Origin of the sequence: Actinoplanes sp. KI2, from assembly GCF_025630775.1 — a bacterium.
GTDB lineage: Bacteria > Actinomycetota > Actinomycetes > Mycobacteriales > Micromonosporaceae > Actinoplanes.
On the sequence record NZ_JAOSZE010000032.1, the window covers coordinates 1 to 56,330 of the forward strand.

49 protein-coding genes and 1 pseudogene (1 of these 50 running past the window's edge) are annotated in these 56,330 nt (G+C 72.0%); 25 read left to right on the plus strand and 25 right to left on the minus strand.

Going from position 1 to position 56,330, the window contains the following annotated elements:
• Positions 1-42: 42 nt before the first annotated feature.
• Positions 43-1,797 (plus strand): GMC oxidoreductase, encoded by a 1,755-nt coding sequence (locus ODJ79_RS30445; RefSeq protein WP_263027056.1) that lies wholly within the window; start codon positions 43-45, stop codon positions 1,795-1,797.
• Positions 1,798-1,805: 8 nt separating this feature from the next.
• On the opposite strand, the gene ODJ79_RS30450 is transcribed toward ODJ79_RS30445, so the two are convergent.
• The 3 genes and pseudogenes from ODJ79_RS30450 to ODJ79_RS30460 form a co-directional block, all read right to left on the minus strand.
• Positions 1,806-2,990 carry an ABC transporter permease gene (locus ODJ79_RS30450; protein WP_263027057.1) on the minus strand — a complete coding sequence of 395 codons (1,185 nt, stop codon included), beginning with the start codon at positions 2,988-2,990 and terminating at the stop codon, positions 1,806-1,808.
• A pseudogene (locus ODJ79_RS30455) lies at positions 2,875-3,676 on the minus strand (ABC transporter ATP-binding protein); the annotation flags it as partial. The gene ODJ79_RS30450 and the pseudogene ODJ79_RS30455, both read right to left, overlap by 116 nt.
• On the minus strand, positions 3,673-5,106 hold the full coding sequence (locus tag ODJ79_RS30460) for an efflux RND transporter periplasmic adaptor subunit (protein ID WP_411267386.1): 1,434 nt from the start codon (positions 5,104-5,106) through the stop codon (positions 3,673-3,675). The gene ODJ79_RS30460 and the pseudogene ODJ79_RS30455, both read right to left, overlap by 4 nt.
• Before the next feature lie 125 nt (positions 5,107-5,231).
• On the opposite strand from ODJ79_RS30460, the gene ODJ79_RS30465 reads away from it, so the two are divergent.
• On the plus strand, positions 5,232-5,405 hold the full coding sequence (locus tag ODJ79_RS30465) for a hypothetical protein (protein WP_263027059.1): 174 nt from the start codon (positions 5,232-5,234) through the stop codon (positions 5,403-5,405).
• A gap of 48 nt (positions 5,406-5,453) precedes the next feature.
• Here ODJ79_RS30465 and ODJ79_RS30470 read toward each other — a convergent pair whose 3' ends face one another.
• Both ODJ79_RS30470 and ODJ79_RS30475 read right to left on the minus strand, forming a co-directional pair.
• Positions 5,454-6,209, minus strand: a complete 756-nt coding sequence (locus ODJ79_RS30470; RefSeq protein ID WP_263027060.1) for a L,D-transpeptidase family protein — start codon at positions 6,207-6,209, stop codon at positions 5,454-5,456.
• Positions 6,210-6,356: 147 nt separating this feature from the next.
• Positions 6,357-6,968 (minus strand): CAP domain-containing protein, encoded by a 612-nt coding sequence (locus ODJ79_RS30475; RefSeq protein WP_263027061.1) that lies wholly within the window; start codon positions 6,966-6,968, stop codon positions 6,357-6,359.
• A gap of 304 nt (positions 6,969-7,272) precedes the next feature.
• Here ODJ79_RS30475 and ODJ79_RS30480 point away from each other — a divergent pair, with 304 nt between their 5' ends.
• Positions 7,273-8,679, plus strand: a complete 1,407-nt coding sequence (locus ODJ79_RS30480) for an acyltransferase family protein (protein WP_263027062.1) — start codon at positions 7,273-7,275, stop codon at positions 8,677-8,679.
• Positions 8,680-8,771: 92 nt separating this feature from the next.
• A complete protein-coding gene (locus tag ODJ79_RS30485; protein WP_263027063.1) occupies positions 8,772-9,638 on the plus strand; it encodes an EamA family transporter in 867 nt (288 codons plus the stop codon).
• Positions 9,639-9,656: 18 nt separating this feature from the next.
• Here the strand turns inward: ODJ79_RS30485 and ODJ79_RS30490 are convergent, their stop codons facing one another.
• The 5 genes from ODJ79_RS30490 to ODJ79_RS30510 all read right to left on the minus strand — a co-directional run bounded on the left by ODJ79_RS30490 (position 9,657) and on the right by ODJ79_RS30510 (position 18,954).
• Positions 9,657-14,792, minus strand: coding sequence for a hypothetical protein (locus ODJ79_RS30490; RefSeq protein ID WP_263027064.1), 5,136 nt, complete (start codon positions 14,790-14,792; stop codon positions 9,657-9,659).
• Between the two features lie 759 nt (positions 14,793-15,551).
• The gene (locus ODJ79_RS30495; protein WP_263027065.1) at positions 15,552-15,992 is read right to left on the minus strand and encodes a hypothetical protein; all 441 of its coding nucleotides are present in this window, start codon (positions 15,990-15,992) and stop codon (positions 15,552-15,554) included.
• 178 nt (positions 15,993-16,170) lie between these two features.
• On the minus strand, positions 16,171-17,127 hold the full coding sequence (locus ODJ79_RS30500) for a pirin family protein (protein WP_263027066.1): 957 nt from the start codon (positions 17,125-17,127) through the stop codon (positions 16,171-16,173).
• 10 nt (positions 17,128-17,137) lie between these two features.
• Entirely contained in the window at positions 17,138-17,542 is a 405-nt protein-coding gene (locus tag ODJ79_RS30505; RefSeq protein ID WP_263027067.1) for a pyridoxamine 5'-phosphate oxidase family protein, read from the minus strand.
• Positions 17,539-18,954, minus strand: coding sequence for a DUF2252 domain-containing protein (locus ODJ79_RS30510; RefSeq protein WP_263027068.1), 1,416 nt, complete (start codon positions 18,952-18,954; stop codon positions 17,539-17,541). Before ODJ79_RS30510 ends, ODJ79_RS30505 begins: the two co-directional genes overlap by 4 nt.
• 133 nt (positions 18,955-19,087) lie before the next feature.
• Between ODJ79_RS30510 and ODJ79_RS30515 the strand changes: the two genes are divergently transcribed.
• A complete protein-coding gene (locus ODJ79_RS30515) occupies positions 19,088-20,140 on the plus strand; it encodes an ROK family protein (RefSeq protein ID WP_263027069.1) in 1,053 nt (350 codons plus the stop codon).
• 199 nt (positions 20,141-20,339) lie between these two features.
• On the plus strand, positions 20,340-22,313 hold the full coding sequence (locus tag ODJ79_RS30520) for a PPC domain-containing protein (RefSeq protein WP_263027070.1): 1,974 nt from the start codon (positions 20,340-20,342) through the stop codon (positions 22,311-22,313).
• A 16-nt stretch (positions 22,314-22,329) separates the two neighbouring features.
• Here the strand turns inward: ODJ79_RS30520 and ODJ79_RS30525 are convergent, their stop codons facing one another.
• The 5 genes from ODJ79_RS30525 to ODJ79_RS30545 all read right to left on the minus strand — a co-directional run bounded on the left by ODJ79_RS30525 (position 22,330) and on the right by ODJ79_RS30545 (position 27,203).
• Entirely contained in the window at positions 22,330-22,662 is a 333-nt protein-coding gene (locus ODJ79_RS30525) for an STAS domain-containing protein (protein ID WP_263027071.1), read from the minus strand.
• A gap of 79 nt (positions 22,663-22,741) precedes the next feature.
• Entirely contained in the window at positions 22,742-23,827 is a 1,086-nt protein-coding gene (locus ODJ79_RS30530) for a S1C family serine protease (protein WP_263027072.1), read from the minus strand.
• A gap of 4 nt (positions 23,828-23,831) precedes the next feature.
• On the minus strand, positions 23,832-24,533 hold the full coding sequence (locus ODJ79_RS30535) for a MarC family protein (protein ID WP_263027073.1): 702 nt from the start codon (positions 24,531-24,533) through the stop codon (positions 23,832-23,834).
• A gap of 2 nt (positions 24,534-24,535) precedes the next feature.
• A complete protein-coding gene (locus tag ODJ79_RS30540) occupies positions 24,536-25,771 on the minus strand; it encodes an arginine deiminase (RefSeq protein ID WP_263027074.1) in 1,236 nt (411 codons plus the stop codon).
• A 16-nt stretch (positions 25,772-25,787) separates the two neighbouring features.
• Complete coding sequence (locus ODJ79_RS30545) at positions 25,788-27,203, minus strand: basic amino acid/polyamine antiporter (RefSeq protein ID WP_263027075.1); 1,416 nt, start codon at positions 27,201-27,203, stop codon at positions 25,788-25,790.
• 124 nt (positions 27,204-27,327) lie between these two features.
• On the opposite strand from ODJ79_RS30545, the gene ODJ79_RS30550 reads away from it, so the two are divergent.
• The 4 genes from ODJ79_RS30550 to ODJ79_RS30565 are packed head-to-tail and all read left to right on the plus strand — an operon-like array spanning position 27,328 to position 30,273.
• Positions 27,328-27,795, plus strand: a complete 468-nt coding sequence (locus ODJ79_RS30550) for a peroxiredoxin (RefSeq protein ID WP_263027076.1) — start codon at positions 27,328-27,330, stop codon at positions 27,793-27,795.
• 29 nt (positions 27,796-27,824) lie between these two features.
• On the plus strand, positions 27,825-28,379 hold the full coding sequence (locus ODJ79_RS30555) for a SigE family RNA polymerase sigma factor (protein ID WP_263027077.1): 555 nt from the start codon (positions 27,825-27,827) through the stop codon (positions 28,377-28,379).
• Positions 28,376-29,218 carry a hypothetical protein gene (locus ODJ79_RS30560; protein ID WP_263027078.1) on the plus strand — a complete coding sequence of 281 codons (843 nt, stop codon included), beginning with the start codon at positions 28,376-28,378 and terminating at the stop codon, positions 29,216-29,218. The genes ODJ79_RS30555 and ODJ79_RS30560 overlap by 4 nt, the downstream gene beginning before the upstream one ends.
• Positions 29,215-30,273: an amidoligase family protein gene (locus tag ODJ79_RS30565; RefSeq protein ID WP_263027079.1), complete on the plus strand. Its 1,059-nt coding sequence runs from the start codon at positions 29,215-29,217 to the stop codon at positions 30,271-30,273. Before ODJ79_RS30560 ends, ODJ79_RS30565 begins: the two co-directional genes overlap by 4 nt.
• A 61-nt stretch (positions 30,274-30,334) precedes the next feature.
• Here the strand turns inward: ODJ79_RS30565 and ODJ79_RS30570 are convergent, their stop codons facing one another.
• Both ODJ79_RS30570 and zwf read right to left on the minus strand, forming a co-directional pair.
• On the minus strand, positions 30,335-30,922 hold the full coding sequence (locus tag ODJ79_RS30570; protein WP_263027080.1) for a hypothetical protein: 588 nt from the start codon (positions 30,920-30,922) through the stop codon (positions 30,335-30,337).
• 122 nt (positions 30,923-31,044) lie between these two features.
• Positions 31,045-32,541, minus strand: a complete 1,497-nt coding sequence (zwf, locus tag ODJ79_RS30575) for a glucose-6-phosphate dehydrogenase (protein ID WP_263027081.1) — start codon at positions 32,539-32,541, stop codon at positions 31,045-31,047.
• A gap of 149 nt (positions 32,542-32,690) precedes the next feature.
• On the opposite strand from zwf, the gene ODJ79_RS30580 reads away from it, so the two are divergent.
• Positions 32,691-33,629, plus strand: coding sequence for an exopolyphosphatase (locus tag ODJ79_RS30580; RefSeq protein ID WP_263027082.1), 939 nt, complete (start codon positions 32,691-32,693; stop codon positions 33,627-33,629).
• A 161-nt stretch (positions 33,630-33,790) separates the two neighbouring features.
• On the opposite strand, the gene ODJ79_RS30585 is transcribed toward ODJ79_RS30580, so the two are convergent.
• Positions 33,791-34,603, minus strand: coding sequence for a DUF1775 domain-containing protein (locus ODJ79_RS30585; RefSeq protein ID WP_263027083.1), 813 nt, complete (start codon positions 34,601-34,603; stop codon positions 33,791-33,793).
• A gap of 102 nt (positions 34,604-34,705) precedes the next feature.
• Here ODJ79_RS30585 and ODJ79_RS30590 point away from each other — a divergent pair, with 102 nt between their 5' ends.
• The 5 genes from ODJ79_RS30590 to ODJ79_RS30610 all read left to right on the plus strand — a co-directional run bounded on the left by ODJ79_RS30590 (position 34,706) and on the right by ODJ79_RS30610 (position 39,229).
• Positions 34,706-34,915 (plus strand): RNA-binding S4 domain-containing protein, encoded by a 210-nt coding sequence (locus ODJ79_RS30590; protein ID WP_263027084.1) that lies wholly within the window; start codon positions 34,706-34,708, stop codon positions 34,913-34,915.
• A gap of 107 nt (positions 34,916-35,022) precedes the next feature.
• Positions 35,023-36,393, plus strand: coding sequence for an ABC transporter substrate-binding protein (locus ODJ79_RS30595; protein WP_263027085.1), 1,371 nt, complete (start codon positions 35,023-35,025; stop codon positions 36,391-36,393).
• 5 nt (positions 36,394-36,398) lie between these two features.
• The gene (locus tag ODJ79_RS30600) at positions 36,399-37,355 is read left to right on the plus strand and encodes a carbohydrate ABC transporter permease (protein ID WP_263027086.1); all 957 of its coding nucleotides are present in this window, start codon (positions 36,399-36,401) and stop codon (positions 37,353-37,355) included.
• Positions 37,352-38,227 carry a carbohydrate ABC transporter permease gene (locus ODJ79_RS30605; protein WP_263027087.1) on the plus strand — a complete coding sequence of 292 codons (876 nt, stop codon included), beginning with the start codon at positions 37,352-37,354 and terminating at the stop codon, positions 38,225-38,227. Before ODJ79_RS30600 ends, ODJ79_RS30605 begins: the two co-directional genes overlap by 4 nt.
• Positions 38,228-38,368: 141 nt before the next feature.
• Positions 38,369-39,229, plus strand: coding sequence for a hypothetical protein (locus tag ODJ79_RS30610; protein WP_263027088.1), 861 nt, complete (start codon positions 38,369-38,371; stop codon positions 39,227-39,229).
• 242 nt (positions 39,230-39,471) lie between these two features.
• On the opposite strand, the gene ODJ79_RS30615 is transcribed toward ODJ79_RS30610, so the two are convergent.
• A complete protein-coding gene (locus ODJ79_RS30615; protein ID WP_263027089.1) occupies positions 39,472-40,446 on the minus strand; it encodes an NUDIX domain-containing protein in 975 nt (324 codons plus the stop codon).
• Between the two features lie 82 nt (positions 40,447-40,528).
• Between ODJ79_RS30615 and ODJ79_RS30620 the strand changes: the two genes are divergently transcribed.
• Entirely contained in the window at positions 40,529-41,734 is a 1,206-nt protein-coding gene (locus ODJ79_RS30620) for an SGNH/GDSL hydrolase family protein (protein ID WP_263027090.1), read from the plus strand.
• Positions 41,735-41,933: 199 nt separating this feature from the next.
• Here the strand turns inward: ODJ79_RS30620 and ODJ79_RS30625 are convergent, their stop codons facing one another.
• On the minus strand, positions 41,934-42,302 hold the full coding sequence (locus ODJ79_RS30625) for an FKBP-type peptidyl-prolyl cis-trans isomerase (protein WP_263027091.1): 369 nt from the start codon (positions 42,300-42,302) through the stop codon (positions 41,934-41,936).
• Positions 42,303-42,426: 124 nt separating this feature from the next.
• On the opposite strand from ODJ79_RS30625, the gene ODJ79_RS30630 reads away from it, so the two are divergent.
• The 6 genes from ODJ79_RS30630 to ODJ79_RS30655 all read left to right on the plus strand — a co-directional run bounded on the left by ODJ79_RS30630 (position 42,427) and on the right by ODJ79_RS30655 (position 48,074).
• Positions 42,427-43,329 carry a lytic polysaccharide monooxygenase gene (locus ODJ79_RS30630; protein WP_263027092.1) on the plus strand — a complete coding sequence of 301 codons (903 nt, stop codon included), beginning with the start codon at positions 42,427-42,429 and terminating at the stop codon, positions 43,327-43,329.
• Between the two features lie 87 nt (positions 43,330-43,416).
• Positions 43,417-43,692: a hypothetical protein gene (locus ODJ79_RS30635; RefSeq protein WP_263027093.1), complete on the plus strand. Its 276-nt coding sequence runs from the start codon at positions 43,417-43,419 to the stop codon at positions 43,690-43,692.
• 13 nt (positions 43,693-43,705) lie between these two features.
• Positions 43,706-45,097 carry a DUF4331 domain-containing protein gene (locus ODJ79_RS30640; protein WP_263027094.1) on the plus strand — a complete coding sequence of 464 codons (1,392 nt, stop codon included), beginning with the start codon at positions 43,706-43,708 and terminating at the stop codon, positions 45,095-45,097.
• Complete coding sequence (locus ODJ79_RS30645) at positions 45,094-45,441, plus strand: phospholipase (protein ID WP_263027095.1); 348 nt, start codon at positions 45,094-45,096, stop codon at positions 45,439-45,441. Before ODJ79_RS30640 ends, ODJ79_RS30645 begins: the two co-directional genes overlap by 4 nt.
• Before the next feature lie 36 nt (positions 45,442-45,477).
• Positions 45,478-46,470 carry an AraC family transcriptional regulator gene (locus tag ODJ79_RS30650; protein WP_263027096.1) on the plus strand — a complete coding sequence of 331 codons (993 nt, stop codon included), beginning with the start codon at positions 45,478-45,480 and terminating at the stop codon, positions 46,468-46,470.
• A 107-nt stretch (positions 46,471-46,577) separates the two neighbouring features.
• Entirely contained in the window at positions 46,578-48,074 is a 1,497-nt protein-coding gene (locus ODJ79_RS30655; protein WP_263027097.1) for a serine/threonine-protein kinase, read from the plus strand.
• A gap of 117 nt (positions 48,075-48,191) precedes the next feature.
• Here the strand turns inward: ODJ79_RS30655 and ODJ79_RS30660 are convergent, their stop codons facing one another.
• Both ODJ79_RS30660 and glgC read right to left on the minus strand, forming a co-directional pair.
• Positions 48,192-49,076, minus strand: coding sequence for a hypothetical protein (locus ODJ79_RS30660; protein ID WP_263027098.1), 885 nt, complete (start codon positions 49,074-49,076; stop codon positions 48,192-48,194).
• Positions 49,077-49,256: 180 nt separating this feature from the next.
• A complete protein-coding gene (gene glgC, locus ODJ79_RS30665; RefSeq protein ID WP_263027099.1) occupies positions 49,257-50,489 on the minus strand; it encodes a glucose-1-phosphate adenylyltransferase in 1,233 nt (410 codons plus the stop codon).
• A 132-nt stretch (positions 50,490-50,621) separates the two neighbouring features.
• Here glgC and glgA point away from each other — a divergent pair, with 132 nt between their 5' ends.
• Positions 50,622-51,809, plus strand: a complete 1,188-nt coding sequence (gene glgA / locus ODJ79_RS30670) for a glycogen synthase (protein WP_263027100.1) — start codon at positions 50,622-50,624, stop codon at positions 51,807-51,809.
• On the opposite strand, the gene ODJ79_RS30675 is transcribed toward glgA, so the two are convergent.
• Complete coding sequence (locus tag ODJ79_RS30675) at positions 51,791-52,651, minus strand: NAD(P)/FAD-dependent oxidoreductase (RefSeq protein ID WP_263027101.1); 861 nt, start codon at positions 52,649-52,651, stop codon at positions 51,791-51,793. The two genes, glgA and ODJ79_RS30675, sit on opposite strands and share 19 nt — an antisense overlap.
• Positions 52,652-52,707: 56 nt before the next feature.
• Here ODJ79_RS30675 and ODJ79_RS30680 point away from each other — a divergent pair, with 56 nt between their 5' ends.
• Positions 52,708-54,321 (plus strand): glycoside hydrolase family 10 protein, encoded by a 1,614-nt coding sequence (locus ODJ79_RS30680; protein ID WP_263027102.1) that lies wholly within the window; start codon positions 52,708-52,710, stop codon positions 54,319-54,321.
• Here the strand turns inward: ODJ79_RS30680 and ODJ79_RS30685 are convergent.
• The gene (locus ODJ79_RS30685; RefSeq protein ID WP_263027103.1) at positions 54,305-55,945 is read right to left on the minus strand and encodes an ABC-F family ATP-binding cassette domain-containing protein; all 1,641 of its coding nucleotides are present in this window, start codon (positions 55,943-55,945) and stop codon (positions 54,305-54,307) included. The two genes, ODJ79_RS30680 and ODJ79_RS30685, sit on opposite strands and share 17 nt — an antisense overlap.
• Before the next feature lie 89 nt (positions 55,946-56,034).
• Positions 56,035-56,330, minus strand: partial view of a hypothetical protein gene (locus ODJ79_RS30690; RefSeq protein WP_263027104.1) — the 3' portion only. Its footprint extends 10 nt past the window's final position; only the last 296 of its 306 coding nucleotides appear in the window; its start codon lies beyond the right edge, outside the window; the stop codon is at positions 56,035-56,037.

Here is a 56,330-nt window from a genome sequence, read left to right on the forward strand (position 1 = left end):
TCTAGGACAGCGCTTCCGGCTCCGTTCTGGTGCGGTGGGCTCATGCCTGAGGTGCGCTTCTTCACCGAGCTCCATCCGCCCGACGAGTCCGTGGTCATCCGGGCCGCCGATGATGCCTGGGCCGAGGATCGTCCCGGGGTCTTCGAGGACGGCGCGTGGCGGTTCGTCCTCGACGACGCCGGCCCCTTCGAGTTCAAGTTCGTGCTGGACGGCACGTGGATGGACGGGCCGAACCTCGGCCTGCCGGCCGGCGACGGGCCCTTCGACTTCGGCGACGACGTCGTGCGCTTCAACCCGATGCCGGCAGTGCTCACCGAGAACTCGCGGGTCCAGTCGCTGATCTTCCGGCCCAATCATGACGAGCAGCACGGGTACGACGTGATCGTGGTCGGTTCGGGGATGGGCGGCGGGCTCCTCGCCGACCAGCTCAGCGACGCGGGCGCCGACGTGCTCGTGCTGGAGGCGGGGTCGTACCTGTTCCCCACGCACGTGGCCAACCTGCCGCGGCGGCTGCGGATCGGGCGGTTCGACAAGAACGTCTGGGGGCTTTACCCGGACTTCAGCTTCGCCAACTACGTGAACGTGCCGGGGTCGTACTTCGGCGGGGCGCAGGCCTTCAACCTGGGCGGGCGGTCGGTGTTCTGGGGCGGGCTGATCCCGCGGATGGGCGCCTGGGAGCTCTCCGCATGGCCGGCGCCGGTCCGCGACTATCTGCTGAGCACCGGGTACCGGCTGGCCGAGGACGCGCTCAACCGGAACGGTCCGCTCGGGTCCACCTACCAGCAGGACGTCAAGCAGCACCTGTCGGCCCTGCTGCCGGAGTACGACCATCTCGACGCACCGGTGGCCGTGCAGTATCAGGGATACACCCCGCTCTCCATTCCCGGCGGCATGTTCTCCACGGCGGATCTGCTCGCCGAGGACCGGCTGGTCGACGATCCGGGCACCAGGCTGCCGACGATCAACCTGAACCACGCCGTTCAGCGGGTGCTGCACGCCGGCGGGCGGGTCACCGGGGTGGACTGTTACGACCTGCTCGGGCGGCGGCAGCGCCAGTATCGGGCGGACACGGTCGTGCTGAGCGCCGGGACCATCGAGTCGGCGAAGATCGCGTTGCAGTCGGGGCTGGCCGACCCGGCCGGGCTGATCGGGTGGGGGATCACCGACCACCCGATCCGGTACACGCACTTCTCCCTCCCGGCCGGATCGCCGTGGGCCGACGCGTCGTCGTCGGCGAAGGTCTGGTCGCGACATCGGGACACGTCGGAGGATCGGCACTCGTACAACGTCGTGCTGGAACTGGGTGCGGACTTCAACCAGGGCCGCTACATAGATCCGGACAACCTGCGACGGCATCGCGAGCAGAAGGGCGATGCGACCCTCGGCGAGGTCGTCTTCCTGTTCCACGCCCCGCTGGTGCCGGCCAACCGGGTGTCGCTGACCGGCCCGCCGCATCTGCCGGTGCAGGTCGACGTCCAGCCGGCCCCGCTGCCGGGCGCTCTGCAGGACGAGGTGGCGGGCATCGGCAAGCACATCCTGGACGGGTTCGGGGCGCAGGCGATCGTGGGCGAGAACCTCGATCTGGCCACCGCCAAGCTGGGCGGGGTGGCGCACGAGGTCGGCACGCTGCGGATGGCGGATGCGGGGGCCGGGGTGGTCGACGCCGACCTGCGGTTCCTCGCGTACGACAATCTGTATGCCTGCGACAACTCGGTCTTTCCCACGTCGCCCGCCGCGAATCCGACGCTGACGCTGGCCGCCCTCGCCCTCCGGCTGGCCCGGCACCTGACCGGCTGACGGTCGTCCTACTCGGTGCGCAGGGCCACGACCGGGTCCAGGCGGCCGGCTCGCTGCGCCGGGATCACGCCGAAGATGATGCCGACCGCCGCGGAGACGCCGAAGGCCAGGGCAAGGGACCACCAGGTGATCGCGGCGGGGACCGGGGAGAGGCGGTCCACCAGCACAGCGGTGGTGATGCCCAGGGCCATGCCGAGGACGCCGCCGATCGTGGTGAGCAGCACCGCCTCCAGCAGGAACTGGACGCCGATGTCGCGGGGCCGGGCGCCCACCGCCTTGCGGAGTCCGATCTCCTTGGTGCGTTCGCGGACCGAGACCAGCATGATGTTGGAGACGCCCACGCCGCCCACCAGCAGGCTGATCCCCGCGATCGCGGCCAGCACCCCGGTCAGCACGCCCAGGATGGAGCCGAGCACGCCGAGGATCTGCTCCTGGGTGACCGCGCTGAAGTCGGTGTCGGGGTGGCGTTTGACCAGGGTGGCGACCACCGACGCGCAGAGCTGGTCGATGGTGTCCCGGTCGGGGGCCCGGATCGCCAGGGCGTCGATGCGGTCGGTGCCGAGCAGGCGCTGAGCGGCGGTGACCGGGACGTGGATCTCGCCGTCCCGGTCCACGCCCAGGCTCTGGCCCAGCGGCTCGAAGGTGCCGATCACGCGGAACCGGACGCCGCCGACGGTGATCTGGCGGCCGATCGGGTCGCGCTCGCCGAACAACTGCCGGGCGATGCCGGCGCCGAGCACCGCCACCCGGCGGCCGGTGGTGACGTCGGTACGGGTCAGGTAGGCGCCGCGGTTCAGGTGGCGGACGAAGACGCCGGGCGTGGTCTCGAGGACGCCCTGCATGCTGGCGTACGCGGCCCGGTCGCCGGCCCGGACGGTCTCGCCGGAGCTGACCGTCACGGCAACCCGGGAGCGGTCGCCGACCACGCGGGTGACCGCGTCCACGTCGTCGAGGCTCAGCGGGGACGAGGTGGGGGCGGCGCCCGGGTCGAGGCGGCCCGGCACGACGATCAGCAGATTGGAGCCGAGGCCCTCCACCTGGCGCTCGATCAGGTGCTTGGTGCCGGTGCCGATGGAGACCAGGGCCACCACCGCGCCGACTCCGATGATCACCCCGAGCATGGTGAGGACGCTGCGCAGCCGGTTGGCTCGCAGGGCGTCGATGGCTACCCGCCACGCCTCGGCCAGTCTCACGGGACGATCAGCCCATCCTTCATGACGATCTGGCGGCGGGCGCGGGCGGCCACGTCCCGGTCGTGGGTGACCAGCACGACCGCGACGCCGTCGGCGTTGAGCGACTCGAGCAGTTCGAGGACCGAGGCGCCGGTGGCCGAGTCGAGGTTGCCGGTGGGCTCGTCGGCCAGCAGCACCGAGGGGCCGGTGACCAGGGCGCGGGCGATCGCCACCCGTTGTTGCTCGCCGCCGGACATCTGGTTGGGACGGTGGTCGAGGCGGTGGCCGAGGCCGACCCGCGCCAGCATCGCGGCGGCGCGTTCCCGGCGTTCGCGCCGGCCGGTGCCGCGGTAGACCAGTGGGAGCGCCACGTTGTCCCGGGCGGTGGTGCGGGCCAGCAGGTGGAACGACTGGAAGACGAACCCGATCGTCTCGTTGCGCAGCCGGGCCATCTCGGCGGGCGAGAGGGTGGCGACGTCACGGCCGCCGATCAGCAGCTGTCCGCTGGTCGGGCGGTCGAGGGCGCCGAGCAGGTGCATCAGCGTCGACTTGCCGGAGCCGGAGGTGCCGACGATCGCGACGTAGTCGCCGGCCGAGACGGTCAGCGACACCCCGCGCAGCGCGGGCACGGACACGCCGTCGAGCTCGTACGAGCGGGCGACGCCGGCGGCGACGATCGCGGGCGCCGGACCGGTGATCGTGGTCATGAGGCCTTGTCGCCCGCGTGGACCTGATCGGCGCCGGCCACCACGATCCGCTGCCCGGCCGTCACGCCCGAGGTCACCTGCACGACGTCCTCGCCCTGCACGCCCAGCTCGACCGGCACCCGCCGGTACCGGCCGTCCCGCACCGCCCACACCGTGTCCTGCCCGTCGGCGTTGACGATCGCCGAGGCCGGTACGGTCACCGCGCCGGTCGCCTGCCGCACCTGCAGGCGCACCACGGCGCTCATGCCGGGCCGCGGGGTCGGCGTGCCGGCGGCCAGGTCGAGCCGGATCCGGTAGGAGACGCCGCCGCGGGCGGAGGTGGTCGGGAGCAGGTCGATCGCGCGTACGGTCGCCCGGTAGGTCACGCCGGAGGCCGCGTCGAGCTCGACGGTCGCCGTCACGCCCGGCTTGACCAGCAGCACGTCGGTCTCGTCGACCTCGGCGACCAGGCCCAGCCGGCTCACGTCGACGATGGTGGCGATCGGGGTGCCCGCCGCCACGTAGGCGCCCTGCGGCACCGCCTCGTCGACGCCGGGCAGGCCGGTGGTCGTGGCGGGGGCGGCCGGAGCGGCGCCGCCCGCGGACGCCGAGGAGATCAGGTCGCTCAGCGAGGTGCCGCCGCCGGTGGCGGCGCCGCCCAGCTGCACCACGCCGGCGACGGGGGCGCGCAGCGTCAGCGCGTCCACGGCGGCCTGCGCCAGGTCGTACGCCTGCTGGGCCTGCAGCCGCTGGGCGGTGGCGAGCGCGCCGACCGCCGCGCCGAGCGACGCCACGCCGCGCTGGACCGAGCGCAGGGCCGCGGCGGCGGTCGCCGAGGCCGCCCGGTATTGCTGCTCGGCCGCATCCACCTGTTTGAGCAGCACGGCCTTGGTCCGCGGGTCGGCGACCTGGCCGGCGGCGGCGCGGGCGTCGTCGAACGCCGAGGCGGCCTGCTTGTCGGTGCGCTTGCGGACCGCGGTGTAGCCGGCCAGGCTCACCGTGGGCGTGCCACCGCCGCGGGACGCCTGGTCGAGGGCCTTCGCGGCGGCGTCGCGGCGGGCGACCAGCTCGGGCGAGTCGATGACGGCCACCACGTCGCCCTTGCGGACCTGGTCGCCGGCCTCGACCCGCAGGTCGGTCAGGGTGCCGGCGGCGGGGGCGCTGAGCGTGGCGGCGGAGCGGGCGGTGACCGAGCCGGGCGCCTCGACGATCTCGCTGACCGTGCCGGTGGTGGCCGCGCCCACCGTGACGCCCTTGTCCTCGTTGTCGCACGCGGCCGCGGCGAGGGTGATCAGCGTGACGATGCCGAGCGCGAGAACGCCCGGCCGGAGCCGGGCGCGGGCGGGCCGTGGAGCGCGGTAAGGGGCTTCGCGAAGCACGGACGCCACTCTATGCCGCACGGCTCGGCGGCATCGGCGACGCTCGCTTCGACCGCGTCGGACGTCCGACATCGCGGGGGACAAACCGGTCGATGCCGCATTTGCCCCTTGACCCGCGGCCGCACCCTGGGTGAACCGTCCCCCGATCCCGGCACGTATCCCCTTGGCAACGTGAACCGTGAAGGACGTGAAGCGCAATGCAGCGAGCCGACGAACTGACCGTGGTGCACCACGACGACAGCGTGAGCCGGTTCCTCGACGTGACCTACACCCTCGGGCGGGACGGCCTGCGGCTGATCACCGGGGACGGCGCCGAGCGCCATTTCCCCAGGCACGAGGTGCTGACCACGCACGCACGTCGCCGCGCGTGAAGCAAAACGGCGCCCGGGGTCCGGGCGCCGTTCAACCCTTGATCACGATCAGGTACCGGGGCGACGCCCGAACACCTTCACCGTCGAGCCGATCTTCCCGATGCCGTAGTACGCCTTCGCGTCCTGCTGCAGCAGGTTGACGCAGCCGTGCGAACCCCGCCACTTGTCGTGGATGTAGGTGGTGGTCTGGTGGAACCCGCGACCGCCGACGAATCGCTGCCAGTACGGCAGCCAGACGTGGTACGGGTTCGACCACTCCTTTGCGGTCCGCTTATTGATCTTGAAGGTGCCGGCCGGCGTGCGGTAGCCCTTCATGCCGGTCCGGGTGATCGTCGGCTTGAGGTACACCTTGCCGTTCTTCATCACCCACGTGGTCTGGTGGGTGAGGTCGACGCAGAAGGTGACCCCGGACGACTTCGCCTTGCAGGCCGACGTGTTCGTCGACGCGAGCCGCTGAGCCACGTCGTACGTCGTCGGGCCGGCCAGTCCCTGGGCCGGCTGGATGCCGAACCGCTTCTGGAACTTCTTGATGGCCGCGCAGTCCGCGGCGGACTGCTTGCCGTCGACGGTGACGGTGCCGTAGCCGCCGAGCTTCTTGAGGTAGCCCTCGACCTGCTTCTGATACTTACCGGTGGCGCACCCCGAGGCTGCCGCCTTCGTCACCACCGTGGTGGTCACGACCTTGGCCGCCGGGGCGGTGCGCACCGCGGCGCCGGCGCCCGAGGGCGTCAGCGCCAGGATGCCCGCGCCGCTCACCAGGGTCGCCAACGCGGCCCCGGCGAGACGGGCGGTAACCCGACTCACTCGCAACTTGGTCCTCCCCAGGACTTGTGTGCGCACATAGAAGCACAGCAAGGCTCGCCGTGGCGTTCGGGGGAACGGCCTTTGGCGCGAATTCGCGAGGAGAATCGGCCCGGTGCCCTGGGAGTTGAGTCAGGTTATGGGGGCAAATCAGGTCATCGGCGTTGCGAAGTCCTGCACCCAGTAGGCGGTGCGGCCGCGGCCGATGGCCAGGCCGATGCCCATCTGATGGAGCCGGCAGTCCAGGATGTTCGCCCGGTGCGGTGCGCTGTGCATCCAGCCGTTGACCACGTCGTACGCGCTGGAGAAGCCGCGGGCGATGTTCTCGCCGTACTGCCGCCAGTGGTAGCCGGCCTTCCGCACCCGGTCGCCGGGGGAGTCGCCGCGCGGGGAGTTGTGCGCGAAGTAGTGGCGGCGGGCCATGTCGGCGGCGTGCAGGTTGGCCACGGCGATCAGCCGCCGGTCCAGCGACAGGGCGCCGCAGCCGGCGCGCCGCCGATTCAGGTTGATCAGGTCGAGCACCCGCTGCTGCATCGGCGCCATCGGGTTGTTCGAGATGTCCGAGTGGGTGACGATCCGGCGGGCGGCGGTCCGCAGGACGGTCGCCGGCGGGCCGGGCGCGGCGCGCTGAGCGGCCTCCGGCAGGGTGGCGCCCGGTAGCTTCGGCGTCACCTGCGCGCCGGCGGTCGTGGCCGCCATGCCCCCCGCGAGCACCAGCGCCGAGGTCGCCGCGGCGACCACCACCAGACGTTTTCTCCGCATGCAGCGATTCCTGTCGATTCGCCGACGCCGGGCGTGTCCGCGGCGCCTTTCGCCAGAGGTCAACGTCACAAACCGGCCACGGTGACCTCCCTCCAAGGTGGCTGCCGCCGGTCACGCACCGTCGTGCGTCGCTGTTTTCTGCCGTACGACCTGGGCAGACGTCCCCGATGCAGGGGAGCAGACGAGTCGCACAATCGCACAGACAATTCGGACACTTCATTCGTTCGCGGTAGGCCTGCGGGGTGTTTCTTGCCGACCGCCAGGACGGTCCCGAAAGACCCTGATCCATCAGTACGGTGCCCCGGTGCGAAATCGTTACCTGGACCTCCTCCGGGCCGCGGCGATCGTCCGGGTGATCGTTTACCACCTCTTCGGCTGGCCCTGGCTGTCCATCGTGCTCCCCGCGATGGGCATCATGTTCGCCCTGGCAGGGTCGCTCACCGCCGCCTCCCTGGAGCGGCGGGCCGGCCGCAGGGTCGTCTACTCCCGGCTGCGCCGGCTGCTGCCGCCACTGTGGCTGCTCGGGCTGATCGTCGTGCCGGTCATGCTGATCATGGGCTGGCGGCAGGAGGTCGGCGGCGAGCACCCGTTCAGCCTGCCCCGGCTGCTGTTCTGGATCTTCCCGGTCGGCGACCCGCCGGGCAGCGACGCGGCGGTCGACGCGTGGGAGCCGCTCTGGTACGTCCGCGCGTACCTCTGGTTCATCCTGCTCTCGCCGTTCCTGTACGCGCTGTACAAGCGGATCGGCTGGGCCGCGGTCGCCCTGCCGCTCGCGCTGATCGTGGTGCTCGACCGGACCGGGCTGACCCTGCCGGCCACCGCCGACGCGGCGATGTGGGACTTCGTGACCTTCGGGGCGTGCTGGATGGCCGGCTTCGCGCACCGCGACGGGCGGCTGCGGCGGCTCCCGGTGTGGGTGGCCTATCCGGTGGCGATCGCGCTCGGGGCGGCGGCGATGTACTACCTCAGCGGGCACCAGGGCGACGACCCGTGGGACCTCAACGACGTCCCCGAGTCGCAGGCGCTGTGGTCGATCGCGTTCGTCCTGATCGTGCTGCGCTGGCAGCCGCCGATGGCCTGGCTGGCCCGGGTCCGGCCGCTGGACCGGCTGGTCACGCTGCTGAACGCGCGGGCGGTCACGGTCTACCTGTGGCACAACATCGCGATCGACGCGGTCTGGCCGATCCTGGCCTTCGTCGCCCTCGACGACCTCGCCGGCCGGCTCGGCGCGGGGGTAGACCTGGTGATGGCGCTGGTGGTGACGCTGATCGCCGTGCTGCTCTTCGGCTGGGCCGAGGACCTGGCGGCCCGGCGCGCGCCGAAGTTGTGGCCGACCGGGTCGCGGGCCTTCGAGAAGGAGGAGATCCCGGAGCCGGCGGACGTGCCGGAGCCGCCGGCGATCGCCTCGGGACGTCCGGATGTCCGCGCGTACGGCGCCGCGGCGGCGATGAGCCCGCGGCCGGGGGCATGGGTGCCGCGGACCGGGTTCTCCGCGCCGCCGGTGGTACCGGGCACCGGCAGCGGCACAGTCCCGTCCGACGGGCGGCACACGGCGACCGGCGACGGCGACGACCGGAACGTCACGCTGGGGCTGCCGGTGGCCGGGCGGCGGGCGAGCCGGTCCGAACAGCCGCTGGTCGGGGAGGTGCTCGACGCGCCCGGCGACCGGCCGGACTGGTTCCGGCCCGGGCTGGGCCGGCCGGGTCAGTGACTGTCGTACCCCCGGTGTAGGAAGGGTGAGCGGGCGCACCATATCGGGTGCCCCCGCCCATCGCTCCTTACCGACGTCGGAGACTCGGGGACATGAGACGGCTCGAGCTGCCCGCACCGCTGCTGGTGCTGGCGTCGATCACCTCGGTGCAGTTCGGCAGCGCCGTGGCGACGACGCTCTTCGACGATCTCGGCGCGGCCGGCGTCACGCTGCTGCGGCTGGCCATCGCGGCCGTGGTGATCGCGGTCTTCGCCCGGCCCCGGCTGCGCGACTGGACGGGCGCCGCCTGGCGGGCCGCCGCCGTGCTCGGCGTCGTCATGGCGGGGATGAACCTGATCTTTTATCTGGCCCTGCGCACCGTCCCGCTCGGCATCGCGGTCACCGTCGAGTTCCTCGGGCCGCTGCTGCTCGCGCTGGTGCAGACCCGCCGGGTGCTCGACCTGTTCTGGGCGCTGCTGGCCGGGGCCGGGGTGGTGCTGCTCGGCACGGCCGGCGGCGGCTCGGCCCCGCTCGGCGGGCTCCTGCTGGCGTTCCTGGCCGGCCTCTGCTGGGCGGGCTACATCGTGTTCAGCGCCAAGCTCGGCGGCCTGGTCCCCGGCACCGGCGGGCTCGCCGTGTCGCTCGCCGTCGCCGCCCTGCTGGTGCTGCCGTTCGGTGCACCCGGCGCCGGTGCGGTGCTGAGCCGGCCGAGCCTGCTGATCGGCGCCACGGCCGTTGCCCTGCTCTCCTCGGTCTTCTCGTACGGGCTCGAGATCAACGCGCTGCGCCGCATCCCGACCCGGGTCTTCGGCATCCTGATGAGCCTCGAACCGGCCGCCGCCGCGATCGCCGGGCTGCTCATTCTCGGCCAGCGGCTGGACGCCGTCGAGGTGATCGCGCTGCTGCTGGTGACGCTGGCCAGCGCCGGCGTGACGATGGGCGGCCAGCGGCGGGAGGAGCCGGTTCCCGAGCACGTCTGAGCGAAGCCGCCCGGGGTGTCAGCGCGGCTTGACGATCCGCCGCTCCGCGGTGATCTCGTCGAAGGCGTCCGGCGCCTTCCCGCCCTTCTCCGGCGGGATGATCTCCCGCAGCTCGCGGGGGTACGGTCCCCAGCCGTCGCGCAGCACGTGGATGTAGACGGCCTCGAGGCAGACCCCGATCCGCTCGGCCAACTCCTGGTCGTCCGGCCGCCCGAGGCGTACCGCCTTCGCGAAGTGGTCCAGCGCCTCCATCTGCCGGCCCTGGTCGAAGCAGCACCGCCCGGCGTTCTCGTGCACCACGCTGCGCAGCGTCTCCGGGACCCGGGCGGCGGCGGCCTTCGCGAACAGCCGGTCCGCCTCGGTGAAGTCCCCGCGCAGGCGAAGGATGTGAGCCAGCTCCGCCTGGGCGATCACCATCGACTGCACGTCCCGCGCCGACTCCGCGTGGGCGAGCGCCAGCCGGCTCGCGGCGGCGGCCATGCCCAGCTCCCCGAGCAGCCGGTAGACCTCGGCCCGCACGCTGAGCAGCCCCGCCTTGGCCACGTTGTCGACCTCGTCGGCGAGCGGCCCGTCGAGCCGTTCGCCCAGCTCGCGCAGCGCGTCCTTGTCGTCGACCACCTCGCGCAGCGTCCCGCCGTCGAGCCGCCACCGGATCGCGTCCAGATCCGCGGCCGCCAGCGCCGCCGGCGGTTTGCCGGGCTCCGCGGCGTCCTTGTCGAACACCGGCTCCGGCCCCGGGATCAGCGACAGCGCCGCCATCCGCTCCGCGACCTCGGCCCGCACGGTGGCGGCGTCCGGCGGCCGGTTGCGGTTCTCCCATTCCTTGCCGGTACGCGTCGCGTCGTCCGCGCCGGTCTCCGCCCGATCCACAGCAGACTCGGCGCCGGCCGGCCCGCCCTGGGCGTCGTCCCCGGCAGTCGGTTCGGTCTCGATCGCCACACCGTTCAGCAGCCCGGCGAGGTCCAGGTTGAGGACCACCCCGCTCTCGGCCTCGTCCCGGGCCGCGTCCTCGGCGGCGGCCTCGGTCGCCGGCTCGGGAGCGTCCTCCTTGGGCGCCGTGAACCACTTCCCGCCGAACTCGGTGTCCGCGGTCCGCTTCGGCTCCGGATCCGGCCCGGACACCTCCAGCCGTGCGATCGGCCGAAGGTTGTGCAGAGTCCCGTCCGGATCCATGTAGGGAGCCGCGTGCGCCCCCGGCCGAGGATCCGCCGTAGCTTTCGCCTCGCCGGGGGTCGGCTCGCCCTGCTCCGGCGCGCCGTGCCGCCCATCGGCAGGTGGCTTCCCATCGGTGGGAGTCCACCCGTCGGCGGGCGCCGGCCCGTCGGTGGGTTGCCGCCCCTCGGCCGGTGTCTGCCTCTCGGTCGGTGTCTGCCTCTCGGTCGGTGTCTGCCTCTCGGTCGGTGTCTGCCTCTCGGTCGGTGTCTGCCCCTCGGCCGGTGGCTGCCCCTCGGCCGGTGGGCGCGTCATCGGTACGCCGACGCTCCGGTCGGGCCGGGCGCCCGACGGCGCGCTGATCGGTGCGGACGCGAGCGAGGTCGGCCGGGGCGGCGTCGCGGGAGCTTGGCGGGGCGGTGCACCCTCCGCCGCCGGGTCGGCCCAGCCCGTGGCCGGCTGCGGCGCGGCCTGTGCCGGACCCGTCGGCCACTGACCCGGCACCTGCCCGGCGGCCGGTGACACCGGCCGCGACTGCCCAGGCCGCGGCTGTCCGGGCTGCGGCTGTCCGGGCTGCGGCTGTCCGGGCTGCGGCTGTCCGGGCTGCGGCTGTCCGGGCTGCGGCTGGTCGGGACGCGGAGAGTCGGCGGCCGGACGCCGCCCGGCACGTGGCATCTCGGCGGGGACGGTCGGTCGGCCGGCGGCCGGCGAGACCGGTGTGTCGGCCGACTGTCCGGGCGCTCGGGGCGGGGGAGACGCCACTCCCGGCATTCCCGAGGACGCGGCGGGCCGCACGGTGTCCGGCGCCGCGGGCCTCGGAGTGGACGGCTGCTCCGCCGCGGCAGGCGGCACCACCGGCGGCGCAACGGGCGCGGACGGCGCTGCCGCGGGTGGCACTGCCGTCGGCGGCGTAAAGGCGGCGGGCGGAACCGCGGCGGGTGGCACCGCCGTCGGCGGCGCAAAGGCAGCGGGCGGAACCGCGGCGGGCGGAACCGGCGCAGGACGCGTCGCCGCCGGGGGCACGTTGGCGGGTGGTGTGCCGCCGGGCGCCACCGGGTTGGGGCGTGCCGCGGCCGGGGGCACGGTGGCGGGCGGCACCGTGCCGGCATGGGTCGCCGCCGGGGGCAGCGTCGCCGGCGGGACGGCGGCGGGCGGGACGGGGTCGAGACCGGTGCGCGGCAGGTTCGGAGACATCGGCCGGGACAGGCCACTGACCGGCTCGGCGGCCGGCGGGGCATCGTCCGGAACCATCGACCACGGGCCGTCGCCCTCGGTGAGCATCACGTGCGCGGTGCGCGGGCTGCGCCGGGGGCGGCCGTCCGGGTGGGTGAGCCGGGTACCGGTGTCCGACACGCCCTGCTCGGGCGAGCCCAGGCGGCTGCCGCTGTCGGCGGGCGAGCCGGGCACGCCGAGCCGGGTGCCGGTGTCCCCGGGCGGCGGACGCATCAGCCGCGAGCCGGTCTCGCCGGGCTGCTGCGGCCGCGTCAGGCGAGAGCCGGTCTCGCCGGGGTGCTGTGGCCGCTCCACACGGGAGCCGGTCTCGCCAGGGTGTTGTGGCCGTTCCAGGCGGGAGCCGGTCTCGCCGGGCTGCTGCGGCCGGATCAGGCGGGAGCCGGTCTCGCCGGGCTGCGGCGGCCGGATCAGGCGGGAGCCGGTCTCCGCCGGGGAACCGTCCTGCGGCGGCATCCCCGCGCCGGACTCCGGCGGGCGCCGCAAGGCGGCCGGGTCCAGACGGATCGGGCGCTGGCCGGGCGGAGTCTGCGGTCCCGCGGCGGCCGGAGCGATCGGCGGCCGGCCGGGCGGGGACTGCGGACCCGCGGCCGGAGCGATCGGCGGCTGGCTCGCCGGCGGCTGGCCGGCCGGGCTCGGGGTAACCGTCGGTGGCGGGATCACCCGCGCGGCGGGGACGGCCGGGTTGGTGCCGACCACCCGGGGCGCGTCGCCGGGCTCGGCCTTCTTGACCACGCGTGGGGCGGGCGGCGGCTCCTCGCGGCTGATGACCCGGGTCGGGGTGGGCGGGGGCGCCTTGCTGAGCACGCGCGGGCCGTCGCCGTCCGGGCGCTCTTCGTCGTCCTGGTCCTGGTCGTCGGGCCGGGCACGGTCGGCCGCCGGGGCTTCCGGCTGCGGGCGGTGGTCGGTGAGGTCGGCCGTCGACCCGGCCGGGGGCTCGTCGTTCCAGGTGGCCTCGCCCTCGATGTCCCAGGAGGTGACCCGTTCGCGGTCGTCCTCCCAGCGCGGACTCCCGGCCCATGCGGCCTGATCGTCCGGGCGGGGCTCGGGCCGGCGGCGCGTCTCGTTCTCGGACCAGCCGGTGCCGCCGACCGGGCCGAAGCCCTGGTCGTAGTCGCCCGGTGCGGTGACCGGCGGCGCGTCCGGGCGCCGGTCGCGACGACGCTCGTCGTACTCGACGTAGCCGGCGGCGCGTCCGGCCGACAGGTCGTCGGCGTCCGGGTCCCAGAAGGCGGTGCGGCCGGTCGGGCGGGGCGAGTCCGACCAGGCGTCGGGGTCGGCGCGGCGGGTGCGCGGGTCACCGACCGGACGCTGCTGCCGCGGGTCGGTGCTGTCGAGCTCGTCGCGGGAGCGGCGGCCGCGCGGGTCCGGGCCGCTCGCCGGGCGCCGCATCCGGGAGTCGGTGATGTCCAGCTCGGCGTCGACCGGCCGGCGTCCGCGGGGACGGCCGTCCCCCCTCGAACCCGGGCGGCCCTGCTCGGGGCCCGCCTCGTCGGCCCAGCGCCGGCCGTCGTCGGCGCGGCGGGGGTTGCCGGGGGCGTCTGTCCAGCGCTGACCGTCGCCGGCCGGGCGCCGGTCGTCGGGTCGCCGGTAGAGGTCGCTCGCGGACGGCTCGGGCACCCGGGCGCGCCCGCTCGCGGCGGCCTCGTCCTCGCGCCGGCCGGGCTGCTCGGCCGGGCCGCCACGCCACGGCCGGCCGTCGCGCTGGTCCGCGCCGCGCTCCATCTGCCCCGCGCGTGCCGCCATGTCCCGCCCGGCCTGCCCGCCTCGCGGATCGATCCCACCCGGCTGCGGCATCCGCTGGCCCGGCTGCGGTGCCCGCTGACCCGGCTGGGGCGCGCGCTGACCTGGCTGCGGTGCCCGCTGACCCGGCTGGGGCGCGCGCTGACCTGGCTGCGGCATCCGCTGACCCGGCTGCGGTGCCCGCTGACCTGGCTGCGGTGCCCGCTGACCCGGCTGGGGCGCGTGCTGACCTGGCTGCGGTGCCCGCTGACCCGGCTGGGGCGCGTGCTGACCTGGCTGCGGTGCCCGCTGACCTGGCTGCGGTGCGTGCTGGCCCGGCTGCGGCGCGCGCCCGGGCGGGGCGGCCTCGGGCGGGGCAAGCCGCGCATCCGGGCCACTTCGGACATCGCGCGGGCCGGCCTTCGCCTCCGCGCCCCGGCCCTTCTTCCGGTCCGCCTTGCGCGACTCGGCCTCCGCCGCCTCCTGCGCCTGCTTGCGCCGCAGCCATCCCTTGCGCTGCGGTTTCGGCTCCTCGGGCGGGTCGACCCGGGTGGTGGTCTGCGGGCCGTGCCCGTACGCCTCGAGGTCGCGGTGGTCGAACGGCTCGTCGATGTCGTCCTTGAAGTTGCCGAACCGGTCGTCGCGCCGGCCGGCGAGGTCGCCGGTGCTGCTCATCGGGAAGTCCGGCGCGTCGAAGTCGGCGCCCAGCTCCGGCCGGTTCAGGTCGACGTCGGCGAGATCGCCGGCCAGGTTGGGCACCGACGTGTCCACCGGCGCGAAGTCGGGGTCGTCCAGCCAGCTCGGCCGCTGCCCGTCGAAGACGGCCTGCGGCCGGGACGGTCCGGGCGGGGTGTTACCCGCGGCACGTCGCTGCCGGCGGGCGGCCAGCTCGTCGACCGGCTCGTCGGGGTTGCCGGGCCGCCGGGTCGGAATCACCGCGTCCGGCGCGGTCCGCTTCGTGTATTGGCGTTCTTGAACGACTGCCGTATTCGGCATGATGGAATACTCGGAGTATTCCTCTTCCCAGTATTCGTCGTCCTCGTAGCTCATGCGGCGGCCCCGCGGGCGGGCAGGCGGCGATCGGGGGTGTCTGGTCCGCCCCTGTGCCGCATCGTGCCCCCCGCTCTTCCCAAGATCGAATCTCCGCTCCGGCCCGGTGGGGTTCCCCCTCCCATCCGGTGGATGTGGAAGGTTAACCACGCTTTTGCGACGTGCGCCAGCACCCTCGTGAGCGCGTCGCCGGGCCGGGTGGCCGCATGGTGACCGAGAGTCGGCGCGGCCGTCACGCGGTCCGCGTTCGTTCCTTCACGGCAGAGTACGCACGACCATGCCGAACAGTTCAAACGTTCCCGGGACCGGTACGGATCGTCGGCATCGATTGACGCCACGTCACGGTGTGCCGAAAATGCCGACTTAAGAAACTCTTAAACTCGTTTTGAGGACCCGCACGAATTGCCGGCGGACCCGTCCGGGGTACCGAAAGGTTACCGGCGGGTTTCCGGAGGGTGGCGAACGCCACTCCCGCTTCCTGCGGATCAAGGTGCCGGCGGATGTCACGGTGGATGAGCACTCGGGACACCGAGGTTCCAGCGTTCGAAACGAGGACACTGGACCTTCGATCCCCCGGATGGCGGCCGCCGCCCCCGTACTTCGCGGCCGCCCCTCGCGCCACACCCCAGAGACGCTCGCACGGCTTGCCCCCCAGGTGCGTGCGAGGTCATGGCGGCGCGAACCGGGAGAGGAACGGCGGCGGGGTGCACACCGTCGCCGTTTCGCATCGTCCGGGCGCAACAGCAGCACCCGTTCCCCTCAGCCGAGGCGACCGTCCGATGTGAACGGTCCGACCTTGGTCGGTAACACGAGCCCGGCCGCCGACAGCGCCCTGAGCAGCGACACCAGCTCATCGCGCCGCAGCGCGCCGGGCTTTTCCGGTTCCCGGTGCGGTACGCCGAGGGCGCGGGCCGCCTCGGTGGCGCGCACCGCGATCGCCGCTTCCACCGCCCACAGTCGATGCGCGCGCATGGCCACCGCCGCCGACGCGGTCAGCGAGCCGTGCAGGAGCAGGAGCCGGCGCAGGTCGGCGGCCAGTTGCTCGATCGGCGGCCCGTACGGCTGCGGGGGTTTCGGCCGGCGCGTCTCCCAGTAGCCCGCCGCCGCCTCCCAGCACCGCGGTGCGTAGACGATCGCCGCGCCGACCAGCGTGGGCGTGGCCACTATCAGGACAAGTTTCCCCACATCCAAGACGCTCACGAGAGACTCCCTGCCTACCCCTCGACGATGCGCCCGGCGAAAAGGCACGTCAAGCGGAATGCGCGCGCATCGCTCCCAGCGGGGATCAGCACACGCGGCAGCCCCGGGGCGATCCGCGGGGAACGGCGGGGATCAGCGCACGCGGCGGCCCGGGGCGATCCGCGGGGAACGGCGGGGATCAGCGCACGCGGCCGCGCGGGACCAGCCGGGTCAGTGGCATCGGGGGAGCGGGCAGCGGCGGCCCGTCGTAGCCGCGGACCTCCCCGAAGCGGGGCGTCCGCGACTCCCAGTCGGCACGCATCTGGACGATCTCGTCGTGCTCGCGGGCCACGAAGTTCCACCACATCACGAGCCGTTCCTCGAACGGCTCGCCCCCCAGCAGCAGGACCCGGGCCGGCGACGATGTGGCGAGCCGCACCGTGGACCGTCCCGACCCCAGGTAGAGCAGCGGTCCCGGCTTCAGCGTCGCATCGTCCACGTTCGCCGCACCGTCGAGCGCCAGCGCCGCGTACTCGAAACCGGGATCGAGCGGTACCGCAGCTTGAGCCCCGGCAGCCAGGGTGAGCTCCGCGCCCACCAGGGGGGTGTGGATCCGCGCCGGCGAGGTCGCGTCGCCGAGCGTGCCCATCAGGACGGTCGCGGTGATGCCGCCGCCGAGGGCGACGACCGGAAGCGCCGCGTGGTGGGCGAAGGCCGGGGGCATGTCGCGGTCCGCGTGCGGCAGAGCAACCCACAGTTGTACGCCGTGGAGCACGCCCGAGTTCCGCGGCGGCGTCTCCTCGGAGTGGGCGATGCCCCGGCCGGCGGTCATCAGGTTGAGCTGCCCCGGCCGGATCTCCTGGTGGTTGCCGAGCGTGTCGCGGTGCAGGATCTCGCCCGCCACCAGCCAGGTCACCGTCTGCAGGCCGGTGTGCGGGTGCGGGCCGACCCGCATGCCGGCCGAGTCGCGGATGTCGTGCGGCCCGTACGCGTCCAGGAAGCACCACGCGCCGACCATGCGCCGCTGCCGGTTGGGCAGGGTCCGGGTGACGGCGAAGCCGCGCGGCCCGCCGAGCGCGACCGGCGCGCCCTCCAGCAACTCCATGCTGACCGGGCGTTCCGGCCCCACCTCGGGATCCGCCTCGAAGCTGCTCACGCCCTCGACGCTAACCCCGGAACGCGCTCGAGCCGAGGACCTTCGTCACGCTGATCTCGATGACCACGCGCGCGGGGTTGGGACGGGGCGTGCGGTAGCGGGCCGCATACCACCGCTCACCGCAGGAAACGGACGCCGGATCGTCGCGGACCTCGGCGAGTCCCTCGATCGTGGCCCATCGCGGGCCGTCGACCTGGCAGATCGCGACCTGCTCGGCGCCGTTGCGGATGTGCCGGACGTGGGCGGACAGCGACGACGAGATCACCCGGCACAGGCCGGCGTCGGCGTCCAGGGTGGCGCCGACGGCGACCACGTGCGGCGAGCCGTCCTTGCGCAGCGTGGTGAAGGTGCACAGGTGCCGCTCCCGCCAGAACTCCAGCAGCGCGGGATGCGACAGGGCGACGACCCCGCTCATGTGACCGTCTCCGCGGGCAGCAGGCCCCGGCGGACCGCCGCCACCAGCGCCGCGTGGTCGCGCTCCACCTGGTCGGCGTAGGCGCGGGCGAACCGGCACAGCGAGTCGGCCAGCTTGTCGCTGCCGCCGACGTACCCGGCGATCATCGACGCGCCGCTCGTCCGGGCGTGCGACTTGGCGAGGAGGAACCCGCAGATCCCGGCGTAGTCGGCGAGCGCGCCCGCGTCGATGTCCTCGACCAGGATCGCGCCCTTCATGTCGCGGAACTGCCGCACGTAGAACTGGACGTCGCCGACCGTGGTCCAGCCCAGCAGCGGGTCGCTGACCGTCTGCAGCGCCTGCTGGTATTCGACCACCCGCTGGCCCTGGTGGCGGTGCCACGCCGACTCGCCGTGCTGGTGCACCGCGACGACCGAGCGGCGGGCCTGCTTGAGCTGCAGGAACACCACGTCGTCCGGGCTGCTGCCCTCGCACAGCGCCACGTACGCCCGCAGACCCACCGAACCGACGCCGACCACCTTGTGGGCGATGTCGACGATCCGGTACCCGGCGAGGATCCGCGCCCAGTGCGGTGGCAGCGAGTTCAGGTAGCCGTCGAGCGCCTCGGCGAGCGCCTCCCACTCGCCCTCGGACGGCCGAGTGATCAACGGCGGCTCCTGGACCAGCTTGAGCGTGCCGTCCCGCCGCTCGGTGAAGCGGGGCAGCGCGCGGTCGCTGGTGCGCCGCCGGGCCCGCCGGGCGGCCCGCTCGATCTCGTCCCGGAAGCTGTCCCGGGTCGCCGCCGACCGCAGCTGGTCGACGTCGAGCCGGTCGAACGAGCGGCCCAGCAGCGGCCGCTCGGCGAGGTGGGCCAGCTGCTCCTTGTACTCGTCGACGCAGTGCCGCACGGCGTCGGCGCAGGCCGTCTCGCGGAACCCGTTCTGCCGGCCGGCCACGTAGACGCTGACCGTGAGCCGGCGCAGGTCCCACTCCCAGGCGCCCGGGTGCGCCTCGTCGAAGTCGTTGAGGTCGAAGACCAGCTCCCGCTCGGGGGAGGCGTAGAAGCCGAAGTTGCCCAGGTGGGCGTCGCCGCAGATGACCGGGGTGATGCCGGTGGACGGCAGGGCCGCGAAGTCGTCGGCCATGATGTTCGCCGAGCCGCGCAGGAACGCGTACGGCGAGGAGATCATCCGGCCGATCCGGACCGGGATCAGCCACGGCCGGCGGCCGACGTTCTGGTCGATCACCTGCTGGACCGGGTCGGCGCGGCCGGCCGGCGGCGTCCAGAACGCCATGTCCGAGCGGTGCGCGCGCTCGCGGAGGGACCGGCCGAGCTCGTAGCGGTCCGCGCGCGGCCGCGCCGGTCGCCGGAGCGACGTGAACCCGTCGTCCGCACCCGTGTCGAGCACGACGTGCCCGGTACCTGACTCCATCTCACTGGCCAGCCTAAACACCCTTCGTGAACGGCAGGTGGCCGGCCGGGAAGCGAACGGGCGGAGACGGACCGGCCCGCAATCCTCGCGCACCCGTACCACCGGCGGCCGAAACGGACGTACGCTCACCCTCGTGGATCAGGCAGAACCCGTGCGCACCCCCGCCAGCTGGGTCGTCGTCGGCCTCGACAACGGCGGCACCTGCAACAACGCCACCGTGCTCGACGCCACCGGGCAATTCCTGGTCGATCATCTGGTGGAGATACCGAGCCTCGTGCAGGAGGGCCCCGAGGCCGCGGTCACCGCGCTCGCCGACGCCTTCCGGAACATCCTCGAGCTGACCAGTACCCCGCTGACCCTGGTGCGCGCGGTCGGCCTGGACACGCCCGGCCCGGCCAGCGCCAACGGCGTGATCTCCTCGAAGGGCTCGACGAACTTCAACCAGGTGTCCTGGCACGGGTTCGACATCCGCGGCGCGCTCGAGACCGAGCTGGGCCTGCCGGTGATCTACAACAACGACGCCAACGCGGCCGCCCTCTACGCCCACCACCGCCACTTCGGCGACAACGCGATGCGGCGCTCCTCGGTCGCCGCGATCGTCGGCACCGGCCTGGGCGGCGGCGTGGTGGAGAACGGCAGGGTGGTCAGCGGCGCCGCCGGGATGGCCGGCGAGCTGGGTCACGTGCAGATCCCGCTGCACGGCGTGCTGGAGGCCGACCAGCCGATCCCGGCCTGCAACTGCGGCTTCGAGGGCGACGTGGAGAGCATCGCCTCGCTCACCGGCATCAAGAACAACCTGCTGCCGTACTGGCTGAGCCGCTTCCCCGACCACCCCCTGGCCAGCGAGCCGATCGGCAAGGCCGCCAAGCTGCTGCGCGGCTACGGCGAGAAGGAGGACCCTCTCGCCCTCGCGGTCTTCGGGCAGCAGGCCCGGGCGATCGGCAAGCTCTTCACGATCGCGGCCAACTTCACCGACCCGCACGCCTACCTGCTCGGCGGCGGCGTGGTCGAGGCCCACCCGCATTTCCGGCAGTGGTTCCTCAACACCGTCCGGGAGACCACCGAGCTGCGCCGCGAGCAGCTGGCCGTGGCCTCCTTCGCGCTGGTGGCCGACCTCGACATGGCCGGCGCCCGGGGCGCCGCCGTCGCCGCCCTGGAGCGGATTCAGACCGGTCCCGCCCGATAGCGCCAGGACCCCGCGGGCCGACTCCGATGTGGAGCGGGTCGGCCGCGCCTTCCGGGTGAGCGTCCAAAGACAGCACCCCGGAGCCGATCAGAGCTGTTGTTACGGTGTATCGACAGCTCTAGATATCGACGTCCGTCCTCGGTAACGTCGCCCCTGCCATCCGTGACCGGGGGGTTCGGATGAACCGAAGGGGGACACGATGCGACGCAGCATCGCCACCATCTCCGCGGCCGTGCTCGGCCTGGCGTTGATCACGCCGGGTGCGGCACACGCCGCCACTCCCACCAAGGCCGGCGGACTGAGCCCGGCCGAGAAGGCCTCGCTCGACGCCGGGATCGGCGTGGTGCCGAAGGCGCCGTACGGTGCCAAGCCGGCGGGACCCAACCCGCTGCTCGCCGACGTGCCGGATCGCTCGAAGGTGGACTACTCGGGCTGGGCCAACTACATGAAGGCACAGGCCAAGGCCAAGGACGCCGCCCGGGCCAAGGCGCTCGCCGCGAACGCGGCGACCAAGGCGGCCGCGACCACGCCGGCCGTGGTCGTCGACGAGGACGAGATCCACGGCACGCTCGGCGGCAACGACACGCCGGCCACCGGGCAGCGGGTGACCGGCTTCGGCACCGGCGCGAGCCAATATTCCAAGATCAGGGTGCTCGGCAGCCTCGACAACCAGCCCGTGAGCACGCCCAGCGTGCCCGCCCCGGCCGAGGACAACGGCTCGATCCCGCTCGCCGGCGACATCGGGATCGGCGACTTCCGCACCGGCGCGGTCGTCGACTCGCAGATCGGCGACGGGCCGCACGGCCGGCAGACCGGCGACGGCAGCAACGACTTCGACTTCTACAAACTGTCGGCCACGGCGGGGCAGGTGCTCACGCTCAAGACCGCCACCCCGACCGGCCCGCTCGACACGGTGCTGCTGCTGTTCGCCCCGGACGGCACGCTGCTCGCCGCGAACGACGACTTCAGCGGGCTGGACAGCCAGATCACCTACACCGTGGCCGCGGCCGGCGACTTCTACCTGTGCGTCGCCGCGTACAGCGGGCTGCCCGGCGACCCGTTCGACTCCGGCTCCGGGGACGGGATCGGCGACACCAACCCGCCGAGCGAGGGCCCGTACACGCTGACCATGACGGCCGGCGGCGTCGACCGGGACTTCTTCGCGGTCAAGCTGAAGCCCGGCGACGTGCTCGGCGCGTCGGTCACCGGCTCGGCGAGCTACCTGACCGTGTACGACACCGTGCCGCGCGAGGTGCACGGCTCCTTCCAGGACGCGTCGTTCATCTACCCGATGGCGTCGCCGCTGCCCGGCGGCGGGAACGCGGTCACCGACTACGTGGCGACCAAGGCCGGCTGGCACTACGTGGGCGTCGCCTCCGGCTCCGGGGCGTACGACATCTCGGTCGAGGCCTACCGGCCGGCGTTGCAGGGCGCGACCCCGAACCAGACGCTGTTCCTCGACTTCGACGGCGCCCGGGTCAACACCGGGGTGTTCGGCGGGTCCGGGCAGCGGGACCTCAGCCCGCTCGCGGCCTTCCTGGCCAACTGGGGCCTGACCCGCGCCGACGAGGACGCCCTGGAGGACGCCATCGTCGCCGGGGTCACCGAGAACATCAAGAAGGACCTGGTGGCCAGCGGCCTCAACAGCAAGTTCAAGCTGAAGATCAAGAACAGCAAGGACGACGCGGACCCGTGGGGCCAGGCCAACGTCAGCCGGATCGTGGTCGGCGGCACGATCGAGGAGTCCGGAGTGGACACCATCGGGATCGCGCAGAGCATCGACCCGGGCAACTTCGAGACCAAGGAGACCGCGCTGGTGCTGCTGGACGTGCTCAGTGCGCCGGCCGGTGACTCGGAGGCGTCGCTGAACACGTACCTGACCCCGCAGAGCAACCGGATCGCGTTCCTCGGCCAGGCATTGAGCAACGTGATCTCGCACGAGGCCGGGCACTTCTTCGGCGACTTCCACACCGACAACCAGGACGCGCTGCCCAACCTGATGGACGCGGGCGGCACCGGCTTCGGCACGCTGTTCGGGGTCGGGCCGGACGGCGTCGGTGGCACCGCCGACGACGTGGACGTCGACTTCGGCGACAGCGCCTTCCTGCCCTCCGAGGGCTTCGTGGGCGTCGAGGACACGCTGGGCCGGATCGTCTTCGGAGTGACCAGCTGACGGTACGCGGCCGCCCTCACTCCTTGAGGGCGGCCGCCACGTCCGGGAACAGCGCCAGGTAGTCGGTGAGCCCGAGCGTGTCGAACAGCCGGCGCAGGAAGCCCGACGGCGCGGCCAGCCGCACCCAGCCGCCCCGCTCGGTCGCCCGGCCGCTCGCGGTGACCAGCACGCCGACCCCCATCGAATCGCAGAAGTCCAACCCGGACACATCCACCACGACCCGCGGGCTGGGGCGTTCGACGAGCCGGTTCAGGTTCGCCTTGAGGGCGGGCGCCGTGTCGATGTCGAGGGAACCACGCAGCACCAGGACGGCCGTGTTCGGCGGATGGTGCGCGACCGAGACCTGCATGGCGGTGTCGCTTTCGGTGGAGAAGCGGGGGTGACGACCAGCCTATCGATCCTCCCCCCGGATCGCCCCCGGTGGATCTTCAGGCGAGCGTGACCGTCGCCGTCCCGGCCGTCCCACCCCGGCTGTACTGCACCTTGACCTGGTCGCCCGGCTTCTTGCCGACGGCCGCCAGGAACAGGCTCTCCGGGCTGTTCATCGGCCGGCCGTCGATCCCGGTGACGATGTCGCCCTCCTCGAGACCCGCCCGGCCGGCCGGCCCGCCCGGCGTGACCACCCGCAGGTACATCCCGGTCGGCACGCCGAACTGCTCGGCCACCGCCGGCGACACCGGCACCGCCTCGACGCCCATCGACGGCGGCGTGTACGAGCCGTGCGCGATCAGCTCGTCGGCCACCACCATGGCCACGTCGACCGGGATCGCGAAGCCGATGCCCACGCTGCCGCCGCCGGCCTGGCCGGCGGCGTTCGGCACGGTGGCGATCGCGGTGTTCACCCCGATCAGGTCGCCGGCGCAGTTCACCAGCGGGCCGCCGGAATTGCCCGGGTTGATCGAGGCGTCGGTCTGCACCGCGCCCGGCAGGATCGCGGTCACCCCGTTGTCGGCGGGCACCGGGACGTCGCGGCCGAGCGCGCTGACGATGCCGGCGGTGACCGTGCCGGTGAGGCCGAGCGGGGCGCCGAGCGCGACCACCGGCTGGCCGACCCGCAACGTCGCCGACTTGCCGATGGCGATCAGCGGGGTGCCGCCCGGCGGGTCCACCTTGAGCACGGCGAGATCGACCCGCGGGGCCCGGCCGACCACGGTGGCCGGGACGGTCTGGCCGCCGCTGAACTGCGCCTTGATCGTCCCGGCCGGGCCGGCGGGGGAGATGACGTGGTCGTTGGTGAGCACGTAACCGCCGTCCCGGACCACCTCGCCGCTCCCGTTCCCGCCGGTCGACCCGTTCGAGGTGAGCACGGTGACCACCGAGGGCAGGACGTGGTCGGCGACCTCCGTGGCGGTGCAGGTGGCCTCGGCCGACTGGTCGCCCGAGGCGGAGGCGCGGCCGATGAGCCCGCCCACGACCCCGACGACGAGCAGCAGCACGACGCCGCCCGCGATCAGCAGCCCGGCCGACGGCCGCCGCGATTCCGCCGGGCCAGGGGGTGTGGCCGGCTCGCTCATCAGGTCAGCTCCTTCCGATGCGTGCCATGACCAGGTCGGTGAAGCCATTGGTCAGCAGGATCACGGCGATGCAGGTCAGCAGGATGCCCGCGATCTTGTCGAGGAACTTGCTCGCCTGCGGCGAGATCCGCTTCTCCACGTGCCCGGACGCGTAGAGGGTCACCCCGGTGACCAGCCCGTAGGCGACGGCGGTGATCGACAGCAGCACCCGTCCGTGGGTGGAGCCGACGTCGGCGGAGGTCGCGGCGGAGATGGCGAACGTCGCCCCGCCGACGGTCAGTGGGAACGTGATCGGCGAGAACAGCGTGCTCCGCCAGTTGCGCGCCGGGCTCTCCTCCTCGGAGCGCGAGTCCTCCGGAGCGGCGGCCGGCACGGAGGCGCCGGGCGGTGCGGCGTTGGCCGGGCCCGGCTCCATCTCCGTGGCCGTGCCGCGCATCATCGGCACCGAGGCGAAGATCAGCGCAATACCACCCGTGGCGGTCAGCGCCGCCGGGCTGATCCCCAGCAGCTCCAGCAGGGGATCGCCGACCCAGATCGCGGCCAGCACGAACACCGCCACGTTGACGACCAGCCCGACCGCCAGCCGAACCTGCCGCCCGTGGTCGAACGGCCGGACCACGGGCAGGTACGACGACAGCGCCGCGATCGGGCTGTACAGCCCCACGAGGGCCAGGAACAGGGCCAGCGCCTCGTACGTGATCGACATGGTCAGAATTTCACGGCGTCCCGGATGAGCGGGCACGTCATGCAGTGGCCGCCGCCGCGCCCGCGCCCGAGCTCCGCCCCGACGATCGTGATGACCTCGATACCCGCCTTGCGCAGCAGTGTGTTGGTGAGCGTGTTGCGGTCGTACGTGAAGACCACGCCGGGGGAGAGGGCGACCGCGTTGTTGCCGCTGTCCCACTGCTGCCGCTCCGACGCGTACACGTCTCCGCCGGTCTCGATCACCCGGAGCGAGGGAAGCCCGAGAGCGGAAGCCACCACGTCCACGAACGGTGTCGACCCGTGGTCGGTCACGTCGACGGCCTCGCCGGTGCCCGGCCGCAGCGAGAACGTGTGGATCGCGTCCACGATCGTCGGGTAGAGCGTCACCACGTCGAGGTCGGCGAAGGTGAAGACCGTGTCCAGGTGCATGGCCGACCGCAGCTTCGGCATGCCGGCCACCACCACGTGCTCGGCCGCGCCCGCCTCGAACAGCGCCGCCGCGACCTGGGTGATCGCCTGCCGGGAGGTGCGCTCGCTCATCCCGACCAGCACCACGCCGTTGCCGACCGGCATCACGTCGCCGCCCTCGAAGGTGGCCTGCCCCCAGTCCTTCTCCGGGTCGCCCCACCACACCGTGTTGCCGGCGAAGTCCTGGTGGAACCGGTAGATCGCCTTCATCAGCAGCGTCTCGTCGTGCCGGGCCGGCCAGTAGAGCGGGTTGAGCGTGACCCCGCCGTACAGCCAGCACGTGGTGTCCCGGGTGTAGAGCGTGTTCGGCAGCGGCGGCATCAGATACTCGCGGACGCCGGTCGACTCCCGGGCCAGCGCCACGTAGCCGGAGCGGAAGTCGTCCGGCACGTCGAAGGTGGCCAGCCCGCCGATCAGGTACTCGGCCAGCTGCCGCGGCTCGAGCGTCTCCAGGAAGCCCCGGGTCGCGTCGACCAGCCCGATCCCCACCTCGTTCGGCGTGATCTTGCGGTCCAGCAGCCACGAGCGGGCGTCCGGGATCGCCATCGTCTGGGCCAGCAGCTCGTGCAGCTCGAGCACCTCGACGCCGCGCTGGCGCAGCTTGTTGACGAAGTCGGCGTGGTCTCGCTGGGCGTTCTCCACCCACATGACGTCGTCGAAGAGCAGGTCGTCGGCGTTGGTGGGGGTGAGCCGGCGGTGCGCCAGGCCCGGCGCGCAGACCAGGACCTTGCGCAGGGTGCCGACCTCGGAGTAGACGCCGTGGCTGTTCATGCTTTTCCCTTCCAGGTCAGATGCGGATCCAGCCGGCCGCCAGCGCCACGATCCCGACGATCGCGCCGGCCACGGAGACCGCGAGGATGAGGAGCTCACGCGGGGAGAACACCCGGCGGCCCTGCTCGCGGCGGGCCATCACGAACAGCACCGTCGCGGGGGCGTACACGATGAACGAGACGAGCACGAACTTCAGGCCCGCGGCGAAGAGCAGGAAGAGGGTGTACACCGTGGCCAGCCCCGCGATCGCGATGTACTTGCCCTTGGCCAGCCGCAGCGCGTACGCGGCGGCGAGCAGGAACGGGATCAGGGTCAGCGCGCTGGTCAGATCGAGCGCGAAGTTGAAGGCGTCCTCGGAGAAGTAGGTGACGATCAGGACGACCTGGATCAGGATCGTGCTCAGCAGCAGCGAGTTCCAGGGCACGTCGCCGTGCCGGGTGACGGCGAGGAACCTCGGCATGTCCTTGTCCTTGGCCGCCACGTACAGCACCTCGGCCGCCATCAGCGACCAGGCCAGGTACGCCCCGAGCACCGAGATGATCAGCCCGACGCTGACGAAGACGTTCCCCCAGGTCCCGTACGCGGCCTCCAGGACACCGCCCATCGACGGCTGCCGCAGCTGGGCGATCTGCGCGTACGGCAGGATCCCGTACGACACGATCGTCACCGACGCGAAGATCGCGAAGACGCTGAGGAAGCCCAGCACGGTGGCCCGGCCGACGTCCTCCCGCCGCTCGGCGTGCCGCGAGTACACGCTGGCGCCCTCGACGCCGAGGAAGACGAAGACGGTGACCAGCATCGTCCCGCGCACCTGCTCGAAGAGCGAGCCGACGTCGGCGTTGCCGGTGAAGTTGTCGGCGAACACCTTCGGGTCGAGCGCGAACAGGGCGAGGATGACGAACACGATGATCGGGACGAGCTTCGCGATCGTGACGATCCGGTTCACCACCGCCGCGTCCTTGACGCCGCGCTGCACCAGGTAGAAGAAGATCCAGACGCAGATCGAGGAGAGCGCCACCGCCAGGATCGTGTCGCCCTCGCCGAGCGCCGGGGCGATCGCCCCGACCGTGCTCATGATCAGTACCCAGTAGGTCACGTTCCCCACGCAGGCGCTGGCCCAGTAGCCGAAGGCCGAGAAGAAACCGAGATATTCACCAAAACCGGCTTTCGCGTACGCGTAGACGCCGGCGTCGAGATCCGGCCGCCGTACCGCCAGGTACTGGAAGACGAACGCCAGCATCAGCATCCCGGCGCCCGCGATCACCCACGCGATCAGCGCCCCGGCCACGCCGGTCTCCTGCGCGAACCGCCTGGGCAGCGAGAACACGCCGGCACCCACCATTGAGCCGACCACCATCGCGGTCATCGTCATGAAGGTGAGCTTCTGCGGGGCACCCACTTCTTCAGTGGTGGTCGTGCCGGACTCTGCCATCGCCGTCCCCTCCCGGACGCAGAGATCCGAATCAGCCTTTCGGACAACGGCGGATGCCGGATCATCCGGCATGGATGACCGGGCCATCTGTTACTCGCCGGTAAGACCGAGTAACTTGCTTGCCATGGCAAACAAAGGCGACGTGATCGATGACTTCCAGCTGCCCGACCAGGACGGCGTGCCGCGGTCGCTGAGCGGGTTCCTGACCGACGGGCCGGTCGTGCTGTTCTTCTACCCGGCCGCGATGACCAGCGGCTGCACCGCCGAGGCGTGCACGTTCCGCGACCTGGCCGCCGAGTTCCGCGAGGCCGGCGCCCAGCGGGTCGGTATCAGCCGCGACCTGCCGGACAAGCAGAAGAAGTGGGCCGACCAGCACAGCTTCGACTACCCGCTGCTCAGCGACCCGGACAGCACCGTCGCCGGCCGGCTGGGCGTCAAGCGGCGGCTCCCGCTCGGCCCGCTGAGCACCCGCCGGATCACCCTGGTGATCGACACCGACCGGACCGTGCTCGAGGTGATCCACTCCGAGACCAACATGCAGGAGCACGCCGCCCGGGCCCTGGAGGTGCTGTCCGCGCGCAAACAGGCCTGAGTTTGCGACCCCCTGCAAAAGTTTCCGGCATGCGACTGCACAAACGGGATCCGGCGACCGTCGTAGAGAGCGTGACCTTCGAGGAATTCGCGATGGCCCGGCTGCAATCCCTTCTGCGTTACGCGGTCGTCCTCACCGGCGACCGCGATCTGGCGCAGGATGTCGTCCAGGAAGTGCTCGCGCGGGCACACTCCCGGTGGCGGCGGATCAGCGGGTCGGACTCGCCCGAGGCGTACGTGCGGCGCATGGTGCTCAACGAATACCTGTCGTGGCGGCGCAGCTGGCAGTTCCGGCACGTGCACGCGGTGGGTGAACGTCTCGTCGATCTCGATGACGCCCGGGGCGGAGTGGTCGACCACGCCGAGGGAGTCGTCGAAGCGGACGCGTTGTGGGCCCGGCTGTCGACGCTGGGCCGCAAGCAGCGTGCCGTGCTCGTGCTGCGGTACTACGAGCAGCTCGACGACGAGCAGATCGCGGATCTGATCGGCTGTGCGCCGGCCACGGTGCGCAGCCATGCCTCGAGGGCTCTCAGGACGCTCCGTCTCTCGGAGCGGGAACGTATCAATGCCGAGGAGAAGTCGTGACCGACCACGCAGATCAGCTGCGCGAGGCCTTCGAGACACACGAGAACCAGACTCCCGACCCGGCCGCCGTCTTCGCCCGGGTGCAGCAACTGTCGACCAAGTACCAGCGCCGTCGCCGGGGCCTGCAGGTGGCAGGCGGCTCCGTGCTGGCCGCCGTCGCGGTGGCCGGGGTGGTGTCGCTGCCCAACCTGCTTCCGGGCAACGCCCGCAACACGTCGACCGTCAGCTTTCCCGCCGGGGCCGTCCCCACGTCCGCCGCGCCGTCGACCATCCCGTCGATGAGCCAGGCCGACCTGGAGCGGTACTGGCAGGCCTACTTCGACGCGGGCTACGACTACGAGGACGCCGTCCGGCTGTCCGTGCTGTGGCACGTCAAGGCCGAGATCGGCAACATCAAGGCCGAGGCCGGTCGCCGGCTGCTGGCCGGCGAGACGCTGCCGTTCGCGGCCACGCCGAACTCACCCGACCCGACGGCGGACCCGAACGATCCCGCGACCAAGGCCGAGCAGGCCCAGCTGGCCGCGTTCTTCAACGCCGGCTACACCTGGGAGGAGGCCGTGCGGCTCGCCCAGATCTGGCACCTCTCCGACCCGAGCGACGCCAAGACCATGGCCGGCAAGAAGCTGCTGGCGGGCCAGACACTGCCGGTCAAGCCGAAGCCGGCGAACGTCAAGGAGGCCAAGGAGGCGAAGCAGGTCGCGGCCTTCTTCAACAAGGGCTACAGCGTCGACGACGCGGCCAGGCTGGCCAAGCTCTGGCACCTGAAGACCGCGTACGACGCCAAGGTCGAGGGTGGGAAGCGCATTCTCGCCGGTCAGACGCTGCCGATCCAGCCGTGACCCCCCGACTGCGCCGGCGTACCGGCTTCGAGATCGAGCTCATGGCCCCACCGGGCCGCAGCCGGCGCAGCCTCGCGTACGACCTGGCCGGACGCCTCGGCGGCCGGATCCGGCCGGTCTGGCACTCCGACAGCGAACCGTCCCTGGTCCCGGGCCTGGGGCGGTTCCTGCACCTGACCCAGGGTTTCGAGGTGCTGCGGGCCGACGGCACGCCACTGTGCACCCTGGTCGACGACATCACGCTGCTGGACGACCTCCAGCCGCGCACCCCCGCCCAGCCCGGCTGGTACCGGGTGCTGAGCGACGACCCGCGGGTGATCGCCCTGCTGGCCAAGCACTGCGACCCCGGCGCGCCGCTGGACCGGGTGCTCGACCCGGTCGCCGCGCTGTGGGGCGTGGAAACGGAGACGGTCGGCGACGTGATCCGCCTCGACGACCCGTCCGGCGCCACCATCGCCCTCGCCGCGCCGCAGGGTGCCGAGCGCGAGCGCCCCTGCGAGATCGTCACGCCGCCGATCGCCGCCGGCCACCTCGAGGCCCTCGACGAGCTGCTCGGCCCGGCCCGCGAGCTCGGCTTCACGGTCCCGCGGGAGGCCGCGGTGCACCTGCACGTCGACGGCGCCCCGTTCCGCGCGCCGCGCGCCCTGGCCAACGTGGTGCTGCTGGCCGCGCACTACCGCGAGGCGCTGCGCGAGCTGCTGCAGACCAACCCCGCGTGCCGCCGGCTGGCCCCGCTCCCGCCGGAGCTGGTGGCCGCCGCCGACCGGGCGACGCCGTCGGCGGACGAGCTGCGCAAGGCCGCCCGCGAGGGCGGCCTGACCAAGTACTTCGACGTCAACCTCACGCAGCTGCTCACCGACCGCCCGAAGCGCGACACCCTGGAGATCCGCATCCTGCCCGGCGCGATCGACGCCGCCGAGATCGTGCACCGCGCCGCCCTCTTCGAGCTGCTGCTGGACCGCTGCGAAGACCCGGAGCCGTTCCCGGTCGCCCCCGCCGGGGACGTCTCCGCCCTCCTGGAGATCATGGCCGAGGCACTGGCGAACCAGACCTAGGCGGCCGACTTCCGCGCCTTTTCGGTACGGGATCGACCCCCGGCACCCCGCTGAACCGCCGTCAGGTGTCGTATTCGCCGAGGTCCCAGGGCGGGGCGAAGGCCATGTAGTCGCCGGGCTCGGCGGTGACCCACCAGGTGTCGTCGGCGGTCTCCGGCGCCCGGGCGACCAGCCCGAAGGTCAGGCCGAACCGTTGCACGGAGAACGGCTCGACGACGATGTCGTCGAACCGCACCTTGCCCAGTTCCCGCAGCCTCTGTTGATACATCTTCTGCTCGGCGCTCGAGTGACCTGGGTCGCTCTCCGGGAAGGCATCGATCTCAGCCTTGCGGAAGCGGCCCTGCGCGTCGAAGAGGTACAGGGCGACGAAGTCCCGGGTGTCGTTCCCGCCCGCGGTGCCCAGTTCGAACGGCCTGGTCAGAAAGAACTGGCCGCCGTCGGCCGTGTACCCGACATGCTTGGCCTCGAAGATGTCGTGGTGGATCGCGATTCGCGTCGGCCGGCCCTCGGTCGGATACGACGGAGGTGCACCCGCGGGCCGGCTGTGGTCGTCGACCGGCACGGGTAAGCCGCAAGCGGCGGTGAGCCCGCCCGCCAGGAGCAGCGTCGCGACGGCCGGCGCGAGACGAGTCCGGGCCCGGTATTTCATGATCCATAACGGTAGGCGGCAGGACCGGCGGGTGCCTCGATCGATCAGCCCGGAACCGGCCACCGATAGGCCCACGCACGGCGGTCGATCGGGGCCGATCGACCGCCGTGCGAGCGGGCCGGCTAGTCGACGGTGTTGCGCCACTTGCGGCCGGAGCGGCCGATGAGGCGGTCGGCGTCGGTGGGACCCCAGGAGGCGGCCTCGTAGGTCGGGATCGGCGACGGGTCGTTCGCCCAGTGCTCGATGATCGGGTCGACGATGCGCCAGCACTGCTCGACCTCGTCGGTGCGGATGAACAGCGTCGGGTCGCCCAGCAGGGCGTCCAGCAGCAGCCGCTCGTACGCCTCGGGGGACTCCTCGGCGAACGTCTGCTCGTACGAGAAATCCATGCTCGCGGTCCGCACCCGGAACGAGTGGCCCGGCACCTTGGCGCCGAAGCGCAGCGAGATGCCCTCGTTCGGCTGGATCCGCAGGATCAGCGCGTCCGCCTCGAGGCCGGTGAGCTGGTCGCTCGGGATCGGCAGGTGCGGCGGGCGCTGGAACTGCAGCGCCACCTCGGTGACCCGGGCCGGCAGCCGCTTGCCGGTGCGGACGTAGAACGGCACGCCCGCCCAGCGCCAGTTGTCGACGTTGAGCCGCATCGCCGCGTACGTCTCGGTGCGCGACAGCGGGTCGACGCCGGCCTCCTCGCGGTAGCCGGCCATCAGGTCCTCGCGGGTGCCGCCGCGGGTGTACTGGCCGCGTACCGACAGGTCGGCGATGTCCCGGTGGGTGGGCAGCCGGATCGCCTGCAGCAGCTTCACCTTCTCGTTGCGCAGGCCCTCGGCGTCGAACGAGGCCGGCGGCTCCATCAGCGCGAGCGCGAGGACCTGCAGCACGTGGTTCTGCACGATGTCGCGCATCGCGCCGGCGTGCTCGTAGAAGCCGCCGCGGGTGCCGACGCCGAGCGTCTCGGCCACGGTGATCTGCACATGGTCGACCCAGGAGCGGTCCCAGATCGGCTGGAAGATCGAGTTGGCGAAGCGCAGGGCCAGGACGTTCTGCACGGTGTCCTTGCCCAGGTAGTGGTCGATCCGGAAGACGTTCGGCTCGTCGAAGGCGGCGTGCACGATGCCGTCCAGCTCGCGGGCGCTGGGCAGGTCGCGGCCGTACGGCTTCTCGATGACCAGGCGGGAGAAGGAGCCCTCGCGGGCGTGGTTGAGGCCGGCCCCGGCCAGCCCGTTGATCACCGGCTCGAAGGCCTCGGCCGGGGTGGACAGGTAGAACAGGCGGTTGCCGCTGGTGCCCCGGGCCGCGTCGAGCTCGTCGAGGACCTCGCCGAGGCGCTTGTACGTCTCCGGGTCGTCGTAGCCGCCGGAGACGTACCGGATCCCGCCCTGCAGCTGGCGCTTGTCGGCGAGGCTGCGGCCGCCCAGGGCGCTGGCGGCGAACTGGTCGTCGCCCATCGGGGTGCGGGCCACGCCGACGAGCGCGAACTCGCCGGGGAGGCGGTTGTGCCGGGCGAGGCTCTCCACCGCCGGCAGCAGCTTGCGGCGGGTCAGGTCACCCGAGGCGCCGAAGATCACCAGTGTGGCGGGTGGGGCGCTGCGTTCCTGGATGAGCTGCGGAACGTTGTCCATCGTCTGCCAGTCCTCCGACCGTTGTGACTATCCGTCGAAACACTACGCAGCTCACGTGTCACACGTTCAGTTCATCCCTCGATGCGAGCAGGGCCACGACGACAAAGGTGGCAAACTGCAAGTATTCGGCTCACACCCCAGGGGGACTCGTGAAGTACCGGCTCGTGACCCGGAGCGACTTCGACGGCTTGGTCTGCGCCGTACTCCTGCGGCACCTGGACATGATCGACGAGATCAAGTTCGTCCACCCCAAGGATGTGCAGGACGGCGAGGTCGAGGTCACCGGCAACGACATCCTGACCAATCTCCCGTACGCGCCCGGCGCGCACCTGGTCTTCGACCACCACCACTCGGAGACGCTGCGCAACGAGGGGAACCTCGACAACCACATCATCGACGCCGAGGCGCCCTCGGCGGCCCGGGTGATCTACGAGCACTTCGGCGGCCGGGCACGCTTCCCGAAGGTCTCCGACGAGCTGATGCGCGCCGTCGACCAGGCCGACGCGGCGCAGTACGACCTGGACGACATCCTGGGGCCGGAGGGCTGGACGCTGCTGAACTTCCTGATGGACAGCCGCACCGGGCTGGGCCGCTTCCGGGAGTTCCGGATCTCCAACTACCAGCTGATGATGCAGCTGATCGACGCGTGCCTGGAGATCCAGGACGTGCAGGAGATCCTCCGGTTGCCGGACGTGGCCGAGCGCGCCGAGCTGTTCCACGCCCAGCACGACCTGTTCGTCGACCAGCTCCGGCGGGTCAGCACGCTGCACGGCGACGTCGTGGTGGTCGACCTGCGCGACGAGGAAGTGATCCACGCCGGGAACCGCTTCATGGTCTACGCGCTGTACCCCGAGTCCCGGGTGTCGGTGCACGTGCTCTGGGGCCGGCAGAAGCTGAACACGGTCTTCGCCTGCGGCAAGTCGATCCTCGACCGCACCTCGCCGGTCGACGTGGGCGAGGTGATGCTGCGCTACGGCGGCGGCGGGCACGTCGCGGCCGGCACCTGCCAGGTCCCGCACGAGGACGCCGAGCGGGTCCAGGAGGAGATCATCGAGGCGCTGCGGTCACCGCGTACGGTGTCCGTCTGACCTTTTGCTCTCAGCGCGACGGGGTGGAAGGGCCGAACCCCTTCCACCCCGTCGTCCGCGAGTCGCGGGCCATGCCCAATGGACCCCACTCGCCGGTCGTGTTCCGCGCCCCACGCGCATCAGCACGACACTTTCCCACGTCCACCAGCGCGGGAGTCTCTCTACTTCAGGCTCCACTTCCCGGCCGTCACCGGCTCCTTCTCGTCCTTCTGCGGCTCGGCGGCGGCCTCGGGCTGCTCGTCCTCGGGCTCGTCGTCCTCGTCGGTCGCCCGGTGCCGGCCGCGCAGGAAGTAGACGGCGCCGGCCAGCAGGGCCAGCCCGGCGATCGCCCAGCCGCCGATCGACAGGATCGACGGGCCGCGGGTCGCGTCGTCCACGGCCTTCTTGAACTCCGCGTCCTCCGCCGCCGAGTCCGGGTCGGTGGCCGCCGCGCCGCCGTGATCGTGGCCGGTCACGGCCTGACCGGGTGCGGCCGGCGTGAGCGTCAGGGACACCGGCGGCATCGCGGGAGCGGGCGTGCCGTTCGCGTACGTCGCGCTGACGGTGAACTGCATCGAGCTCAGCGTCGGCAGCGGTCCGAGCGCGATCGGGAGATCGGCGGACTGCCCCGGCGCGAGCTGGTGCCCGCCGACCGCGAGCCAGGTGATCGACGACGTGGTCTGGGTCGCCTGCAGGCCGTGCTCGGTCGTCAACGGCGTGGACAGCGTCTTCATCTGGATCTTCGGGGCCCAGTCGTCCACCGACAGCGGATAGGCCTCCGCCACCGGGGTGTCGTCCGGAATTTTCAGGGTGACCGTCGCCAGCGGCGCGGTCCCGGTGTTGGTGACGTGGAACGTCAGGTTGTCGCCGCTGCCCTGGACGGAGGTCGTGGGGGAGACCGTCGCGTCGGCGAGCGCCGGGCCGGCGATCAGGGCGCCGACCGCCGCGGCAAGTGCGGGTACGCCCGCTCGGCGGGCCAGGTGGAAGTGCCTCACGAGGGGTAGTTCGTAATCGGCGTGCGAATGGTTCAACACCCCGCACAGATTTCTCGCTTCGCGGGTTTCGGCTTTTCTCAGGTCGTCCGCGATGATGACCGGATGCGTGACGTGGCGATCGACGGCGACATGATCAGACTCGGACAGTTCCTCAAGCTGGCGGATCTCATCGACACCGGCGGCGAGGGCAAGATCCTGATTGCGTCCGGCGACGTGACCGTCAACGGGGAGGTGGACACCCGCCGTGGCCGCCAGTTGCACCCCGGCGATGTGGTGGAGGTGCAGGGCCGGTCCGCTCGGGTGGTGTCGTAGTAGGACGTTCGGCCAGCCGAATGTGACGAACGGTTGACATTGCGTGATCTCAGGCATCTACTGGGGCCGTTGTGTTACCCGCGTCACAGCCTCGATGGGGAGGCCCGATGTCCCGCGTACATCACCGGTCCGCGCTGGCCGTTCTCACCACCGCCGCGCTGGCCGTGACCGCAGCCGGATGTGCAGGCTGGGGCGGCGGCCCGGGCGGGGGCGGGCCCGACACCATCAACGTGCTGATGGTCAACAACCCGCAGATGATCGACCTCCAGCGGCTCACCGAGGCCAACTTCACCAAGACCACCGGCATCCACGTGAACTTCACCGTGCTGCCGGAGAACGACGTCCGCGACAAGATCAGCCAGGAGTTCTCCAGCCAGGCCGGTCAGTACGACGTGGCCTCGCTGAGCAACTTCGAGATCCCGATCTACGCGAAGTCGAAGTGGATCGCCCCGCTCGACGACTACACGAAGGCGGACAGCCAGTTCGACCAGGCCGACATCCTGCCGCCGATGACCCAGTCGCTGACCGCCGACGACGGCAAGCTCTACGGCGAGCCGTTCTACGGCGAGTCGTCGTTCCTGATGTACCGCAAGGACGTCCTGCAGCAGGCCGGCCTCACCATGCCGGAGAACCCGACCTGGCAGCAGGTCGCCGACATCGCCGCCCGGATCGACAACAAGCAGCCCGGCATGCGCGGCATCTGCCTGCGTGGTCAGCCCGGCTGGGGCCAGGTCTTCGCCCCGCTCACCACCGTGGTCAACACGTTCGGCGGCACCTGGTTCGAGAAGGACTGGACGCCCAAGGTGGACGCGCCCGAGTTCACCGCCGCCACCAACTTCTACGTCGACCTGGTCCGCGCGCACGGCGAGAACGGCGCACCGCAGGCCGGCTTCACCGAGTGCCTCAACAACATGGTCCAGGGCAACACCGCGATGTGGTACGACGCGACCAGCGCGGCCGGCTCCCTCGAGGCCGACAAGTCCCCGGTGAAGGGCAAGATCGGCTACGTCGCGGCGCCGGTCGACAAGACCAAGAGCTCCGGCTGGCTGTACGCGTGGTCGTGGAGCATCCAGCAGGCCAGCCAGAAGAAGGACAACGCCTGGAAGTTCATCTCCTGGGCGTCCAGCCGGCAGTACGAGGAGCTCGTCGGCAAGCAGATCGGCTGGTCCAGCGTCCCGGCCGGCAAGCGGGCCTCGACCTACAAGAACCCCGACTACCTGGCCGTGGCCCAGTCGTTCGCGGCGCCCACCGAGGCGGCCATCTCCAGCGCCGACCCGCGCAACCCCGGCGTGCAGCCGCGGCCCGCGATCGGCATCCAGTTCGTCGACATCCCCGAGTTCACCGACCTCGGCACCCAGGTCTCGCAGTACGTGAGCTCGGCGATCGCCGGTCAGATGTCGGTCGAGGAGGCCCTCAAACGCGGTCAGCGGCTGGCGGAGGACGTCGCCGAGCGGTACCAGTCCCGGGAACAGGGGTGAGACCAATGACTTCCGTCGCCGAGCAGACCACCTCGCAGACCGAGGTCCAACCGCAGCCGTCGCGCAGCTCCCGCAGCATCGCGTGGGCCCGCCGCGCGCCGCTGATGCCCGCCCTCGTCTTCATGATCGTCGTGACCCAGCTGCCGTTCGTGGCCACCCTGGTCATCTCGTTCATGAACTGGAACGCCTACTACCCCGACGAGGTCGGCTTCGCCGGCTTCGACAACTTCAAGCGGGTCTTCACCGACATCAACATGCGGGACGCGGTGCTCACCACGATCTGGCTCACCGCCGGCGTGGTGATCCTCAGCCTGCTCCTCGGGCTCGGCATCGCGCTGCTGCTCGACCGCAAGTTCCGCGGCCGCGGCGCGGTGCGCACCATGATGATCGCGCCGTTCCTGGTCGTCCCGGTCGCCGCCGCCCTGCTCTGGAAGCACGCTCTCTACAACCCGGAGTACGGGCTGTTCAACGGCGCGATCACCTGGGTGTGGCACCTGTTCGGCTCGAACAATCCGCCGCAGCCCGACTGGATCAGCAACATGCCGCTGTGGGCGGTCATCTTCGCCCTGGTCTGGCAGTGGACCCCGTTCATGATGCTGATCCTCCTCGCCGGCCTGCAGGGGCGCCCGCTGGACGTGGTCGAGGCGGCCCGGATCGACGGCGCCGGCAGCTGGCAGATCTTCTACAGCATGACGCTCCCGCACCTGCGCCAGTACCTGGAGCTGGGCGCGCTGCTCGGGTCGATCTACATCGTGCAGAACTTCGACGCGGTCTTCACGATCACGTCCGGCGGCCTGGGCACGGCCAACCTCCCGTACACGATCTACCAGATCTTCTACCAGGCTCACGACTACGGGCGGGCCTCGGCGGCCGCCGTGATCGTGGTCCTCGGCACGATCATCATCGCGACGTTCGCGCTGCGGACCGTCTCGTCGCTGTTCAAGCAGGAGGCCGGCCGATGACCGCCGTCGCTGCACCCACCACGCCCCCTTCGACCGCCCCCTCGACGCCCAAGAAGAAGGACCGCGGCGGGCCGTGGCTGTCCTTGCTGGCGTGGGTGGTCGGGATCCTGTTCGTGCTGCCCGTGCTGTGGATGGTCCTCACCTCCTTCCACTCGGAGGCGGACGCGGCCACCAACCCGCCCTCGGTCTTCGCCCCGCTCACCCTCGACGGGTACCGCGAGTTCTTCTCCGGCGGCGCGTCGCCGTGGCCGCCGCTGCTCAACAGCCTGACCGCGAGCCTCGTATCGACGGCCCTCGTGCTCGTGCTGTGCTTCCCGGCGGCGTACGCGCTGAGCATCAAGCCCGTGCGCAAGTGGACCGACGTGATGTTCTTCTTCCTCAGCACCAAGATGTTGCCGATCGTGGCCGGCCTGCTGCCGCTGTATCTGTTCGCGCAGCAGACCGGGCTGCTCGACAACATCTGGCTGCTGATCGTCTTCTACACCTCGATGAACCTGCCGATCGCGGTGTGGATGATGCGTTCCTTCCTCTCCGAGGTGCCGGTGGAGATGCTCGAGGCCGCCTCGGTCGACGGCGCCGGCCTGAGCAAGACGCTGCGCTCGGTGATCGCCCCGGTGGTCATGCCCGGAATCGCCGCCACCGCCCTGATCTGCTTCATCTTCAGCTGGAACGAGCTGCTGTTCGCCCGGGTGCTGACCGCCACCGTCGCCGAGACCGCGCCGGTGTTCCTGACCAGCTTCGTCACCAGCCAGGGGCTGTTCCTCGCCCAGCTGTGCGCGGCCGCGTTCGTGGTCTCGCTGCCGGTGCTGATGGCCGGCTTCGCCGCGCAGGACAAGCTGGTGCAGGGCCTGTCCCTCGGCTCGGTCAAATAGCTTTTCGCCCCGCCCCCGATGAGGGTGGCCGGTCCCGTCCCCGGGGCCGGCCACCTTTTGCTCCGTCACCTCCGGCCGCCTTTTCTGACGAAATCCGCGGACAAGCCGGAACCTTTCGTACGCCCGCCTCGTCCAACCGGCATGACTCGTCTCCGCGGCACCCTGTTTGCCGCAGCCGTTCCCCTGTTCCTGATCAGCGCCTGCGCCGGGAACCAGCCGGCGGGCGCGACGGACACCCAGCCCACCGAGAGCGCCTCCGTCCCCGCGGACGCGCTGGTGATACGCGTCGAGTCGTTCGGCGGTTTCGTCCCCGCCGAGCACAACCTCGGCCGCATCCCCGAGGTCAGCGTCTACGGCGACGGCCGGCTGATCACCGAGGGACCACACACCATGATCTATCCGGCCCGCTCGCTGCCCAACATCCAGGAGCAGATGCTGACGCCGGAGTACGTGCAGGAGCTCGTCCGCGAGGGCCAGGCGGCGGGCGTGCGCAACGGCGCCGACTTCGGCAGCCCGAACATCGCCGACGCGCCGTCCACCCGGGTGACGGTCGGCGACCAGTCGGTCAGCGTGGTGGCGTTGAGCGAGGCCCGCCCCACCGACCCGCGGCTGACCGAGGCGCAGCGCACCGCGCGGACCAAGCTGGCCGCGTACGTGAAGAAGGTCGAAGGTCTGACCGCGGCCGACGGCGTGTCCGCGCCGGTCGCCTACCAGCCCACCACGGTCGCCGTGCTGGCCCGTCCCTACGTGCCGCCGCAGGCCGCCGAGCCCACCGGGCCGCAGGCGTGGCCCGGCCCGGCGCTGCCCGGCGACATGCTGAGCGCGAACCTGGGCATCGGCTGCGTGACCGCGACCGGCGCGGAGAAGGACAAGGTGCTGGCCGCGGCCCAGAACTCCACGGTGATCACCCCGTGGACCAGCGGCGGCAAACAGTGGTCGATCACGTTCCGGCCGCTGCTGCCGGACGAGCCGGGCTGCGTCGCGCTCAAGGGGGTGCGGTGACGCCGATCGGGGAACCGCTGGAGCCGGAGCCCGGGGGAGAGGGAAACGGGCCGGAACAGGGTAGTGCCCCTGTTCCGGCCCGAACCCCGTGCCGCCCGCCCGTCAGTCGCCCACGCCGTTAGTCACGCCCCCGCCCTGGGTCAGGCCCGCGCCGTGGTCACGCCCGCGCCGTGGTCAGGCCCGCGCCGTGGTCGGGCCCGCGCCGTGGTCGGGCCCGCGCCGTGGTCGGGCCCGCGCCGTGGTCAGGCCCGCGCCGTGGTCGCGCCCTCGGCGTTTGTCGCGCCCTCCAGCAGGGCGACAGCGCCGGCCGCCGCGGGCGTCAGCACCGACGGGGGATGGGCGGTCCAGAACCGTTCGATGCCGCCGGCCGAGAGCTCGACCTGCTGAACATCGGCGAACTCGCCGTCGCCGGCGGTCACTGCCCGCGCTTCCGCCGGGGTGAGGTCGAGCCGGAACACCAGATCCGGACGCAGGCGCAGCAGGTCGTGCGCGATGCCGAGCACGGTGGCGCGCCGGGCGACCTCCGCCGGGCCGACCTCGACGCCGAGCTCCTCCGCCAGCTCCCGCGACACGGTCGTCTCCCAGTGCCGCCCTTGGGCGTCCGGCTCGAGCATGCCGGACGGGGCGACGTGCCACATTCCCGGATCGGTCGCCACGCTCCGGCTCCGCCGGCCGATCACGAACCGGCGTGGTCGCCCGTCATCCCGGCCGGCCATCGTGAGCCCGTCATCCTGGCCGGCCACCGTGAGCGCGTCATCCCGGTCAGCCACCGTGAGCCCGTCATCCTGGCCGGCGACCGTGAGCAGCACGGAGACGCCGATGCCGGCCGCTCGCCCGGCACCGGACACGAGCGGGTCCCCGGCCACCGCGTGCGCCCTGCTCCGCAGCGGCTGATCGCCGCCCGCCGCCAGGTGCTCGGCACGGATGGCGTCGCAGGTGGCGAGCATGTCGAAGTAGCCGCCGGGCGCGGCCAGCACACCGTTCTCGTCGGTGCGAACCCAGCAGAGGAGGCCGCCGTCGTGGAGGGCGGGCCGCGCGGCCCGGAGTCGCTCGAGGTGCGGCAGCCCCAGGGCGAGCAGGGCGGCATCGCACGAGACCGGCTTGTCGGCGACGCGCAGCCGGCCGTGCGGGAGCGGTTGGACGGCGACCGGGTAGGCGTTTCCGGCCCGCTCGACGGAGCCGCCGTAGAGCCGGGTCAGGCTGGAGTAGTCGATCACAGATCACTTTCTCATCTCGCCGGTGTGCGAGGGCCGAGGCGTGGGGTTGTGTTGTCGAAGCGGTTCGACGACGATCGATGGCATGCCCAAGACATCGAGAATCGTAAATTCCATCCTGGTCGGCATGCTCGCGGCCGTGGCGGGACTGGTCCTGCCGGGGGAGGCGTCGGCCGCCGCTGGGTGGGCCGGGGCCTGGTCGACGAGCCCGCAGCGGGAGGCCGGGCCGACGTTCGCGGCGCAGACGGTGCGGATGCTGGTTCATCCCACGATCGGGGGATCGGCGCTGCGGGTGCGGCTGTCCAACACGTTCGGGGCGGCGGACGTCGCCTTCGGGGCCGTGGGGGTGGCCCGGGCGGTGGCCTCGGGCGCGGCCGATCTGGTGGCCGGGACCCAGCGGCGGGTCACCTTTCACGGCCGCGGAGCGGTGACCGTCAGGAAAGGTGAGTCGGTCGTCAGCGATCCGGTTCCGCTGGCCGTGGCGTACGGGCAGGACCTGGCCGTCGACGTGTACGTGACCTCGGGCGGCGACGCGGCCGCGATCACCGGGCACGACGCGGCGCAGGGGACGCAGTTCGTGGCGGCCGGAAACCAGGCGGGAGCGGGCAGCGCGGCGTTCACCGGGTACGTGGGCTCGTGGTTCTGGCTGGACGGCGTCGACGTGCGGCCGGGCCCGGGTGCCCGCGGGAGCATCGTGGCGCTGGGCGACTCGATCACCGATGGGGCGTACACGACGTGGAACGGCAACGACCGGTGGACCGACGTGCTCGGCGCCCGGCTCGGCGGCCGGTACGGCGTGCTCAACCAGGGGATCGGCGGCAACCAGGTGCTCACCGACCGGACCGACTGCTGCGGGGCGGGCACCAGCATCTCGGGGCTGAAGCGCGAGAAGGCGGACGTGCGCGAACAGACCGGCGCGCGCTACCTGATCCTCGCCGACGGGATCAACGACATCGGCTACCACGCGACGGCGCCGGATCTGATCGCCGGGCTGCGGACGATCGCGGAGCGGGCGCACCGGGCCGGGATCCGGGTGATCGGGGCGACGATCACGCCGTACGGGTGTGACTCGGGGTGCTTCACCGCCGAGCAGGAGGCCACCCGGCAGGCCGTGAACGCCTGGGTGCGCAGTACCCCGGTGTTCGACGGGGTCGCCGACTTCGACGCGGCGATCCGCGACCCGCAGCTGCCCAGTCAGGTGCTGCCCGCCTACCAGGCCGACCACCTGCACCCGAACATCGCCGGCCAGCGCGCCATGGCCGAGTCGATCGACCTGTCACTGTTCTGCTGATCGGAACTGCCGGGAGCCCGGCCCGGCAGCTCAGCCCGGCGGTCGCCGCGCGGGCGCAACCCCACGCCCGGCTCGCGGGAAACGCGGGTTCGGCCGCCGCTGCGGTCGAGGACGGTGCCGACTCGTACCGTATGCGTCTGGTTTTGCTGGAAGGCGGACCGCAACTTCTCGGAAAGCCTGCGGCCCGCCTCACCTTCTATTACTGAACGCCCAGCAGGTCCACGACGAAGATCAGCGTCTCGTTGGGCTTGATGACGCCGCCGGCGCCGCGGGAGCCGTAGCCCAGGTGCGGCGGGATGGTCAGCTTGCGGCGGCCGCCCACGCGCATGCCCTGGACGCCCTGATCCCAGCCGGCGATGACCTGGCCGCCGCCCAGCGGGAAGGCGAACGCGTCGCCGCGGTCCCAGGAGGCGTCGAACTGCACGCCGGTGGAGTGCGAGACGCCCACGTAGTGCACGGTGACGTATTGGCCGGGGGCGGCCTCGGGTCCGTCGCCGACGGTGATGTCCTCCACCACCAGGTCGGCCGGCGGGTCGCCCTGGATCGGGCCGATCTCGGGCTTGTCCATGTTTGTCCTCCGGTTCGTTCGATCCCCGCCATGCAATCACACCGGCCGCAAAGGTGAACGGTCGACCACGGATCTGCGTATCTCTGGCTGCGGAGCTTGCCCTGCAGATCTTGGAGACGTCGTGATGATTCGCCGTTTGGCCGCCGCCGCAGCCGCGGGGCTGCTGCCGCCGTTGCTTCTGGCCGTGCCCACCTTCGCGCACGGAGCGCCCACCACGCCGATCAGCCGGAGCGCCGCGTGCGCGGCGGGCGGCGGGACCGCGACCGGGACGGCGGCGTGCAAGGCGGCGCGGGCGGCCAACGGCGGGCCGTTCGGCACGTTCGACAACCTGCGGGTGCCGAACGTGAACGGGGACGACCGCAAGTTCGTGCCGGACGGGAAGTTGTGCAGCGGGGGCCTGGCCGCGTTCAAGGGGCTCGATCTCGCGCGGGACGACTTCCCGTCGACCACGGTGTCCGCCGGGAAGACGCTGCCGATCAAGTACCGGGCCACGCTGCCGCACGAGGGAAGCTTCCGGATCTATCTCACCAAGCAGGGGTTCGACCCGTCGAAGAAGCTGACGTGGGGCGACCTCGGCGGCAAGCTCGCGGAGATCAAGGACCCGCCGCTGTCGAACGGGTCCTATCAGATGAGCGTGAAGCTGCCGTCGGACCGGACCGGGCGGCACATCCTCTACATCGTGTGGCAGACGTCCAGCACGGCAGACACCTATTACTCGTGCTCGGATCTGGTCTTCAAGCCGGCGACGGCGGCCGGCGCCGCGCCGGTGGCCACCAAGAAGGCGGCCGCGTCGAAGTCGCCGGCGGCCCGGGCGACGACGGCCGCGGCGCCCGCCGCCTCGCCGGAGCAGGCGGACACCACGCCGGCTGCCGCCGAGCAGACCCAGCAGGCGATCACTCCGGTGGGTGACCAGAGCAAGGTGACGCTCGGTCACGGACTCGTCGCGGGTGCGCTGCTCGTGGCGGCCGGTTTCCTTGCGTACGCCTTAATTGGTGGGTTTCTCCGGCGGAGACGCGAAAACCGTTGAACCGCAAGGGTTCGACCCTCGTACTGATGGGCGTCGACGCTGCAAGCCCCCCAAGACCTTCCGCAAGAAAATGACGAAAGGCCGAGCATGAGTCGCGTTCGTTACGGCAGTCGGGCGGTCAGTCGCCTGTCCCGCCGCCGGGTCCTCGCCATCGCCGCTACGGCGGGTGTCGGAGCGTCCGTCGCCGGTGTCACCGGGCTGAGCCTGGCCGGCGAGACCGCCGCGAAGGACGACGGTCAGCCGCTGGTGATCTCGCTGCGGGATGCCTCGAAAGGCACCTTCGACATCTTCTCCGGTGGGTCGAAGACGACTCTGACCGACAAGAAGCTCGCCGCCCGCCTGCTCAAAGCCGTCAAGCGCTGAAAGGGGTTTCCCAATGTCCTCGCATCGTGAAGCTCCCGAGATCAGCAAGGATCCGGTGGCGGACTCCTCCGACCTGTACGCGTTCGTCAGCCCGGACGACCCGGACACCGTGACGATCATCGCGAACTACGTCCCGCTGCAGCTGCCGGCCAGCGGACCGAACTTCTTCGAGTTCGGCGACGACGTCCTCTACGAGATCCACATCGACTCGAACGGTGACGCGCGACCGGACCTGACCTACCAGTTCCGGTTCCGCACCGAGCTGCGTAACAACAACACGTTCCTGTACAACACCGGCCAGATCAAGTCGCTGGACGACCCCAACTGGAACCGGCGGCAGTTCTACTCGGTCACCAAGGTCGACGCGCACGGCAAGAGCACGGTGCTGCACTCGAAGCTGCCCTGCCCGCCGTGCAACGTCGGCAAGATCTCCATCCCGGATTACGACAAGCTCGCCGCGGACGCGGTCAAGAAGCTGAAGACCGGCGAGAAGGTGTTCGCCGGCCAGCGCGCCGACGCGTTCTTCGTCGACCTGGGCGCCATCTTCGACCTGGGCACGCTGCGCCCGTTCCAGGACAAGCACCTGGTCGGCAAGACGCTGTTCAACTACGCCGGCAAGGCGGTCAACGCCACCGACAAGCTGAACGTGCACTCGATCGCGATCCAGGTGCCGCTCGCGACGGTCCGCCGGGGCGGCAAGAAGTCGGTGCGCGGGCGCGACCCGGGCGCGGTGATCGGCATCTGGACGTCGGCGTCACGCCGCCAGGTGCAGGTGCGCCAGGGCGACAAGAAGAACGCGGACGTCGAGGTCGGACCGCAGGTGCAGGTCTCCCGGCTGGGCAACCCGCTGTTCAACGAGGTCATCGTGCCGATGGCGCAGAAGGACCTGTGGAACTCGCTGCCGCCCTCGGAGGACAAGCGGTTCTCCGGCTTCGTCGAGAAGCCCGAGCTGGGCTCGCTGCTGCCGGTGCTCTACCCGGGGCTGTTCGACAACCTGGCCAAGCTGAACAAGGCCGGCACGCCCCGCGCCGACCTGGTCGCGATCCTGCTCACCGGCATCCCGGACGGGCTGATCGACAACTTCCAGAACGCCACCGGCGACACCAAGGCGGACATGCTGCGGCTCAACACCGCGGTCCCGCCGGCCAAGGACCCGAAGGCGTTCGGCCTGCTCGCCGGGGACCTGGCCGGCTTCCCGAACGGCCGGCGGATCGAGGACGACGTGGTGTCCATCTCGATCCGGGCCATCGCCGGCGTCACCTTCGCGCTGGTCGACGAGACGTTCAAGCCGGACGCCGCGGCCGGGCTGGTCGAGCAGGGGCTGTCCATCAAGAACGCCAGCTCCGGCCTGCTCAAGAAGTTCCCCTTCCTCGGTACGCCGTTCGACGGGTTCGACAACCCGTGAGCCACGACCATCAGCACCACCACCACACGCTGGCGCCGTCCGGCCAGGGCACGGTCATGCTCAACATCGGGGCCGGCATCGGGGCACTGGTCATCCACACCCCGGGCCGGTTGCACGGGCACGAGATCGAGGTCAGCCCGGTCACCGACCCCACACACCGTACGCACGCTGCGGTCCGCGCCCGCTACGTGAGCGGCGGTGCGTCGTTCGCGGTGGTGATCGACAGCCTGCCGGCCGGTCCGTACACGGTCTGGCGGGACCCGGTGACCCCGATGGCGCAGATCGATGTCCCCGACGGCGGGGTGGCCGAGTTCTCCTGGCCGGTCGAGGCGGTCGCGGCCTGATGTCCCGGGCCTAGGTTCCGGTCTAGGGTGGACGGCATGGTTGCCGCCCACCCGGGGGACATCCCGGTCCACGTCGCTCTGCGGACGAGCGACGTGGACGAGGCCCGGGCGTTCTGCCGCAAGCTCTTCTACGGGCCGTTGCAGGTCAACCCGGTCGGCGACACGAGCGGGTTCGCCTTCGCCGGGGACGTGGTGATGCTCGGCCCGATCACGCTCGGCGAGATCAGCTACGGGGCGGACATCCACCTGGCGATCGCCGACCTGGAGACGTCCTACCACGTGCTGGTCCCGTTGACCGGGACGCTGCGCTCCCGGCACCGCGGCACGACGATGCGGGCCGGGCCGGGCCGCGCGGCGGTCTACCGCCCGGTCGGCGACATCGACCTCGAGTGGCCCGCCGACTGCCGGCTGATGAGCGTGAAGGTCGAGCGGGCCGCCCTCGAGCGTGAGCTGGACGCGGCCCTCGACCAGCAGATCATGTCGCCGCTGCTGCTCGGTGCGAGCTTCGACGTGGCCGGCGGCCCGGGGCGCACCTGGGTGACGCTGGCCAGGTTGCTGCACTCGGAGCTGTGCGCGGAGGGCGGACTGGTGGCCCAGCCGCGGATGGCGGCCCGCTGGCGGGACATGGTCATCAGCGGGCTCGCGCTGACCGTCGAGCATCCGTACGGCGACGAGCCGAAAGGAATGCAGGGGCCGCGGCGGCCGCGGACGGTGAAGCGCGCGCTGGACGCGATGCACGCCGAGCCGTGGCGGCCGTACACGGCGGCCGACCTGGCGTCGATCGCCGGGGTCGGGGTGCGCGTGTTGCAGGAGTCGTTCCGGCAACACGTCGGCGTGCCCCCGCTGACCTATCTGCGGCGATTACGGCTGGACGGGGTGCACGGCGAGCTGTCCCGGTCGGACCCCTGGCAGGTGAACGTGTCCGAGGTGGCCTATCGGTGGGGGTTCACCCACCTGGGGCGCTTCGCCGGCGCCTACCGGGCGCGGTTCGGCGAGTCGCCCTCGCGAACGCTGCGCGAGCGGCGCTGAACCGGCCCCGCGTGCGCCGTGCACCGGGCGGCAATGTCCGTAGCGACCGGAAGCAATCATCCGGTCACCGGATGCGAAGTTCGGATCGTCACGGCAGACTGCCGGGGATGGATATCGATCTCACCGCGGTCGTGCGCGCGGGTCTGCTGCTCGGCGGCCGGTACCGCCTGGCGGAGCCGGTCGGCAACGGCGGGACGGCGGTGGTCTGGCGCGCCCAGGACACCGTGCTCGGCCGGGCGGTCGCGGTGAAGATGCTGGCGGCGCACATGCGGGACCGGGAGTCGCTGGCGCTGATCCGGCGCGAGGCCCGTGCCGCGGCGGTGCTGTCGCATCCGAACGTCGCGCAGGTCCACGACTACGGCGAATCGGTCGTCCCGTACGTCGTCTTCGAGCTAGTGAAGGGGCCCACCCTGCTGGAGCGGCTGCGCGCCGGCGCGGTGCCGCCGCTGTTCGCGCTGCGGATCGGGGCCGAGGTCGGTGCGGCGCTGGCCGCCGCGCACGCCGCCGGGCTGGTGCACCGGGACATCAAGCCGGCCAACGTGATGCTGTCGCCGACCGGTGCCAAGGTCGTCGACTTCGGTATCGCGGCGGGGCGGGTGCTGCCCCGCCGGCCCGGCGAGACGGTGTTCGGCACGCCGAACTACGTCGCGCCGGAGCGGCTCACCCACGATGTCGTGACGCCGGCCTCCGATGTGTACGCGCTGGGCGTACTGCTGTACCGCATGCTCTCCGGGCACACGCCGTGGGCCGACGAGTCGCCGGAGCGGCTGCTCGACAACCATGTGCACGCCGTGCCGCCGAAGCTCGTCCCGCTGGCGCCGGTGCCGCCCGAGGTGATCGGGCTGTGCATGAGCTGCCTCGGCAAGGACCCGGCCGAGCGGCCCACCGCGCGGGAGGTCGCCCGGCGGCTGGCCCGGGCGGCCGGGCTCGAGGCGGTCGAGGACACGCCGGTTCCCGGCGTCGCCGGTGCCCCGGTGCCGGCCGAGCCGTCGATCGTCATCCGGCAGCGGTCCCCCCGATGGGCGCAGGCCGCCATGCGGCTGACCGGTGGCGCGATCGCCGCCGGCATCGTGGCCACGGCCGGGTGGCTGATCTGGCGGGGCGAGCCGGGCACGCCGAGCGTCGCCTCCCCGCATGCCGCGCCGCCCGCCTCGGCGCACGTGAGCGCGCCGGCCGGTCCGCAGGGGTCGCAAGCCGGCGTCGCGCCGAGCGCGACCGCCCAGGAGCCCGGCCCGACCGGCGCACCCACCGCGGCGGGCGCCGTCCTCACCGCCCCGCCGGGCGCGGCGGCCGCGCCGTCCTCGCCGGGCGTGCGGCCCACGACGGCCTCGCCGACGCCCGCCGCCCCGGCCACCACGGCCACCACCGCCTCGCCGCCGGCGGCCTCGCGGGTGCTGACCTCGCCGGGCGGCACGGTCACCGCCGACTGCACGACCGCGACCACGGCGCGGATCCTGTCCTGGTCGCCGGCGCACGGCTATCACACCGAGTCGGTGGACGCCGGGCCCGGTCCCGCGCCGTCGGTCACCTTCCGGCACGGCAACGAGCCGGTGACGGTGACGGTCACCTGCTCCGGAGGGGAACCGACCGAGCAGATCGACTGACGGCCCGGACCGGCCGTCCGGAGCTGAGCTCCTGGTCGGCGCCGGCCGGCGCACGACTGGGGTCACCGGTCCGCACAGCGGCCGGGTCACCGCTGCGCGAATCCGATTCCGCGCAGGTCACCGCTCGCGCCGGAGGCGGCCGCATTCGTTGCCCGCGCTGTCGAGGAGTACCAGCACGGTCCCGTCGAGTCCCACGCGCCGCGCGCTGTCCAGCCAGCCGCCCACGGGCACGTTGTTGCAGCCGACAGCCGTGCTGGGGCCGTTCGTGGCGACGAACGAGCCGGCCGGCCCGACGGCCCATCGGCCGCCCTCGCCGTTGCAGCCGTCGCTGCCGGTCCATCGCGTGCCGTTGCGGAACTCGACGTAGGCGTCCGGCTGGGGGGCCGGTGCGGTCACCGGTCGCCACTGTCCGAGCAGCGCCGCCGGGGTGGCCGGGGTCAGACTCGCCGGCAGGGGCCGGGCCGGTGCGAACGCCCGGCGCACCTTGGCGGTGACCGTCGGTACCCCGGTCTGCTCGGGCGGCAGTCCCGGCCGGTCGACCGGGCCTGTTCGCGGTTGCAGACGAATGACGACCCGGCCCCGCCCGTCCAGCAGGAGGCGATCGGACCCCTCCGCCCGGAACGCGGTGACCCGCGCCAACCACTCCGGCGGCAAGTCGTCAACGGTGCGCGGGGGTGCCTCGGACGGGCAGCCTCGCCGGTCCGGGGCCAGGTCGTCACCATACGGAGCACCGACGAACAGGCCCGCCTCGTTCGCGTCCCACATTCCTTCCGCAATGGTGCACCGGCGGAACAGCTGGAACGACTCCGCGCTGATCCGCATCACCACCTCGGGCTCCTCATCGGCTCCGGTCGGCTTCCACAGGCCGATCAGGCCGGTCGGGTCCGCCCGTTGCTCCGCGGCGGGCGGCGCCGTCGGTGAGCTTGTCGGGCTGGGCGATTCGGGATTCGACTGGCCCCCGCAACCGGTCAGCAGCGTTCCGGCCAGGACTACGCTGGTCATGCGTATTCGTCGCATCTGATTCTCCGGTCGCCGGCGCCTGGTCTCTTCGAGATGGTGCGCTCATAGGACGACCTTCGGCGCGTCGGCGTTCCGTACCTCTCGTCCCGGCCAGGAGCCGGCGTCGGCTACAACCCGACCCGACCGAACTGCAATCGCCGACCCGGTCGGGCGAGGCGTGGCTCAGAGCTCGACCCGCTGGCCCTTGCCGATGACCACGATGCCGTTGTCCGAGACCGTGTAGAGCTTGCGGTCCCGATCCAGGTCGACGCCGATCTGGGCGCCCTCCGGGATCACCACGTTCTTGTCGATGATGGCGTTGCGGACGATCGAGCGCCGGCCGACCGACACGCCCTCCATCAGCACCGCGCCCTCCACGTGCGACCAGGAGTTGACCCGGACGTTGGGGGAGATCACCGAACGCTCGACGAGGGCGCCGGAGACCACCACGCCGGGGGAGATCATCGACTCGATGGCCCGGCCCTGGCGGTCGTCGTACCCGTGCACGAACTTCGCCGGTGGCCACGAGCCGTAGTTCGTGAAGATCGGCCAGTCGTGGTTGTACAGGTTGAAGATGGGCAGCGTGGCGATCAGGTCCATGTGCGCCTCGTAGAACGAGTCCAGCGTCCCCACGTCGCGCCAGTAGCCGCGGTCTCGATCCGTCGAGCCGGGCACGTCGTTGTCGCGGAAGTCGTAGACGTTCGCCTCGCCCCGCTCGACCAGCATCGGGATGATGTTGCCGCCCATGTCGTGCTTGCTGTCCGGGTCCTGGGCGTCCTTGGTGACCGCCTCGCAGAGGGCCCGCGTGGTGAAGACGTAGTTGCCCATCGAGGCGTACACCTCGTCGGGGGAGTCGGGCAGGCCCTCCGCGTCGCGCGGCTTCTCCCGGAAAGCCTTGATGCGGCGGCCGTCCTCGGCCACGTCGATCACGCCGAACTGGTCGGCGAGCGACCTGGGCTGCCGGATGCCGGCGACGGTGACCGCGGCGCCCGAGGCGATGTGCTGGTCGACCATCTGCTTCGGATCCATCCGGTAGATGTGGTCGGCGCCGAACACGATGACGTAGTCGGGGGACTCGTCGTTGATCAGGTTGAGGCTCTGGTAGATGGCGTCGGCCGAGCCGGCGAACCAGCGCGGGCCGAGCCGCTGCTGTGCCGGAACCGGGGTCACGTAGTTGCCCAGCAGCGTGGACATCCGCCAGGTCTTGGTGATGTGCCGGTCGAGCGAGTGCGACTTGTACTGGGTCAGCACGACGATCTTGAGGAAGCCGCCGTTCGCCAGGTTGGAGAGGACAAAGTCGATCATGCGATAGATGCCGCCGAACGGCACGCCGGGCTTGGCCCGGTCGGCGGTCAGGGGCATCAGGCGCTTACCTTCGCCACCGGCCAGAACGATCGCGAGCACCTTGACAGCCATGAAAGGACGCTAACTTTCCGCCGACGTGAGCGCCAGCCGAAGATGTGTGCCGGCCAAGAAGAAGCGAGGACAGGTTACCCGATCTTGCACGCCGATGGGTCCGGAAGTCCGGAAGGCACTAGGCTCGCAGGCGTGCGTGTCGATCTGATCTCGCGGGAGTATCCGCCGGAGGTGTACGGCGGAGCCGGCGTCCACCTGGAGTACCTGTCCCGCGATCTGCGCCGCCTGGCCGACGTCCGGGTGCACTGCTTCGGGCAGCCGCGCGACGAGCCCGGCGTGACCGCCTATCCGGAGCCCGCGGAACTCGCGGGCGCCAACGCGGCGCTGCGCACGATGGGGGTCGACCTCGCGATCGCCGGCGGCTGCGCGGGTACCGACCTCGTGCACAGCCACACCTGGTACGCGAACTTCGCCGGCCACACCGCGAAGCTGCTGCACGGCGTCCCGCACGTGGTCACCACGCACAGCCTCGAGCCGCTGCGCCCGTGGAAGGCCGAGCAGCTCGGCGGCGGGTACGCGCTGTCCAGCTTCTGCGAGCGGGTCGCGATCGAGAACGCGGACGCCGTCATCGCCGTCTCCGGCGGGATGAAGCGGGACGTGCTCACGGCGTACCCGTCGGTCGATCCGGACCGGATCCGGGTGGTCTACAACGGCATCGACACCGGGCAGTACCAGCCCGACCACGGCACCGACGTGGTCGACCGGCTCGGCATCGACCTGAGCCGGCCGAGCGTGGTTTTCGTCGGCCGGATCACCCGGCAGAAGGGCCTGCCCTACCTGATGCGGGCGTGCCGCGACCTGCCGCCGCAGACGCAGATCATCCTGCTGGCCGGCGCACCCGACACCAAGGAGATCGCCGCCGAGGTCGAGGCCCTCGCGGTCGAGCTGCGCGAGGCGCGCGACGAGCACGGCGTGATCTGGGTGCAGGAGATGCTGCCCAAGACCGAGGTCATCCAGGTGCTCACGCACGCCACCGTGTTCGTCTGCCCGTCCATCTACGAGCCGATGGGCATCGTCAACCTGGAGGCGATGGCCTGCGAGACCGCGGTGGTGGCGACCGCGACCGGCGGCATCCCCGAGGTGGTGGCGGACGGCGAGACCGGCGTCCTGGTGCCGATCGAGCAGGTCGCCGACGGTACCGGCACGCCGGTGCACCCCGAGCAGTTCGTGGCCGACTTCGCCGCCGCGATGACCGAGCTGATCGAGGACCCGCAGCGCGCCGAGCGGATGGGCAAGGCCGGCCGGCGGCGCGCGGTCGAGCGGTTCAGCTGGTCGCGCATCGCCGAGGACACGATGGCGGTCTACCGGTCTGTGCTCTGAATGATCGCCCGGGCCACGGCCCGGCCGCTCAGCCAGGCGGTCTGCACGCGCGGCCGCCCGAAGGCGTCGCCGCACAGGTAGACGTGGCCGTGCCGGGCGTACCAGCCGTCGCCGGGGCTGGGCGACGCGTACGGCCAGTGTCGGGTCTGCACCGACACCGGGTCACCGATGCCGAGCAGCTCGCCGACCGCGCCGGCCATCCGCGGGCCCGGGTCGGCGCACTCGGCCATCGCCGCCGTGGAGTGCGCCACCAGCACCGGCGCCCGGTCCCCGCGCCGATCGCCGTCGTCGCAGACCGTCGACAGGACCGGGTGGTCGTTCACGAAGGCACCGGCGAAATCCGTCCAGGACCTTCGCGCGTACGTGATGATCGCCGTCACCACGGGCGACCAGGTCTGCTCGCGGGCGGCCGGCAGGTCGGCGATCGCCAGCGCCTGCGGGCCCGGCATGGCGAGCACGACCGCCCCCGCCGCCGGCACCTCGGTGACCGGGACGCCGAGGGTCACCTCCAGCCCGCGCGCCAGGTCCTCGGCGAGGCTGCGCAGACCGCCCGGCGCTGCCCAGCGCATCGCCGGCGGCCCCGCCTGGCCGCGCAGCGTGTCGGTCCACGGCCGGACCAGCCCGTCGATCCGCCAGCTCTGCAGCCGCCCCTGGAAGGCCGGGTCGTCGGCGGTCAGGTAGGCCGCCCCGGTGTCCACCCAGCGCCCGCCGAGCCACTCGCTGGCCAGCCGGCCGCCCACCCTGGTGTCGCGCTCCACCACCCGGGCCGGCACCCCGGCATCCACCAGCTCACGGGCGCACGCCAGCCCCGCGATCCCGGCACCCACCACGACGACGGCCATGCCGCAAGACTTTACGGCCGGTGGCGCACGCCGGACGGCAAGGCACACTTGTCGGCATGCTCCGCCGCCGTCCGCCCCTCCGGCTCGTCCTTCCGCTCGCGTCTCTGCTGTTCGCGCTCGCTGTCCTCGGCCTCGGTCTGGTGCGTGCGGCCGTGTACAAGCCGCCGGCCGTCGCCGCAGCCGATCCGGTGTCCCCCGCGGCCGGCACGGTCGGGAGGTGCGGGGCGGTGCCGGTCACCGCGACCCGGCAGCTGCGCGGGATGTGGCTGACGACGGTGCTGAACATCGACTTCCCGAGCCGGCCGGGGCTGCCCGAGGCGCAGGTCAAGGCCGAGTACGCGAGGTGGCTCGACCTGGCCGTGGCCCAGCACCACAACGCGATCTTCGTGCACGTGCGGCCGAGCGGGGACGCGTTCTGGCCCTCCGCCTACGCGCCGTGGTCGGAGTGGCTCACCGGCAGGCGGGACGGCCGGTCGCCGGGGTGGGACCCGATGGCCTTCCTGGTGAGCGAGGCGCACGCCCGCAACCTGGAGTTCCACGCGTGGTTCAACCCGTACCGGGGAAGCCAGCCGGCCCCGGACGGCGCCGGCGCCGATTTCACCAAGCTCGCGCCCGGCCATCCGCTGCTCGCCCACCGCGACTGGGCGATCGCCTATCCCACCGGCAAGACCGCCCGCCTCTACTTCGACCCGGGCATCCCGGCCGCCCGCAAGTTCGTCGAGGACGCGATGCTGGAGGCGGTGCAGAAGTACGACGTCGACGGCGTCCATTTCGACGACTTCTTCTACCCGTACCCGCAGAACGGCGAGGACTTCCCGGACGGCGCCAGCTACGCCAGGTACGGGCACGGCGTGGCCCGCGCGCAATGGCGGCGGGACAACGTGGACACCCTGGTCCGCGAGATGGACGAGCGGATCAAGCAGGTCAAGCCGTGGGTGAAGTTCGGGATCAGCCCGTTCGGGATCTGGCGCAACGCCGCCACCGACCCGGCTGGCTCCGACTCGCGCGGCCTGGAGGCGTACGACGACATCTACGCCGACACCCGCAAGTGGGTGCAAAACGGCTGGGTCGACTACATCGTGCCGCAGCTGTACTGGAACATCGGCTTCGCCAAGGCCGACTACGCCAAGATGCTGCCGTGGTGGGTCGCGCTGGTGAAGGGCACCGGCGTCCAGCTGTACATCGGCCAGGCCGACTACCGGGTCGGTGAGAAGGGCGCGTGGAGCAACCCGGCCGAGCTCGACCGGCACCTGGCCCTGGACGAGAAGGCCGGCGTGCAGGGCGAGGTGCACTTCAGCGCGAAATCGGTGCGGTCCAACCGGCTCGGCTCGGTCGCGCTCTACGACCAGCACCACTACGCGGCGCCCGCGCTGCCGCCGGTCATGAAGCAGCTGCCGGCCGCCCCGCCCGGCGCTCCCGCCCTGACCCGCGCGTGGCAGGCCGGGTCCGAGCGGCATTTCGACATCCAGCCGGGTGGCGGTCCGGAGCTGGTCAGCTGGGCGCTCTACCGGGTGAACGGGGCGAGCGCGGCGCTGGTCGCCACGGGCCGCAGCGGGCAGCAGGTGGCCGACCCGGCGCCGCCGGCCGGCGCGGCGACCTACTGCCTGGCCGGGCTGGACCGGTCGGGAAACCAGGGGCCGGTCGGTCAGCCCCTCACCGCGACCCGGTGACCTTCCCGCCGGCCACCTCGAGCCGGCGGGTGGTGTGCACCGCCTCGAGCATCCGGCGGTCGTGGGTGACCAGCAGCAGGGTGCCCGCGTAGCCGGACAGCGCCGATTCGAGCTGCTCGATGGCGGCCAGGTCGAGGTGGTTGGTCGGCTCGTCCAGCACCAGCAGGTTGACGCCCCTGGCCTGGAGCAGCGCCAGGGCCGCCCGGGTGCGCTCGCCGGGGGACAGGGTTGCGGCCGGCCGGAGGACGTGGGTCGCCTTCAGGCCGAACTTGGCCAGCAGCGTGCGCACGTCCGCGTCGGGCATCTCGGGCACGGCGGCGCCGAAGGCAGCCATCAGCGGAACCTCGCCGAGGAACAGTCCGCGCGCCTGATCGATCTCGCCGACCACGACGCCGGGCCCCAGGTGGGCGCTGCCCGCATCCAACGGGATTTGTCCCAGGATGGCGGCGAGCAGCGTGGACTTGCCGGAGCCGTTCGCCCCGGTGATCGCCACCCGGTCGGCCCAGTCGATCTGCAGCGTGACCGGCCCGAGCGTGAAATCCCCGCGCCGCACCACCGCGTCGCGCAGCGTGGCCACCACCGCGCCAGCCCGGGGCGCCGCGGCGATCTCCATCCGCAGCTCCCACTCCTTGCGCGGCTCCTCGACCACCTCCAGGCGCTCGATCAGCCGCTCGGTCTGCCGCGCCTTGGCCGCCTGCTTCTCCGTCGACTCGGTCCGGAACGCCTTGCCGAACTTGTCGTTGTCCGGCTGCTTCCGGCGCGCGTTGCGCACCCCCTTCTCCATCCAGGCGCGCTGCATGCGGGCCCGGTCGAGCAGCTCGGACTTCTTGTCGGCGTACTCCTCGTACTGCTCGCGGGCATGGCGGCGGCCCCGCTCGCGCTCCTCGAGGTAGGCGGCGTACCCGCCCCCGTACAGGTTCACCCTCTGCTGCGGCAGATCAAGTTCCAAGACCTTGCCGACCGTACGGGCGAGGAACTCCCGGTCGTGACTGACCAGCACGGTCCCCGCCCGCAGGCCCCGCACGAACTCCTCCAGGCGCCCCAGCCCGTCCAGGTCCAGGTCGTTGGTCGGCTCGTCGAGCAGGACGATGTCGTACCGGCTGAGCAGCAGCGAGGCCATCCCGGCGCGCGCCGCCTGCCCACCGGAGAGCGCCACCATCGCGTGGTCGAGCGCGACGGTCAGCCCCAGCTCGGCGGCGATCTGCTCGGCCCGCTCGTCCAGGTCGGCGCCGCCGAGATCCAGCCACCGTTCCAGCGCGGCGGCGTACTCGTCGTCGGCGCCCGGCTTCCCGTCGGCCAGGTCGGCCGCGGCGGCGTCCATCTTCGCGTGGGCGGGCCCGACGCCGGTGCGCCGGGCGAGAAAGTCACGGACCGTCTCGCCGGCCCGGCGCTCCCGCTCCTGCGGCAGATAGCCGACGTTCGCGGTGGGCGGGCTGAGCGCGACGGTTCCGCTCTCCACCGGCAGCAGCCCGGCGAGCGTACGCAGGAGCGTGGTCTTGCCCGCCCCGTTCACCCCGACCAGCCCGATCACATCGCCGGGCGCCACCACCAGGTCCAGCTCCGAGAACAGAACGCGTTCCCCGTGCCCGGCCGCCAGCCCGCGCGCAATCATCGTCCCGCTCATCGCGGCTAATCCTAGGGAGTCGGCTCCCCAGACCGGCGACCGGCTCGCGCCCGTCACCTCCCGGCACCCACGCGATGCGGAGGGGGCCCCTACGCCGCGTTCGTGACTATCTGGTCGATCGCCTCGTGCAGCTTGCTCCGGCTGATCGTCACCACGTCGCCCGCGGTCTCGCGTTCCAATCCCGCGATGACCAGCAGCTGCATGAGCCTGGACGGGCTGATCCCCCGCTTGGCTGCCTCCGCTTCGAGCGCCTCGCTGTACTCGGCAGGCAGCCTGGTCGAGTGCACGACCGAGACCTTACGGTTCGGTTCCGGGGCGACGACCTCGCCGCCGGTCCAATCCGTGTCGTTCAACGCCCTTTCGGCCTCCTGCCGAACGTTCTCTC

What these genes read in the sequence shown, in the direction of transcription:
- ODJ79_RS30640 (WP_263027094.1), top strand. Translation starts at nt 43,706, where the DNA reads ATGTCCTCGCATCGTGAAGCTCCCGAGATCAGCAAGGATCCGGTGGCG.
- ODJ79_RS30445 (WP_263027056.1), top strand. Translation starts at nt 43, where the DNA reads ATGCCTGAGGTGCGCTTCTTCACCGAGCTCCATCCGCCCGACGAGTCC.
- ODJ79_RS30605 (WP_263027087.1), top strand. Translation starts at nt 37,352, where the DNA reads ATGACCGCCGTCGCTGCACCCACCACGCCCCCTTCGACCGCCCCCTCG.
- ODJ79_RS30460 (WP_411267386.1), bottom strand. Translation starts at nt 5,106, where the DNA reads ATGTCGGACGTCCGACGCGGTCGAAGCGAGCGTCGCCGATGCCGCCGA.
- ODJ79_RS30680 (WP_263027102.1), top strand. Translation starts at nt 52,708, where the DNA reads ATGCTCCGCCGCCGTCCGCCCCTCCGGCTCGTCCTTCCGCTCGCGTCT.
- ODJ79_RS30630 (WP_263027092.1), top strand. Translation starts at nt 42,427, where the DNA reads ATGATTCGCCGTTTGGCCGCCGCCGCAGCCGCGGGGCTGCTGCCGCCG.
- ODJ79_RS30675 (WP_263027101.1), bottom strand. Translation starts at nt 52,651, where the DNA reads ATGGCCGTCGTCGTGGTGGGTGCCGGGATCGCGGGGCTGGCGTGCGCC.
- ODJ79_RS30570 (WP_263027080.1), bottom strand. Translation starts at nt 30,922, where the DNA reads ATGAAATACCGGGCCCGGACTCGTCTCGCGCCGGCCGTCGCGACGCTG.
- ODJ79_RS30530 (WP_263027072.1), bottom strand. Translation starts at nt 23,827, where the DNA reads ATGAGCGAGCCGGCCACACCCCCTGGCCCGGCGGAATCGCGGCGGCCG.
- ODJ79_RS30485 (WP_263027063.1), top strand. Translation starts at nt 8,772, where the DNA reads ATGAGACGGCTCGAGCTGCCCGCACCGCTGCTGGTGCTGGCGTCGATC.
- ODJ79_RS30475 (WP_263027061.1), bottom strand. Translation starts at nt 6,968, where the DNA reads ATGCGGAGAAAACGTCTGGTGGTGGTCGCCGCGGCGACCTCGGCGCTG.
- ODJ79_RS30595 (WP_263027085.1), top strand. Translation starts at nt 35,023, where the DNA reads ATGTCCCGCGTACATCACCGGTCCGCGCTGGCCGTTCTCACCACCGCC.
- glgC (WP_263027099.1), bottom strand. Translation starts at nt 50,489, where the DNA reads ATGGCTGTCAAGGTGCTCGCGATCGTTCTGGCCGGTGGCGAAGGTAAG.
- ODJ79_RS30465 (WP_263027059.1), top strand. Translation starts at nt 5,232, where the DNA reads ATGCAGCGAGCCGACGAACTGACCGTGGTGCACCACGACGACAGCGTG.
- ODJ79_RS30550 (WP_263027076.1), top strand. Translation starts at nt 27,328, where the DNA reads ATGGCAAACAAAGGCGACGTGATCGATGACTTCCAGCTGCCCGACCAG.
- ODJ79_RS30635 (WP_263027093.1), top strand. Translation starts at nt 43,417, where the DNA reads ATGAGTCGCGTTCGTTACGGCAGTCGGGCGGTCAGTCGCCTGTCCCGC.
- zwf (WP_263027081.1), bottom strand. Translation starts at nt 32,541, where the DNA reads ATGGACAACGTTCCGCAGCTCATCCAGGAACGCAGCGCCCCACCCGCC.
- ODJ79_RS30660 (WP_263027098.1), bottom strand. Translation starts at nt 49,076, where the DNA reads ATGACCAGCGTAGTCCTGGCCGGAACGCTGCTGACCGGTTGCGGGGGC.
- ODJ79_RS30520 (WP_263027070.1), top strand. Translation starts at nt 20,340, where the DNA reads ATGCGACGCAGCATCGCCACCATCTCCGCGGCCGTGCTCGGCCTGGCG.
- ODJ79_RS30540 (WP_263027074.1), bottom strand. Translation starts at nt 25,771, where the DNA reads ATGAACAGCCACGGCGTCTACTCCGAGGTCGGCACCCTGCGCAAGGTC.
- ODJ79_RS30610 (WP_263027088.1), top strand. Translation starts at nt 38,369, where the DNA reads ATGACTCGTCTCCGCGGCACCCTGTTTGCCGCAGCCGTTCCCCTGTTC.
- ODJ79_RS30490 (WP_263027064.1), bottom strand. Translation starts at nt 14,792, where the DNA reads ATGAGCTACGAGGACGACGAATACTGGGAAGAGGAATACTCCGAGTAT.
- ODJ79_RS30510 (WP_263027068.1), bottom strand. Translation starts at nt 18,954, where the DNA reads ATGGAGTCAGGTACCGGGCACGTCGTGCTCGACACGGGTGCGGACGAC.
- ODJ79_RS30685 (WP_263027103.1), bottom strand. Translation starts at nt 55,945, where the DNA reads ATGAGCGGGACGATGATTGCGCGCGGGCTGGCGGCCGGGCACGGGGAA.
- ODJ79_RS30655 (WP_263027097.1), top strand. Translation starts at nt 46,578, where the DNA reads ATGGATATCGATCTCACCGCGGTCGTGCGCGCGGGTCTGCTGCTCGGC.
- ODJ79_RS30650 (WP_263027096.1), top strand. Translation starts at nt 45,478, where the DNA reads ATGGTTGCCGCCCACCCGGGGGACATCCCGGTCCACGTCGCTCTGCGG.
- ODJ79_RS30555 (WP_263027077.1), top strand. Translation starts at nt 27,825, where the DNA reads ATGCGACTGCACAAACGGGATCCGGCGACCGTCGTAGAGAGCGTGACC.
- ODJ79_RS30545 (WP_263027075.1), bottom strand. Translation starts at nt 27,203, where the DNA reads ATGGCAGAGTCCGGCACGACCACCACTGAAGAAGTGGGTGCCCCGCAG.
- ODJ79_RS30525 (WP_263027071.1), bottom strand. Translation starts at nt 22,662, where the DNA reads ATGCAGGTCTCGGTCGCGCACCATCCGCCGAACACGGCCGTCCTGGTG.
- ODJ79_RS30600 (WP_263027086.1), top strand. Translation starts at nt 36,399, where the DNA reads ATGACTTCCGTCGCCGAGCAGACCACCTCGCAGACCGAGGTCCAACCG.
- ODJ79_RS30620 (WP_263027090.1), top strand. Translation starts at nt 40,529, where the DNA reads ATGCCCAAGACATCGAGAATCGTAAATTCCATCCTGGTCGGCATGCTC.
- ODJ79_RS30505 (WP_263027067.1), bottom strand. Translation starts at nt 17,542, where the DNA reads ATGAGCGGGGTCGTCGCCCTGTCGCATCCCGCGCTGCTGGAGTTCTGG.
- ODJ79_RS30625 (WP_263027091.1), bottom strand. Translation starts at nt 42,302, where the DNA reads ATGGACAAGCCCGAGATCGGCCCGATCCAGGGCGACCCGCCGGCCGAC.
- ODJ79_RS30535 (WP_263027073.1), bottom strand. Translation starts at nt 24,533, where the DNA reads ATGTCGATCACGTACGAGGCGCTGGCCCTGTTCCTGGCCCTCGTGGGG.
- ODJ79_RS30590 (WP_263027084.1), top strand. Translation starts at nt 34,706, where the DNA reads ATGCGTGACGTGGCGATCGACGGCGACATGATCAGACTCGGACAGTTC.